The sequence below is a fragment of the Sinomicrobium endophyticum genome (assembly GCF_052983315.1).
In genome coordinates this window covers 115,343-173,013 of record NZ_JBRKIS010000022.1, presented here as the reverse complement: position 1 = coordinate 173,013, position 57,671 = coordinate 115,343, and the positions used below count along the sequence as shown (strand labels likewise).

The following is a 57,671-nucleotide window of genomic DNA, read 5'->3' as shown; positions in this document are numbered from 1 at the left end:
TTAAAAAAGCAAACATAAAAATTGCCCCCAAAATACAGAACATACAAAATAAACAAAGGAGACACACTGATTAGTGTTGCCGAGGCACTGGGGATTACACCACAGGAAGCTAAAAGTTTTCACAATATTTTCAGTAGTGAAGACGACCTTATTGGTGTTGATCTTCCTTCGCATTTGCGTACACTTTATGTATATCCGCATATTTATGAAAAGATCCGGGACAATCCGGCATTCGTAAAATTTAATTACGGATATACCCTCAGGTTTAAACCTGTGGAAAAAGTGCTTAAATATGGAGTGATGTATACCATTTCATCCGGTGAAAAAGAAGAAAATACCTTAAAATACAGGGTTAGCGTAACATTTATAAGACAGGATGAAAAAGGATATGTTTTTGAGATAAACCGATTGTCAAAAACATATATTAACGATGAAGAAGCATCGGAAATAGCCGACGAGCTGGCCGAAAAAGTATCGGGTACAGTATACCCGTTAGAGATAGTTGTGGATGAAGATGGTAACTGGACGGATATTGCCAATCATCCGGTTATACGGAAACGGTGGAAGCAGGTTAAAAAGCGGATTTTTGAAGAATACGAAGGGGCATGGGTAAAACAGTACGTGGCTGAAAGCGAAGCCTCGCTGGAAGATAAAGAGTCATTAAAGATATCCTTATCGGGAGATTGGTTTTTAGTCGCCTATTTCGGACAGATTTATGTGGATTACACGCCACGGTTTGTCTTTGAGAATAAAATTTCATTTCCCGTTGTGCCATTTATAAAACCTGTAGCGTACACCGTGAAACAGGAAGTGAAAATGCTTCTGGATGAATACGGCCTGGTACAAATAAGCCAGGAAGGAAGCGTATCCGATAACAGGTCAAAGACCGATTTGGAAAACGGGCAGAATTTCCCGCACGATGCTTTGTTGTATCCGGGGTCGGAAAAAGCAGAGGGGGCATATAAGGCTAAATATTTTTTAAATGCCGGAAATAACCTCATTGAAAGTTTGTTTCTGGAATGTTCGCTGCAACTGGAGAAACAGAAGAAAATAAAAGTAGTCGTTTCTTTATTGGAAGATAAATAGAAGATTATGAGCGAAAAGCATGTTGTAGTTCACGGGGCCACCTGCAAGTGTAAGTTTAGTGAAAAACCTCAGACAGATGTATTGCAGGTGAAAACGCAAAGCAGGCATTTTGCAAATGACAAAGACGGTTCGCAGAAATTGATTGCTACCGATAAAGACGTGGGGCAGACATTAAAGAAGAACACTTTCGGCAAATGTAAACTGCAGCCTACGTCAAGCGGATATAAACCATGTCAGGCGGTGATTACCCAATGGAGCGGCTTTTACGAAGAGACAGTACTATCCAATCAAGGTAAAATATTGCTTGAAGACAGTAAGGCAACATGTCCTATAGGAGGAGCGGACTGTATATCTATAGACAACCACGGGCAGAAAACGGAGGGCAGTAAGCAAAACGCGGATAACGCTAATGAAGATGTCCACAGTCAGTTAAACCCCATGGCAAATATAAAAGAGATGAGCGCTCCGGTAGCTACTCATGAGGGAATAGAAGATTCTTCGCAATAATAAAGTTTACGGAATAGGTTATTATGGCAAAAGGAGTAAAAAAAATACGCTGTGTCGAAGGGAAATATTATCCCAAAATGTCGGTACAAAATGAAAAAGTGGTCATAGTACCCGACCAGTTTGTGTATTTTAGGGTGAGTGAATGGTATCCGGATACCACAGAAGAGGAAAAGAAAAGAGACCTTACCTGGATGCGGCAGGATACCGGCAGAAAGACTATCATACGGCAAATGACGGTTCCCGAAAATAAAATGTATGGTGTGAAACTACCTAAAAAACTGTGTGGCCCGTATGCCTATTATGTCGAAGCCAGCCTTTTTGGAAAACGGGACCCGGCGAATACGGGGCTTTATGTAAACGGACATTGCCCCGCCCGGATAGTTAGCAGTAAATGGAGTACCCGTAACGGGGGAAGCGATGAACGAAAAAGCAAAAAGTTCGCTTATGGCGAAACAGTTTATCTCAATTTAAGCACGGAAGGACTGAATGGTTGTACCGATCTGTCCATAGAGATATACAATATTCAGAACCTGAGAGGAGATAAACGCATCTTTACCTATAACCGCATACATGTTACCGACGGAGAGATCAACCTGGAAATACGCAATACTTCTTCCTGGCAACCCCTTGTCAGCAATATACAGGAAGAAGAAAAGTTTTATATAAAAGTAAAAAATGGCAGAGGACAATATATTATAGATGATAATAACGATGATATTCATGCCCGTTTTCTCCGTATTAAAAATGAACTCGTATCGAACGAACCCGAACGGCCAAAGAACCTTACGCCGGTAAGAATAGGAAAACCACAGCTGAACATGGAGCGTTATGAGCCATGTAAATTTGAGACCATATCTATTACAGAAGTAGAAGAGAAAAATGGCAAGGCACAGCAAAAGAAGGTTGTGGTTTTTGACAATGGCAAGAATCTGTCTAAGATCAGGTCTGTTCCGGAACTGGTGAACCGCACCGTCTATTTCACTTTTGACTCGGCAGCGATAGAATCCCAAAGCAGATCAGTTCTGGATAATACGCTCCGGTTTTTACTGGAACACGAGCATTCCACAATTACACTTAACGGGTATGCCTGCGTAATAGGAAAGGCAGATTACAACAAAGCATTGTCATTAGAAAGAAGCCAGGCCATTAAACAATATTTTACGGAAGGAGGCTTGAATCCCAATCGTATTTTAAGTAATGGTAAAGGAGAAATTTTATTAAATGATAATAGAGATAATGACGATAAGAACGGGGCGGATAATATAAAATATAAAGATGAAAGGGAATATCACGAAGCCCGGAGAGTAGATATTTCCTTTACGTTTTACGGCCATGACGCCCAAAGGATAATTTATGAAACCATAGCGCCCAGTAGTGATCGGAATATAACAATCGATATTACAGGGTTTGAAACGAAATCTTGTTTTAGGAATAGCAATAATAAACACCGTAAGATTATCCGGATAACCTCACTGGAATATACTGCAGCTATAGAGCAAGAGAGTGATTCTGTACAAGCCCCTCTTCATTCAGCGCTTTCCGTACTCAATGTAGGGCCATTACAATATATTTGGCCCAAATGGAACCTGATTAGTGGTGTAGGTGACGGAGGAATAGATTCCGCCGTACTGTATAATGTATACGTAAACTCGTGTAGGTACTTTACGAACGAAAAAAAATCAACGATTCTCATTAAGGCATATCCGGATATAAAGTGGACATTCAATTTTTTTCTTAATCTTACGAATGAATTAAGTGTCAGTTGGCAGAATATGCCGGCCGAACGGCATAGGGAATTACAGAGAAAAGCCGGAAAAATAGGAGCAGAAAGACGGTGGCAGCAAAAGGATGCCTCATTTGGTTTTAGCCTTAAAGCCGAATGGAATAAAGATACCGGAGGCAATTTCGGAAGAGAACAGGAACTGAAACTGGAATATGAAACTAAATTCAAAAAAATATATTCACTGTTTTCGTCCGTAGGGGCGATGTCTGACGGAATTACGAATAAAACCAAAGGACAAGTAAGAAATATAGGTTTTAAAGGAATACCAATATCGTTTGTCGTATTTCCCCCAAATGTTACTATAGGTGGGGTATGGTATTTGGAAAAGATAAGGGAAAGCCTCGGAACTAATGTGAATATATCTTTCGAGGCTGATCCCCTGATAGGTCTGGAAATCACGATTGATTTATTGTGTTTGGGGGTTGGTGCTGTTGCAGGTGCAGTGTCGGGAGGAACGGCTTCCGGTCCGGCAATGCAGCTTTATAACCAGATTAAAGGTACTATGAACACAGGAATAGATGTAGGTACCGACGATTTTGGTTTTAAAGCCAGTTCGGATGTCTTTATCGACCTGGTGATTTCCAGTACGATAAAAACCTCTCTTGGTTTTGAATTTAATACTGCTGGAAACCGGGAGGATACAAAAACCAAATTAGAAGCAACAAATACCCTTAAAATAGAACTAAAAGCCGGAATATGGGTAAAGGCCGAGGCAAATTTGGTAATTGTAAAAGTAAACGGATATTTTGAAATGAGTGCAAAAGGGTCTGCAGCGGTAACATTCGGACATAGTGTGAATTATGACGATAAAGGATTGTACTACCGTCCACAACTTGGTTTTGACGGCATAATTGCCGAATACGTTGTGAAAAGCAGGGTCGGGTTGTCCTCCAAAAGAACTATTTTTGGAGGGGGAACTCCCGGTATTGAGGAGGGAGGAGTTATCAGTGAAGGAGATTTTACCGTAGTACCTCCATTTGATGTAATAGAAAGCCTGGAGGAACTATTTGATTTTGAAGCGAATATTCCGTTAATTAAAAATGATTAAATATTATGAGTCTTATGTTGAATGCTAAAATTTTTGTACTCACCGTGATATTATCTTCCTGTCAGTCCCGGATGGAAGTTTCCGAGACAATTCTCAATAAAGAGGTAAGTGGATTAATTAAGGATAAAAAAGAATTCTTTTCCGAACAAATTCACCCTTCCACAGGCTTACCACTATTATATACTTATGACGTTCAAAATTATACTTTAGGGAGTATTGACTTTGAAAATAATAGTAAACAGACAACATTAGGAATTAATTCGGTTGGGTTCTACCTGTATAAAGCGTATAATAAAGATGAAAATAAAATAGCAGGTATTAGGATAGAAGTTCATGAACAGGGAGAAGAATTGTTTAGTTATTTAAAAGAAAAGTACGGAGAACCGGAAGAACTGGCTCCTGAACCGGAAACCCGCTATGAAGGTATAGTTCATGGTATATCAGCCTATATATGGAAAAGCGATACCCCGTATACTGTGATATTGTCCAAATCTTATGCGACGAAAGATAAAGAACAACTTATAACCACCACGGCCTATATAGTGAATAATGATGCTGAAGATATTACTGCGGATGGGAGAACATCAGTGGAACGTCTTATACAATCACTTAAACAATAATGTTTTAGCATGAGTATATTGCCCTATTATATGATAGACTTTAGCGGGTCCGCATGTATGTTTGAAATCCGTGTAAATGATTACCCCGTTATCACACAAGATATTGAAGGACAGGTCTCTTCAATGATTCCCATAAATTATGCGATATTAAAAAGCGGCGTACAGACAATTTCGGCCACGGTATTGCCATATTCCGGGACCAAAACCCTGCACCCCAGGGCCAGCCTCAGGTTTAAGGTAATGCTGTTTGATGTCACCAATGATTTTATGTTTAAAGAACAACTTAATGAATATCAAACGCGGGAAGTAGGGGATAATGCGTTGCCGGTGTTAACCGAAGCAGGCACTTTTTCAGCCCAAGTTCCTTATACTCTCGCTGCATGGCAAAATGGGGCGGACCTGAACGATGAAAAGAATTTAAAGCAGAAATTAATTTCTGCCTATCACGAAATTGAGGAACTAATTGCAAATAAAAAATACGATCTTTTTAGAGAAAAAATAAATAAAAGAGAAAGGAATATGGCACTTTCCATGTATCTCTCAGAAGAAGAAAGCCAATCCAGAATCTCCGGATTAGTTTCAGATTTTGAGTCAGGGTTTGAGATTATACCCGTTACAGCAGAGGCTTCGGTGTTGCAAATTTATGGGAATGATAAGGTAGCAGCATTGAAGAAATTAGACGGACGCTCCGGACTAATGCTCTATAATAAAGAAACAAAAGAAGAACTAACACTGGATTTAACATTCTATATCCCGGAAGGAAAAACCGGGTTTGAAATTATTTGATAAATATAATAGCTGCAAAGAAGAAAGAATCAGGTGTTTTGGGATAGTCCGGTAGATTGTATTTCTCAAGATGACTCCGAACTTATGGAATATTTCAAAGAAAGCAAATTAATTTGTGTCTGAAAAAAATTGATTTAAATACAAATCCCCGAATTTCTTCATGGACAACCTGTTAGATCTTTATATAAAACAGGAAGTAGCAACCCCGATGGTGATTTTCTTTATGTTGTTCGCTATGGGGATCGCGATATTTCACACTGTGATTTTTGCGAAATTACTCGATCTGAATTTCAGAAAATGGTTGTTTTTTGTTTTAAATCCCGCTTTGATCGGGCTGTCTGCATGGATAAACAAGAAACTGGCTTTGGTAGTTTTTTTCCTCTTGGTGATCTCCGTTTTTCTGTTTGCCATTATAGGAGCTGTCCGGTCCGGAATTGTCAGTGCCCGGGAAAACAGAACAAAAAGGACAAAATTCAATGCAAAGTATAATATTAAGCCCACACCCCTATGGAAAAAAATTGCCGGGGGTATTTTGGCACTTTCCTTTTTTTACCTGTTTACAAGAACAGGACCGTATGCCCTGTTGCTCCTGTTTCTCATTATTCCCCTGGTAAACCTGTTCCTGCCCGGAAATAAGAATAGATATTTACGGTATCAACGTACTTTACCGACTTCTAAAATACGTTCGGTGGCCATGGGGTTAGCCGAAATTGAGGGGGAACTGCGAATGATAGAACCCGTTTTGGCCCCTGTTAAAAAGAAGGAATGTATCGGATATCAATACAGGATTGAGGATATTACTAAGGATAAGGATGGAAAAGAAAGCTATCGTACTGTTTTTAATGAAACCGTTTGTAACCCTTTTTTCATAGAAGATGAAACAGGAAGTATAGAGGTGAATCCCGAAAAAATAGAGTTTGTCTGGATAGAAAAGGACGAGCAATACCGGAGGGGAGGCAAACGATATACACAATACCTGTTAAATCCCGGAGATCAAATGCTGCTCATTGGTAAGGCAAGCCTTAAAGAGAACAACCAGCCGGTTTTTGAATACGAGAACATCAAAAAGGTTTTTGCAATATCCCCTTCCCACAAAATAACATACTACAATACATATAGGCCTTTGTTAAATTCCTTTATCGGATTTACATGTATTTTTGCGTTTATAGCAGCTATTATTTTAATTACTCCCATGCGTATAGAAGGAGAACAGATCATTGTGGAAAATCCTGTTTTCCATAATCCGTTCGGAAATCCTAAAAACGGGGATATTTCTCCGGATCATTTAGAGGATGAAATACATAATGATGCTTCAGGGGAAGGAAAAGAAATTGAATTAAAAGAAACAGAGTACGAAAGAAATGATATGGTTATCGATACTTTTGTCAGATCAGAGGAACTAATTAATCATAACAAATAAAATGGATACTATTATTTCGTATACTATTTTGGCATTGATAGTCTTAGGACTGATCAGTATTACGGTCAGGGCTTATAACCGGTTGGTAATGCTCAGGTTTAACACGGATAAAGCATTCGCCAATATTGATGTTTTACTCAAGCAAAGAGCCGATGAGATTCCGGAGCTGGTAAAAGTAGTAAAGGAATCTATGAAATACGAAGAAACCGTACTGGAAAGACTTACCAAACTTCGGACGGATTTTTTAAACACAGAAAATCCCGAAGAAAAAATAAATTTATCCAATGAGATTGACAAGATCGTAAAATCCATTTTCGCTGTTTCCGAAAACTATCCGGAGTTAAAAGCCAATAAGAATTTTATGTTGCTGCAACAGAGGGTTTCCGCTATAGAAGATGCTATTTCAGACAGACGGGAGTTTTACAACGAAAGTATTAACATGTATAATATAGGAACACACGAATTTCCCGATCTGGTCCTGGCTTCGATATTGCGATACAAGGAAAAACCATTGTTACAGATAACTGAAGCAGAAAAAAGATATGACGGCATTCAGTTCTGAAATAATGAATTTGATCGGGTATATTGATGGGGCCCCTCACATCATGGTGATCTGGTCTGCGTTTGGTATATTTTTTAGCATTTTTTTGTTGAGTATCCCCATGTATATATTCAGGAAGCTGGGATTCGGTAAATATCTTGAAAAGCCTTTTGCGATCCTGACAGGAGTTATTTTCGTTTCCTGGATAATTGGTTTTATAACCCAGATGATATTGTTTTTTTCGGGAGTTTCGGGATTGAGACTGATGCTGATATGGATAATAATGTTTATTACCTATTTGCTCTTTGGCCTGTTTAACAGGAAGATGATCTTTAAATGGGCTAATGAAAAAAGCATATTAAAGGGAAAAGGTGCATAGCATTGTCTTTTGCAATAGCCTTTTAGCCATATATTGTTATATACCGGCATATGAGAGTATGGGAATTTGCTTTTCAAAAATACCAGCCCATTTCTTGAAAGTAAATTAACCCTGCCATAACAAACAGGTAAATCCGCCTGCTTACCTTCGCCGCTTGCAAACCCATAAGCAAAGAGGTGGAATGTAATTCATATCTTTGTTTTGTAAAAAGAATATATGTTCAGATCATCACTATCCGGATTTTTATTGTACCTCCTGAGTCTAGGTTTTTCCTATGCCCAGCAACCGGTACAGATACATTCCCACAACGATTACGAACAGAACGTTCCGTTCTGGACTGCCTTTTCAAACGGATTGTCTTCCATTGAAGTCGACATTTTTCTTCGCGACGGCAGGTTATATGCTACCCATGAAGAACATGAAATAAAGGAAGGGCGGACTATAGAAAGCCTCTACCTCGAACCCTTGAAAAGAGCATTGGAATTAAAGCTTCCCGCGCCGGAAAAGTTACAATTGCTGGTGGATGTTAAATCTGATGCCGATGCCACTTTAAAAACGTTGACAAAAGTTTTACAAGGCTACCCGGAGATTACGGCAAATGAAAAAATATCCATTGTCATTTCCGGAAACCGACCCTCTCCGGAAAAATACATAGCGTATCCGGATTATATCCGTTTTGACTACCAGAGTCTCGAACGTCCGCAAAATGAAAAAGTATGGGACAAAGTGGCTATGATCAGTCTCAATTTCAGAAACTATTCCGAATGGAACGGGTTGGGCAGATTGACCGCGGAAGATTATAAAAAAGTAAAGGAAGTGATAGATAGCGCCCATGCATTAGGAAAGCCTTTTCGTTTTTGGGCCGCACCGGATTCCAAAACGGCCTGGAAGGCATTCACAGATATGGGACTTGATTTTATCAATACCGATATGCCGTTCCGGGCAGCCGGGTATCTGAATACCCTCGAACAGCGCGTACACTACAATACGATTACGTCGGAAGTGTATGTGCCGACCTATGCTTCAGACGGAAAGGAAATCCCGGTGAAAAATGTTATTTTGCTTATTGGTGATGGTAACGGATTGACGCAGATATCCTCTGCGATATTCGCCAATGGCGGGGCTTTGACCCTTACACAGTTGAAGAATATCGGGTTTCTTAAAACCCAGTCCTCAGATGATTTTACTACTGATTCGGCTGCCGGGGGAACGGCACTGGCAACCGGGGAAAAGACATATAACCGGGCTATCGGAATGGGGGTAACGGGGAAACCGTTACGGAATATCACAGAACTTTTGTCCGATCACGGATTCATCTCCGGGATTATTACTACCGATAGAATAACCGGGGCAACACCATCTGCATTTTATGCACATAGAAAGGACCGTTCGGAAGCTTCCGGTATAGCGGAAGACCTGCTCCGTAGTTCCCTGTCCATGTTCATCGGGGCAGGAAAAGAAGATTTCGGCAACGAAATAAACCGGCATTTTGACGTGTCGAGTTCTTTGGATGGCCTGAGGCAAAATAAAGCAGATAAGACAGGCGTATTTCTTTCCGAAGGAAGTCTACCGGGAATTATCGAAGGAAGAAAAAATGTGCTTGCAAAAGCTGTCGAGGACGGTTTGGAATTTTTGTCTTCCAAAGAAAAACCTTTTTTCCTGATGGCTGAGGGAGCGAAGATAGATAGCTATGGTCATGTCAACAACACTGCGGGAATTATTTCCGAAGGAATAGACTTCGATCGCGCGATTACCGAAGCTGTGAAATTTGCAGATAAAACGGGCAATACGCTTGTAATTATTACAGCCGATCATGAAACTTCCGGGTTTAGTATTCCGCAAGGCAATCTGACAGAAAAAATGATAGAAGGCGATTTTACGACGAATGACCACACCGGGGTTATGGTTCCCGTCTTTGCATACGGACCACATTCCGGAGAGTTCAGAGGGGTTTATGAAAACAATGAAGTATTTCATAAAATAGTCCGGATATTAAAAATAAAAAACGGGGAAGAATAACAGAACTGTTTCTGTTTTCCTCCCCGTAAATATGGAATATATCAGGCTTTTTCCTCTCAGAGAGAAAAAGCCTCTTTTATTTTATCTACATAATCCAGCTTTTCCCAGGTAAACAGTTCCACCTCTTTTTCAATTCTTCCGTTATAAGGAGATTCGAATACTTTGGTCACGGTTCTGGGTTCTTTGCCCATATGGCCGTAGGCTGCAGTTTCCAGGTAAATAGGGTTGCGGAGTTTTAATCGTTCTTCTATGGCCGCCGGGCGCATGTCGAACAGTTTTTCCACGATCTTCGCTATTTCCCCGTCCGAGAGGTCTATATGAGCCTTGCCATAAGTATTTACGCTTATGGAGGTTGGTTCCACCACCCCGATAGCGTAACTCACCTGTACCAGTACTTCATCCGCAACTCCGGCGGCTACCAGGTTCTTCGCAATGTGTCGCGCTGCATAAGCGCCGCTACGGTCTACCTTGCTCGGGTCTTTGCCGGAAAATGCACCCCCGCCGTGAGCTCCTTTCCCGCCATAGGTGTCAATAATGATCTTCCTCCCGGTAAGACCGGTATCACCGTGTGGTCCGCCTATAACGAATTTTCCCGTCGGATTGATGTGGTATTGTATATCATCCGTGAAAAGTTTTTGCAGTTTTTCCGGCAGTTGTGCCTTTACCCTCGGGATCAGGATTTCGATAATATCTTTTTTGATCTTTTGAAGCATGGCAGTATCATCCTTGTCAAAATCGTCGTGTTGGGTAGATACCACGATCGTAACGATTCGCTGGGGAATATCATCGTCGCTGTATTCTATGGTAACCTGGGCCTTGGCATCCGGACGGAGGTAAGAAATCTCTTTTTCCTCTCTTCGGAGCTCAGCCAGGGTTTGCAGTATCTTGTGCGAAATATCCAGGGCAAGCGGCATATAGTTTTCGGTTTCCTTTGTGGCATAGCCGAACATCATTCCCTGGTCACCGGCTCCCTGTTCTTCCTTACTGGCACGGTCCACGCCCTGGTTGATGTCCTGGGACTGTTCGTGAATAAGTGAAATAACCCCGCAGGAATCCCCGCTGAACTGGTATTCTCCCTTCGTATATCCTATCTTGTTAATGATCTCTCTGGCAATGTTCTGCAAGTCAAGGTAGGTTTTGGATTTTACTTCGCCTGCCAGGACCACTTGCCCCGTGGTTACCAGAGTTTCACATGCTACTTTGGATTCCGAATCGAATGCCAGGAAATGGTCCAGAAGGGTATCGGATATCTGGTCTGCTACCTTGTCCGGGTGTCCTTCACTGACAGACTCGGACGTAAATAAATAAGCCATTATCTTATTTTATTATTGTTATTAATGGGGGGGAGACTGTCCTGCGAAAGGGCTAAAGCGGTTTGTCCTGCGGTATTTTTTATATGCCGGGTCCGGAATGACTACAGGATAACTGTTTTAGCATTTTTTTCACGAGGTTGCAATCAGTCAAATCCTTCCTCTTTTAAAAGTACGGCAACAAAGGTATGAAACGGATTTGAATTGCAAAATGAATTTGCGAATTATGTTGGTCTCATTGAAAGGGTGAAAAAACGTGATCTAAGATTTTTATTTGGTATATTGCGGTTATAATCAATCCTCTTTTACCAATGAAACTGAAATACATACTGTGCAGCCTTTTGCTGGCTGCGGGCACTCTGGTTTTTTCCCAGGAGTTACATACTGTAAACCCCGGTGAAGCCGGTTTCTCCGAAGATCGTCTCGAAAGAATAGATAAAATGATAGATGGCTATGTGAGAGATAGGAAAATAGCCGGGGCAGTCGCACTGATCGCACATAACGGAAAAATTGTTTATCATAAAGGAATCGGGTATGCGGACATTGCGGAAAAGAGAAAGATGGAGCCGAATACCATTTTTCGGATAGCTTCACAGACGAAGGCCATTACCAGTGTCGCAATAATGATGTTATTTGAAGAAGGCAAATTACTCCTGGACGATCCCGTTTCGCTGTACATACCGGAATTTAAGGACCCTACAGTACTCGATACTTTCAATCCTGCCGATTCTACTTATTCAACGATTCCGGCTACAAGGGAAGTGACTATACGTGATTTGCTAACCCATACTTCCGGGATCGGGTATGCCGTTATTGGGAGTAAAGAGACTAATGCTATTTATGCCAAGGCGGGTATTCCGGCGGGTTTTGTAGCGGCCCCCGTAAGACTCGGAGATAAAATAAAGGCTCTCGGTAAACTTCCGCTGATGCACCAACCGGGAGAAAAATTTACCTATGGCCTCAATACCGACGTTCTCGGTTACGTCGTTGAAGTGGTTTCCGGGCTTTCATTGGACCGGTTTTTCCATAAAAGGATTTTTGAGCCGATAGGGATGAACGATACTTACTTCTATTTACCAAAGGACAAACAAGACCGTCTTGCGGAAGTATATTCGGAAAACGAAGCAGGGGAGACCGTGGCGGCACCCCAGGTAAGCCACGGCGGGATTGATAAGGATTATCCCGTACTGGGGAGTACGTATTTCTCGGGTGGAGCCGGCCTTTCTTCCACGGCATCGGATTATGCCGCTTTTCTGCAAATGTTACTGAACAAAGGAGAATATAATGGTAAGCAGTTGTTAGGCCCCGATACCGTAAGATTAATGACGGTAAACCAGATAGGGGAAATAAACCTGCATCACGGTAACAAATTCGGTTTGGGATTTGAAGTAGTCGGTGAAAGAGGTAGTGCCGTATTCCCCTGGCACGAAGGATCTTTTTCATGGGGAGGTTATTTCGGTTCACATTACTGGGTAGACCCTGCATCGGGAATTGTAGCGGTAATTCTTACCCAGGAAATCCCGAATAAGGAATGGGGGGATATTTCTGCGAAATTCAAGAATATGGTATATGCCGCATATACCGGGAAATAAAAAATCCTGCCGGAGCAGGATTTAAAGAGAGTCTCGGGCTTATTTGCCCCGATGTCCTTTGCTTCTGTGGTGAAGGGATTTTTTTGGTCTTTCGTAACTCCTTTTCCATTGGGCATACTGCTCTTCGTCCAGTATGTTCTTCATTTTATTCTGAACAGCCAGGCGGGCGTCCAGTCTTTCGTTCATAAAGGCAAAGCGCTGCTCGGCAGTCCATTCTTTCTTCGTTGCCCTGGCTTCTTTGAATTTCTCAAATCCGGCTTTTCGCTTCTCGGCAAGTTCTTTGTTGAGTTTCAGTACTTCCTTTTGCTGTGCCTGGCTGAGGTCCAGTTTAAGAGCCATTTGTTTGGTTCGCAGTTCCGCCATTTGTTCCGGGGTGAAATCCTTAAAACGTTCTACCCGGTGTTTTTTCTTTTCCAAAGTTCTTCCTTCCCTTTTTTCCTGTGCCATAACCCCCGTTACCAATGTAAGTGCTATAGCTAAGCTTAATAACTTTTTCATACTCTTAATTTTTTACGATTTTACTATTTAGACTGGGATACGAAGGAAAAGTTTAAAGTAAAAAGTGTGTTTTGTGATATTATTAACAACAAAAGCCTGAAAACACAGGGTTTTCAGGCTTTTAATATTGTTTCTTTTTTTCGGAGTTTAATCCTGCTCCTGTAATTCCACGGTTTTGGAGTCGCCTTCCACTACCACTTTTACCAGGCCGAGCTTAGAAAGGCCTTTCATGCCTTTGTCCCATGCTTTATTGCTCAGTTCTGTGGCAGTTTTTAATTCGTCCAGTGCCACAGACTTCTGTTTGCGCAGTATATCGATAATTACTTTTTCGTTGTCACTGAGTTGTAACGGTTTTTTCTCCGGTCGCATTTGCGGGAAAAACAGTACTTCCTGTATAGAAGCGTTATTCGTCATTAGCATTACCAGGCGGTCTATTCCTATCCCGATTCCGGAAGTAGGAGGCATACCGTATTCCAGGGCACGGAGGAAATCCTGGTCGATAAACATAGCTTCGTCATCTCCCTTTTCGGACAATTGGAGCTGATCCTCAAAGCGCTGACGCTGATCGATAGGATCGTTTAACTCAGAATAGGCATTTGCCAGTTCCTTCCCGTTCACCATTAATTCAAAGCGTTCGGTAAGCTCCGGATTGTCCCGGTGTTCTTTGGTAAGCGGGCTCATTTCCTTCGGATAGTCCGTGATAAATGTAGGCTGAATATAATGATGTTCACATTTTTCCCCGAAAATCTCGTCTATCAGCTTTCCTTTTCCCATCGTATTATCTACAGGGATATCCAGTTTTCTGCAAACTTCCCGGATCTGTTCTTCATTCATGCCGGCAATATCATAACCGGTATGATCTTTAATGGCCTGTAATATAGGAACCCTGGGGTAGGGGGCTTTGAAATTTATTTCGTTCTCACCTACCTTTATCCTGGAGGTGCCGTTGGAATCCATCGCTACTTTTTCCAGTAACTGTTCTGTAGTATCCATCATCCAGTGATAATCCTTATAGGCTACATACAGTTCCATTACCGTAAATTCCGGGTTATGGGTACGGTCCATCCCCTCGTTGCGGAAATCCTTGGCAAATTCATACACACCGTCAAAACCTCCCACTATAAGCCTCTTGAGATACAACTCATTGGCAATGCGAAGATAGAGCGGCATATTCAGTGCGTTGTGATGTGTAATAAACGGCCTTGCCGCAGCTCCTCCCGGAATAGGTTGTAATATAGGGGTTTCTACTTCCAGGTATCCTCTGCTATTGAAAAAATCCCGGATACTGGTGGTGATCCTGGTCCGTTTTATAAAAGTTTCTTTTACGTGCGGGTTGACTACCAGGTCTACATAACGCTGGCGGTAGCGCAGTTCCGGATCGTTAAATTCGTCATAAGTCCTCCCTTCATTATCCACTTTAGGTAACGGAAGTGGCCGGAGAGATTTGTTGAGAACCACAAAATCCTTAACCATTACGGTTATCTCTCCTACCTGGGTGGTGAACAACTCCCCTTTAACACCTATAATATCGCCTATGTCCAGCAGCTTTTTATAAACTTCGTTGTATTTGGTCTTATCTTCATCCTGGCATATCTCGTCTCGATTAAAATATACCTGTATTCTTCCTTCGCTGTCCTGTAACTCCGCAAAAGAAGCTTTACCTTGTATCCTCCTGCTCATCAGACGTCCGGCAATTACCACTTCTTTTCCCTCTTCATAACTGTCTTTTATCTGCCGCGATGTATTGTCTACCGGATACAAAGCTGCGGGATAAGGGTCGATGCCCAATTCCCTTAACTTTCCGAGTTTTTCCCTTCTAACGATTTCCTGTTCTGAAAGCTGCATAGTCAAGCTGTAAAATTAATTTCGATTCTTCTTTTAAAGGTGCAAAGATAATTACAATTTATATTATAAGCATGTAGTAAATGACTTCATGTAAAAGTGATAAAACTATGTAAAAATGACAAGGGGATTGAAGAGGAAACTATATTTTTATACCCTCGGTTTCTGACCCGGTGATTTTGTATGCTATTCCGGCGATCTCTTTATAGGAGATTTTTCCGAAAAAAAATAAAAAACAGGCTGTAACAAAAAAGCCGGATTTCAGTCTTATTAGTACCATCAATCAAGAGCAGGAATATTGCGATCGGTACAGCCGGAGAGCTTTGACGTATCCGTATGGTAATACCTGCCGTAAAAATAATATATATGAGTATCTGGAGAGTATTGTTATCCATTCTGTTTCCGCCCCTGGCTGTTCTGGACAAGGGGTGTGGTTCCGTTGTTATTGTTTTTTTGCTGACCCTTTGCGGCTGGATTCCCGGGGTTATCGCGGCACTTGTTATTCTGAATAACCCCAACAGATAAACAGGAAGGCCGTAGCAGGGCATCCGGAAAACAGACTGGCGGGAATTCGTACTTTAATGTTTATCTTTGCATTATGAACAAGCAAGTGGAAATACAGGACCTGGGCCTGCGTGACTATAAGGAAGTGTGGGATTACCAGGAAGAACTTTTTCAGGGTATACTGGAGTTGAAGATAAAGAACAGAAGAGAAGGCACGGACCTCAAGACGCCAAATTACCTTTTGTTGGTAGAACATCCCCACGTTTACACCCTTGGGAAAAGCGGGGATATGCGGAATATGCTGCTTGACGAAAAACAACTAAAGGAAAAGGGCGCCTCCTTCTACAAGATAAACAGGGGAGGGGATATCACCTATCACGGTCCCGGTCAAATCGTCGGATACCCTATTCTGGACCTCGATAACTTTTTTACCGATATACATAAGTATCTCCGTTTCCTGGAGGAAGTTATTATCCTTACCCTCGCCGACTACGGTCTTAAAGCTGCCCGAAGCGAAGGCGAGACCGGGGTGTGGCTGGATGTGGGAACACCGTTTGCCCGGAAAATATGCGCCATGGGTGTGCGGGCATCCCGATGGGTAACCATGCATGGTTTTGCATTGAACGTCAATGCCGACCTGGGATATTTCGATAATATTGTTCCTTGCGGTATCCGGGGCAAAGCTGTTACTTCGATTAATGTGGAACTGGGAAAACAGGAAGTGCAGGAAAAAGAAGTCAAAGAAAAATTACAGAAACATTTTTTCCGGCTTTTCGAAGCAGAACCGGTAATGACATCCGGGATAATTGCTGCCGGATAACGGTTTTTTCGGGGACTCTGTGTGTTTTATATAGTCCCCTTTCTTTTCCCGGGTATTTATCCCTTTAACTTGTTCAGGTACATATTTACGACATTCTCTATGCCCAGGTAAAGAGATTCGGCGATAAGTGCGTGGCCAATGGAAACTTCCAGCAGTCCGGGGATATTTTCTTTGAAAAAACGGATATTATCCAGGCTGAGGTCGTGCCCGGCATTGATGCCTAACCCAAGAGAATTAGCTACTTTCGCTGCCTTTACGTAAGGGTCTATGCCTTGTTTGTTCCCTTTGTCATAAGCTTCGGCAAAAGCCTCGGTGTATAGTTCAATCCGGTCCGTGCCTGTGGCTACCGCTCCTTCGATCATTTTGATGTCCGGGTCGGTGAAAATAGAGGTTCGTATGCCGTTTCGCCGGAATTCCGTAATGACTTCCTCCAGAAAGTCTTTGTGTTTGATAGTATCCCATCCGGCATTGGAGGTAATGGCGTCTTCCGCATCCGGGACCAGGGTTACCTGGGTAGGTTTTACTTCCAGGACCAGCTCCATGAATTTTTCCACCGGATTTCCTTCTATATTGTATTCCGTACGGACAATAGCTGTCAGGTCTCTGGCATCCTGGTACCGTATGTGACGCTCATCCGGTCTGGGGTGTATGGTAATTCCCTGGGCACCAAAATCCTGTATGTCCTTTGCCATTTTGAGGAGGTCCGGTACATTGCCACCTCTCGAATTTCGCAGGGTGGCTATTTTATTGATGTTTACGCTTAACTTGGTCATACAAATGATAAATATGGACAAAAATACAAAGTTCATCCTGCTTTTTTCTCACATAATTTAATTAATTTGCTGTCCTGAATATTGAGCTCGTTTGAACTTTTTGTTTTAGGACGAATCTGCCGGGAGGTATGGAATCTGTTTTGTGCACTAATTGAAGTGTTTTTGAAGAAGCATAGAAACATTGTGGTTCGGGAAAAGTTCATGCGTTACGAATTAAGTGCTGCCGGAAAGGGCAGAAAAGCAGAGAAAAAAACCGTAGAGCTTATTTGAAGTGTAAAGACCAGGTATGGAGATTAATTCTTTTATAAATTATGATGTTTCACCGGTTTCACCGGGCGATACCGTAAAACAGGTGCAGGAACTCTTTTTTGAGCTCACCAATACCCATTTGCCTGTGGTAAAGGACGAGCACCTGGTAGGTAATATTTCCGAAGAAGACATTGCCGGTTTTGATCAGGAGAAAAAGGTCTCGGACTACAGTTATGCGCTTGACATTTTTTTTGTACATGAAAATACCAACTGGCTAGAAGTCCTGGAAGCATTTGCCAGGAATAATGCCAATATAATGCCTGTGTTGAACGAAGAAGGTAAATATCTTGGGTACTATGAACTGACCGATATAATGGGGCTTTTCCGGGAGACTCCCTTTTTTAACGAGCCCGGAGGTATACTTATCGTTGAAAAAGGAAGTGCCGACTTTACCTTCAGCGAAATATCGCAGATTGTGGAAAGCGACAACGGGAAGTTGCTTGGCGCATTTATTTCCCGCAACGAAGGCGATATGGCACAGGTAACCCTTAAGGTAGGAAATACAGGGCTTAATTCCATAATGCAATCCTTCAGGAGATACGGATATAATATCATTCTCGGGAATGAAGACGATATGTATATGGAAAACTTAAAAGAAAGGTCGAATTATTTAAGGAAGTTCCTTAACATGTAAAAAACAGTTCCCTCGATATGAAGGTAGGTGTGTTCGGACAGTTTTATCACGACGACAGCGAGGAATATGTGCTTACGCTGCTCGAAGTATTGGACGAAAAAGGAATAGAAGTAATCATTGAGGCAAAATACCTGGAGCTTATCCGGCATTTTCTGGATGGAGAAAAGGAGTATGAAACATTCTCTTCGTTTGACGATCTGGATTCCGGCTGTGATATGTTTTTCAGTATGGGAGGAGATGGTACCATTTTGCGTACAGTCCTTTATATCCGGGATCTGGGTATTCCGGTATTGGGGATAAATACGGGCAGGCTGGGTTTTCTGGCCACAGTACAGAAAGAAAACATACGCCAGGCCGTAGAGAGTATAGTGGGGGAAGAATACAATGTGGTGGACAGAACCCTCCTCGAAATCACCACCAACCCGGAGAACGAAGACCTGACGGAGTTGAATTTTGCCTTGAATGAAGTTGCGGTAAGCCGGAAAGATACTACCTCTATGATTACTGTAGCGACCTATCTGAATGACGAGTACCTTACTTCTTATTGGGCTGACGGACTTATTATCGCCACACCAACCGGTTCTACCGGTTATTCTCTGAGTTGTGGCGGACCTGTACTTACCCCGGATACCACGAGTTTTGTGATTACCCCTATAGCACCGCATAATCTCAATGCAAGGCCTTTGGTCATACCCGATGACACGGTGATCAGGCTAAGGGTTTCCGGAAGGGAGCCAAATTACCTGGTTTCTCTCGATTCCAGACTAGCCACACTTCCGGAAGAAACAGAAATAATTATAAAGAAAGCGCCCTTTGCTGTGAAAATGGTAGAACTGAGGGCAGAAAGTTTTTTAAAGACACTGAGAAATAAACTCCTTTGGGGAGAAGATAAACGTAATTAAAGCCTTCCTGTTGCGGCGTAGTGAAAAGTATGGAAAAAATAACAGTTTTCGCCATTCCGGGAATAAAATACGATAGTACAATTTCCGGAGATAACAGAAGAAAAAGGGAGGATAAGGTGCGTGAAACGAGCTTAAATCAGTTTATGTTTCCGTGCAGAAAACAATAAAAAACCTTTAAATCTGTTGTTTAAGCATACTAATTTAAAGGAAATTACCCATGAGCAATCTTAATTATTATATTTGCGAACTTTTAGAGCATATGAGAAAAGAAATGATCATCGTCTTTTTTCTGCTGGGTGTACAGGTTGGAATGGCTCAGATTCATGAAGTGGGAGTATTCCTTGGAGGAAGTAATTTTATAGGAGATGTGGGGAAAACCAATTATATAAACCCCAATAAACTGGCAGTAGGAGGATTGTATAAATGGAATAAGAGCACGCGATATGCATACCGTGCAGGTTTGTCTTATTCCAAGCTGCATGCAGATGATGCGGATTCGGGGAATTCGGCAAGGCAGGAGCGGGGATATTCGTTTTCCAACCAGGTGCTGGAAGCTTCATTAGGAATGGAGTTCCATTTCTGGGAATATGACCTGCATACCCTTCAAAAGGCATTTACCCCTTATATTTACGGGGGGATTGCAGCGTTTAACTACCGTATGTTCTATTATGGTGAAGCCCAGGGAAGGCTGACAACGCAGGAGAGGAGAACATCGATCGCCTTTCCTTTCGGACTGGGAGTAAAAGGAGAAGTATTACCCAATCTGGTATTGGGGGCAGAAGTAATAGCAAGGTACACATTTGTCAATGACCTGGACGGCAGTAACCCTGAGAGAGACCCCGGGGTAGATTATGAACGGTTCGGAAATTACAACAGTAAAGACTGGTATGTCTTTAGCGGCATTACCATAACCTATACATTCGGTAAAAGGCCATGTACCTTTTGCTACGAATAAAGTTCCGGTTTTCCGGAGTATAGCGGCAGCAGGTCTGTAACCTGCAGAGGAGAAGAAAAATATAACGGGTAAAGGCGCCCGCTGATGAATATGCTTGAATGGATAAGATAAAAAACGCCATAGATAAGGAAAGACTACCTAAGCATATTGCCATTATAATGGATGGTAATGGACGATGGGCAAAACAAAGAGGTAAATTAAGGGTGTTCGGACATGAAAAAGGAGCTGCTGCAGTACGCCAGGTGGTGGAAGGATGCGCTGAACTGGGTGTAGAAAACCTGACCCTCTACGCGTTTTCAACCGAAAACTGGAATCGCCCCAGGATGGAAGTGGAAACCCTGATGAAACTCCTTATCGTATCGTTGCGTAAAGAACTGAAAACGCTTACCGATAATGATATCCGGCTCCAGGCCATCGGAAGAATGGAATTACTGCCCCCCACAGTGTCCAAAAAACTGGAGGCTGTTATAGAAAAAACAAAAAATAATAACCGGATGACCCTTACCCTTGCTCTAAGCTATGGCTCCAGGGAGGAACTTAAAAACGCGGTACAGGCGATAAGTTCTAAAGTTAAAAATAATATAATTTCTGCCGAAGATATTGACGAATCGGTTATAAATGAGCATCTTTACACGCAAAATTTACCGGATGTAGACCTTCTTATCCGTACTAGCGGGGAGGTTCGGGTGAGTAATTTTTTGCTGTGGCAGATAGCCTATGCCGAGCTTTATTTTACGGAAACCCTATGGCCGGATTTCAATAAGGAAAAACTGTATGAGGCAATTTTAAACTATCAAAACAGGGAACGTAGATTTGGAAAAACTAGCGAACAACTTAACTGAGAATAGCATGCGCAATAGATATTTTGGAGTGATTATCACATTCTTTGTGCTTCTTTGTAACAATACCGTTTTAACGGCCCAGGAAATCAAGTTTGATAAAGGACAGAAATACATACTGGGGGGGATTGAAGTTACCGGGGTAAAAAGCTACAATAAACAAACCGTTATAACCTACAGTGGCCTTCGTGTAGGCCAGGAAATAACCGTTCCCGGAGAACAAATAACCAATGTTATTAAAAAGTTGTGGAAGCTGGAGTTGTTTAGTGACGTTACCTTTTATATTGATCGCGTAGAGGACGATAAGGTTTTTCTTATACTCGATATAGAAGAAGTGCCTACCCTTTCGTCGGTGAAAATAGAAGGGGTAAAAAAGAAAAAGGGAGAAGCCGTACTCAAGGAGGCCGATATTAAGAAAGGCAAAAGGGTTACAGAGAGCTTTATAACCAATACACGAAACTTCCTGGTAAATAAATACAAGAAGCAAGGCTTTTTGCACGCCAGAGCCAATATTATCACTGCTCCCGATACTTCTGCGGTGAATGCCGTGAAAATGCAGGTAAATATAAACAAGGGAGAAAAGGTAAAAGTGAAAGACATTACCTTTGATGGTAACGAAGCGTTGAAAGATAAAACGCTCCGGAAGGCCATGAAGAATACCAAAAGAAAAGCCTTCGGGCGTTTCTGGAAAAAATCCAAATTCATTCCGGAAGATTATAAAACGGACCTTGTGTCGCTTATAGATAAGTATAAGGAAAAAGGGTATAGGGATGCCAGGATAATTGCCGATACGGTACTGGATAACGAGACCAGTAAAATAAATATCAATATAGACCTCGAAGAAGGGAACAAATATTATTTCGGGAAGATCGATTTTGTCGGGAACACCGTTTACAGTGACCGTCAGCTCGCTACTGTCCTGGGAATAGAACCGGGAGACACCTATAATGGTGTATTGCTGAGGGATAGGATACAGGATGAAACCAAACCGGATGGTGAGGATATAACCAACGTTTATCAGAACAACGGTTATTTGTTCTCTTCCATTAACCCGGTGGAAATATCCGCAAAAAACGATACCATTGATTTTGAAATACGTATCATAGAAGGTAAACTGGCTTATTTTAACGATGTACGGGTATCCGGTAATGACAAGACCAACGACCATGTTATCTACAGGGAAATGCGTACCAGGCCGGGACAGAAATACAGTAAGGAAAATGTGATCCGTACCATCCGGGAACTCGGTGGACTGGGTTATTTTGACCAGGAAGCGGTTGTTCCGGATATCAAAAATGCAAACCCGGATGCCGGTACCGTGGATATCGAATACGGAGTTACCGAAAAGGGATCGAGCCAGATAGAGCTGCAGGGAGGCTACGGTGGCGGAGGATTTATCGGTACGCTTGGATTGTCATTCAGCAACTTTGCGATCAAAGATTTGTTCAATAAAAAAGCATATAAACCCGTACCTATGGGAGACGGACAAACCCTGGCATTGCGATTACAGGCCAGCCGTTTTTTCCAGACCTATAGCTTCTCCTTTGCGGAACCCTGGCTGGGAGGTAAAAAGCCAACTCAGTTTTCCGCTTCTTTATCGCATAGCCGTCAGTTTTATTTCGATCGATTTACGGGGCGTCCAAGCAAGGACCAAAGGTTTTATATCACCAGTTTTACCCTTGGGTTGGCAAAACGGCTGGAAGTTCCGGATGATTTCTTTACCCTGTCGCATTCTCTAAGTTTCCAATACTACGATCTGGAGAATTATCCTATAGGACTCTTTGGATTTGGAAGTACCGGATATGCGAAGAATATAGCGTATACCATTGCCCTTTCACGGGATAACAGGAACCCGAAACTCATTTATCCGCGTACCGGGTCGAGATTTACGATCTCTGCCAGGGTAACACCGCCGTACTCTTTGTTTGACGGGGTGGATTACGGAGACCTAGAAAATCAGGATAAATTTCAGCGCGAGGATGACAACGGGAATCTGGTGCCCGACCAAGAGAAGATCGAACAGGAAAAGATCAAATGGCTGGAGTTCTACAAGATCAAGTTTGACGGGGAGTGGTATAACAGGCTTGTCGGCGATCTCGTATTAAAAACATCGGCTAACTTCGGTTATCTCGGAGCATATAACCAGGACAGGGGAGTAGTGCCTTTCGAAAGATTCTTCCTCGGTGGGGACGGAATGGCTAACTATACGCTCGACAGTAGGGAGACTATACAGTTGAGAGGTTACCCGAACCAGTCTTTATCGCCCAATATCGGTTCTACGATATATAACAAATTTTCCATGGAACTTCGCTATCCGTTAACCCTTAAACCGTCGGCTTCCATTTACGGACTGGTTTTTGCCGAAGGAGGTGCCGGCTTTGAAAGTTTTAAAAACTACAACCCGTTCCAGCTGAAAAGATCTGCAGGTTTTGGCTTGCGTATCTTTATGCCGGCATTCGGATTACTGGGTATAGATTTCGGACACGGATTCGATCCTATAAACAGTGGTGGACAAAAGAACGGATGGGAAACCCACTTCATTATCGGACAACAATTTTAACTTTGGCACGATATTTTCTATGGTAAGCAGGGATAGTGTATAACACATAAAAGTTCTTGTAGGTATTGTTATAGGCCGAATGAAAATTATAATGTGTTTCCGGTAACACATACGGAATGATTAAGATGCCGGAAACGGAAACAATTCGGAGGGGTTTTTACACGTTTTCCCGAGGGAGATGCGTAAAAGCCTTGTTCGGTGATATATGTGATTTCGGTTCCGGAGGAAAATATATATTTGGATTATGGTCGGAGTTTGCCAAAAAAATTGTTAATTTCAGGCGAAATTTCAAACAATAAACAAATGAAGGCTAAAGTTCTTTTTATACTGTTATTTGCATCTGTATGGGCAGTACAGGCCCAGAGAGGGGTAAGGATAGCATATATAGATATGGAATATATCCTGGATAACGTACAGGAATACCAGGAAGCCGGTTCACAGCTGAATGCGAGGGTGGAAAAGTGGAAAATGGAGGTGGAAGAAAAGAAAAACACCATTGCACAGATGAAAAAAGAACTGGATGCCGAAAAAGTACTGCTCACTAAAGAGCTGATTGAGGAGAGGGAAGAAGAGATTCAACTGGCAGAAGAGGAGATGTTGCAGTATCAGCAGGACAGGTTCGGCCCGGAAGGAGATATGGTGCGGCAGAAGCGTTTGCTGGTAAAACCGGTGCAGGACAGGGTGTTTAATGCGGTACAGGAAATAGCCGGCAGAAGGGCATACGATTTTGTTTTTGACAGGTCTGCCGATGTGGTTATGTTGTATTCCGATAAAAAACACGATATTAGCGACCAAATTTTAAAAAGCATAGACCGGACCAGAAAGACAGAGGGAAGAAATTCGGGCAGTGCAAAGAATAAATTTGAAGATGTGAGCAGGGAAGTAGACCCGGAACGACAGGCACAAAAGGAGAGAGTAGAAGGAGAAAGAGACGAAAGAGCCCGTGCACTCGAGGAGAAAAGACAGGAGAGGATCAGGGAAAGAGAAGAGAGAAAAAGGGAATACGAAGAGAGAAGACAACAAATACTGGAAGAGAGAGAGGCTTACAGAAAAGCTAAAGAAGAAGAGAGAAAGAAAAAGCGGGAAGAGAAGGAACAAGAGAAAGAAGAAGAAAATAGCGATAACAATTAACACTTAAACATTTATTATTCTTGAAATTATGAAACAATTAAAAACGTTAGCCATTGCTTTTGTATTAGCTGTAGGAGCTGTTAGTTTTGCAAGCGCACAGAGCAAAGTTGCTCACGTAAACGTGCAGCAATTAGTGGAGGATATGCCGGAGATGAAAGCGGCTAGGGCAGAATTGGAAAAACTGGAAAAGCAGTATTCTGCTGACCTGCAAAGTTCCGGTCAGGAATTGCAAAATAGAATAAAACTCTACGAGAGTGAAGCTGGTACGAAGAGTGAGGATGAGAACAGAAAAAGAGCTGAAGAAGTGCAGGGAATGCAAAATAATATTATGCAGGCACGTCAAACCGCTGAGCAGGAGCTTCAGAAAAAACAAATGGAGTTGATCCAGCCAATCCTGGAAAAAGCCCAGAAAGCTATTCAGAAAGTGGGAAGAGCCCAAGGGTTTCAGTACGTTCTGGATTCTTCACCTAATTCGGGAATCCTTTTGGCAGATGGAAAAGATATCCTTGCCGATGTGAAAAAGGAACTTGGATTTTAATGACAATTCTAAAGTGTTTATACAAAACCCGGAGGTACGCCCCCGGGTTTTTTATTTGGGGTAAAAATCCAACATGTGCAGGTTTTACCCGAAACATACCTATGCCCGGGTTTTAATACTGTGTTTCCGTTTTTTTGTGTTTAATCAATAGTAAGAAGGAAAGAGGTTATGCGTAGTTCCCGGCTTTAAGGCTTTATCCCTTATGCTCCGTGACGTATTAGACTGTCTATGGGCTGCGTAGTCGGAGAAATTCGCAGCGGCAGAAAACACGTCGTCAAGCAAGGGGTATTTCCAAAAAAACTTTATATTTATATTCATGAACCGCCCCTGTTTCTTAATTGCGTAATTATAAAACCTATTTATCATGGCGACATTTCTTTCCAAACTGTTCATTGACGGGCAGGAATTAACTGTTTTAGACTGCTCTTTCACCTTTGAAAAGGGTAGCGACAATAACGGTAAGCCCTCTACACGTGCTCAGGGAGGGCAAATTACCCTACTTGTGGCGGCAAACAGGGATGATTCCCTATTTGGTTGGGTGCTTTCGGATACGAGGACGAAAGACGGCAGAATAGTATTTTATAAGGACAATGCTATGGCCAAAATGCAGGAACTCAACTTTACGAAGGCGTATTGCCTATATTACAAACAGCATTTTAATGCCGAAAGTGAAAACCCAATGGAGTTAGAGCTGGTCATTTCCGCTTATGAAATAACCTATGGGGCATATACCTATACCAGTCGTTGGCCACAGGCCATTTCTTAAAATATTGAGGTATGAACAGAAATGTACAACGGTTAAAGTTTCATAATTTTCAAAGATACACCCATATGCGACTTCGGGATATGGTAAAGCAAACCATAGACCATGCTATACGTAACCAAAGTGTAGACCAGATCAATCAGAGGGTAAAGGGAAATTTTGCCATGGTCAGGGGGCGGATCATCACCCATGCCCGGTGGAATTACAAAAATCTGTTTTTTTCAGAACAGGATATTGCCAATTTTACAGACCAGTATTTCGAGAAACATTGGGAAAAGGAGGTAAAACGCTATATGGGTAAGATCATAAAAGGCCACACCAGCCATTTTGCGGAAACCCCTGTACCGGTGAATAACCTGCCATATATCGGCGGATATGGCTTGTTTTTATATGGCGGTGGCGTTATGGTTATGGGGCCGGAAGGGTTAGTAGTCCTCAATGGCAATGGATCTGATCTCCTGTCCCAAACGAATGAATTCATGAACTGGATAGGAAATGCCTTTACTGTAGGAGAAATTGGCCTAACTCAAAAAGGCATTGCTAAAGTAGGCGAAATAACTGCCGGGACTGCCGGAAGATGGAACGTGTATTCTAAGGATGTGGCAAAGATTAGCAAATCTACAGCAACTTACTTTAAATGGTTCGGAAGGTTGTCAGGCTTTGCGAGTATAGGTCTTGATTATAGCTTGTATAAAAAAGGCAATACGTCAAAAGGTAGATTTCAAATGAATACAGCTTATACAATTATAGGAATTTTTGGAGGATACGTAGGATTTGGTTTGTCTGCTGTTTATTTTTTCATGGGAGACGTTTTAGGAATGCACGATCGAGCAGAAAGGGAGTTTGAAGAGATGATGAACCTCCCGGAAAAAGAACGACTAAAAATAATGCGGGATAAATTGAGGAAAAGACGGGGTATGGCCAGACCAATAAGAAATCCTAAATTTTGATAGTTTATGCTTAAGTATGTATTTTATACATTGTATAAATTTGTATTAATTACGCCCTCAAAGGACGAATTGCCGGAACATATTGCTGGAATGACCTTGGCCTTTACGCTTTGGTTTAATACCATTCTGTTAGGAGAGATTCTTTTAGCTTATAACATTACATTTCTGGAAGACCTTTATAACAACAAGGTTATTTATGTAGGTGTTTTTTTGCTGTTATATGGTGTGTGCTATTTTACTTTTATCAAAGGTGGGAAATACCTCAAAATAGCTGCAAAATATGACCAGGAAAGTAGAAACCAGAAGATTATAAAAATGAGTTTGGTAGCCTTGTATGTTATAGGCTCTTTTGTTTTACTGGCCATAATCTGAATTAGGGACGTAATGGCTCAACCGCTCATTATGTATTATTTTTATTCTTTCCCTGCCACCTCAACTGGCTCCACTTTTATAACCTCGACCACTTTTCCTTTTGATTATACCGGATTTTCAGGCACAAAATCCCTCATACTACATTTCAGATATTTCGCGAGTTCATTCAATTGGTCATAAGAATACATACTCGGTGAATTTTCCATTTCAATTTGGCCAATATAACCGCGTGTAACCCCAAGTAGGTCAGCGATATCGGACTGAGTACGATTTAATTCGTCTCTTTTATCCTTTACAAGCTGGACAATTTTCAACTCTATTTTTGTTTTTGGACTAGCTTTTTTTGCCATTCTTTAAAAAATATTCAAAAACGCTTGCTTAGTATAAACTAACACTCTATATTTGCATAGTTATGACTAAGCAATTGTTGTGCTTTATAAATTGATTACTACATCTATTTAATAGATTGTGAGTTTAATGAGCCTCAGCGTCCGAAGCTAGCATTTCGACACAACACGAGGCGGTAGAATTAAACCTATGTCTAAAGATATTGCGTATCTTTACGCATGCTTTAGGCTGGGTTCTACTGAAAACCGTGTTGTAGGCTTGCTAGCGCCTGGACAAAGGTTGGGGGTAGAATTCCGGCCTTTTCGCTTTTTAAGCTCGTTCATCATAAACCAAAGGAGTATATGAAAACGAGAAAAAAACACCCACCAGAGCATTTTACGGCAACAGGCTTTGCCCTGTGCTGCAACCGGCAGCCACAACCCCAATCACTACAACCCATTTCAAAAAAACAAAAACGCGCTCCTGAATGACGCGGGCGCAACCGGCGGCAAAAGCAAAGGCGTCAGGCCATGCAATGTTGTCCGGTAACACCGGCCCGTACCCGCGAAAAACACCCATAGGGTTTGCCACAGGGGGAGAGACCGCTGTATGTAATGGTTATACGTAATGCCTATAAAAATAACAGCTTTTCTCGTTACCTGCAAGGTTAATTTGTTTTCTATCGGTAAAAGGGCCGGTTTTCCATAATTAACACACTAATACAAACATCAGTATTATGAAAACACAGCACCAACAATTACAAGGGCTCCAACAGCAATGGAGCGCCGAAATGGCCACTTTTCAGGAACTACAACAAACCAATAAGGTCCTTACGGAGGAACTCCGGGAGTGTGCGCAAAAATTATCCCTTCGGCAGGGGTAAGGGACCACCCTTCAACTAAGTTCAGGAACCACCCCTCCGGTCAGTTTCAGGAATTAAAACAAACCCGGAACCTGGAACTCGCAACCTCTATCCTGTAACCCCACAGGGATTTTTAGCTAACACTCAAATATTAAAATTATGAAGTTCACCACATTAGCGGGCCTGTCCTGCTGGTGCCCCATTACTATTGCCTTTATTTTACTTAGCCTACCGTTGCCTGCTATGGCATTACCCCCCTTACAAATTGATGATCAACACCAGGTAACCGGAACGGTTACCGACAGTAATGGCGAACCTTTGGGCGGGGTCAACATCATCGTGTCCGGCAAAGGGCAGGGCACGATCTCCGATTTTGATGGTACTTATGCTTTAATGGCTTCTCCACAGGATACGTTGGTGTATTCGTTTGTAGGGTTTAAAACACGGAAAGAAAGAGTAGGGGAGCGGCTTACGCTAAATGTAGTATTAAAGGAGGATGTGATGGCCCTGGGGGAGGTTACGATCAATGCCGGGTATTATACGGTAAAGGAAAGGGAAAGGACGGGGAGTATCAGCAGGATCACAGCAGAAGATATAGACAAACAACCGGTAGCCAATCCTTTGCAAGCGCTGGCCGGCCGTATGCCCGGTGTGCAGGTCACCCAACAGTCCGGTGTACCGGGTGGCGGGTTTACCGTACGTGTCCGCGGGCAGAACAGTATACGGACCGAAATGGGGGTTAACGACCCTTTGTATATTGTAGACGGAGTGCCTTTCCCATCTTCCCCGTTAAATCCCCGGGGTATCAGCAATACCCTGCCCAATTCTATAGACCCTTTTAATAGCCTTAACCCTTCCGATATAGAAAGTATAGAGGTGCTTAAGGATGCCGATGCCACGGCTATTTATGGTTCCCGCGGAGCCAACGGGGTAGTGTTGATTACCACTAAAAAGGGGGTACCCGGAAAGACAAAAGTGGATATAAATCTGTATAGCGGTACGGGACGGGTCACCAGGAAGATGGATTTGCTCCATACCAGGCAATACCTGGAAATGCGCCACGAGGCCATTGCCAATGACAATTGGGAACACTTTCTGGAAGACCCGGTTTACGACACCTATTTTCCCGACCTGAAACTATGGGATTCCAATCGCTATACGGACTGGCAAAAGGAGCTTATAGGCGGTACGGCCTATTACCACAACCTTCAGGGTTCGCTTTCCGGGGGTAATGACCGCACCCGCTACCTCCTGGGGGGAGGATATTTCAGCCAGACCACAGTATATCCCGGCGACAATGCCAACCGGCGTATCTCCGGACACTTTAATTTTTCGCATACCACCGCCGACCAGAAGCTGCAAGTAAACCTTGCGGCCTCCTATACCTCCACTGTTATCGATATGTTGTCCGAAGACCTCACACTGCAGGCTGTGACCCTGCCGCCCAATGCCCCGGCCCTGTACAATGGCCGGGGACAGTTGAACTGGGAAAATTCTACCTGGACCAATCCCCTGGCTTACCAGGAACAGGAATACGAAGGGGTGACCGATAATTTTATATCCAGTCTTACCCTGGAATACCGGTTATTGCCGGGGCTAAGTATTTCGTCACGTTTAGGCTATACGAACATGCAGGTTAGGGAAATGAAAACAGAACCATTGAGCGCCCTGGACCCTGCCATACGTGCCAGCCGGACCGGCCGGTCCAGGTTTTCTGACAGTTACAGGAAAACCTGGATCATAGAACCGCAAATTACCTATAAAAAGGAAATGGGGCAGGGACGGCTTAATTTATTATTGGGAGGTACATTCCAGCAAAATGCGGATAACCGACAGCAAATCGTAGCCAGTGGATATACCAGTGACGCCCTGTTAAAGAACATCCGGGCAGCCCCGGAGCTTTTTATAGGGCAGTCCGATTATTCTCAATATCGTTATAATGCCGTTTTCGGACGCATTAACTATACCTTAAAGGGAAAGTATATCCTAAACCTCACCGGACGAAGGGATGGCTCTTCCCGTTTTGGTCCTGGAAGAGAATTTGCCAACTTTGGGGCGGTAGGCATGGCCTGGCTGTTTTCTGAAGAGCAGTGGTTTAAAGATTCTTTTATAGCCTTTGGTAAATTAAGGGGGAGTTACGGCACTACCGGAAGTGATGCCATAGGCGATTACGGATACCTGGACACATATTCCTCCACGACTTATCCCTACCAAGGCCGCCCCGGGCTTGTTCCCACCCGCCTGGCTAACCCCGACTACGGCTGGGAAACCAATAAGAAGCTGGAAGCAGGACTGGAGTTAGGATTTGCGGACAACCGCATTTCTTTGACCGCAAGCTGGTACCGTAACCGTTCTTCCGGCCAGTTGGTGGGGCTTCCCTTACCGGCCATAACGGGGCAATCTACCATACAATATAACCTGCCGGCTATAGTAGAGAACAGGGGTTGGGAGTTTGTTCTTCATTCGGTAAATATTAACAAAGATAGTTTTGGATGGACAACGGATTTTAATATCTCTATCCCTGAAAACAGGCTACTGGAATACCAGGACCTGGAAGGTTCTCCTTATGCTAATCGTTACCGGGTAGGGAAGTCTTTGTTTGTAGTACCGGGCTATTATTTTCTCGGGGTAGACCCGCAAACAGGGCTCTATACCTTCGAAGATGTAGATGGCAACGGTAGTGGTACGGACTACCCTGCCGATATACAGTTCCGCAAGGAAATTACACAACAGTATTACGGGGGATTGCAAAACACCATAACCTACAAGAGATTTAGCCTGGATGTTTTTTTGCAGTTTGTCAAACAAACGGGACGCAATTATTTCGGGGATACCACCTTTGACACCCCGGGGTCCCAGGGGCTGTCCAATCAGCCTACAGAGGTTCTGGGCCGCTGGCAACAGCCCGGGGATATTACGGAAATACAACGATTTTCCGTGGCAAGCGAAGGAAACCGGGCAGCTACTTTTTACCGGCAAAGCGACGGCAATATCACGGATGCTTCCTATATCCGTTTATCCAACCTGTCCTTGTCCTGGGATTTGCCGGTACGTTCCGGTTTTGCCAATCATACCACCATATACCTGCGCGGGCAAAACCTTTTAACTTTTACCGGTTATAAAGGACTGGACCCGGAAACACGAAGTTCATCAGTACTTCCTCCCCTACGAATACTCACCCTGGGAATCCGGTTAAGTTTTTAAAAACAGAGAACAATGAAATACATACACACCTATAAAAGAACTGGAATCTTTCCATTACTCCTAATAATCTTATCCTGTAGCGATTTTGTAGCTATAGAACCGCCAAGGAATGAGATCACTACAGAAACCGTTTTTACAGATGATGCTTCGGCCATATCGGCCATGTCCGGTATTTATAGTGCCATGAGCGAACCGGGAGGGTTTATAAGCGGAACGGCTGAAAGTATAGCCGTGTTGGGAGGGCTATCTTCGGATGAATTTATACACCTGTCCACCAACCTTTCGAGAGACCAGTTTTTCCATAATGCCATACTTTCGGATAATAATATGCTGCTAAATGCGGTATGGCAACCGGCCTATACATTTATTTATTACTGCAACTCGCTGTTGGAAGGACTGGAAAGCGCCACCGGGATTACCAGGGAAACCAGGCAGCAGTTAGAAGGTGAGGCCCGGTTTATCCGTGGTTTTTGCTATTTCTACCTGGTCAACCTTTTTGGTGAAGTTCCCATTATTACTACCACGGACTTTGAGAAGAACCGCCTAGCCCCCAGGGACCCGGTTGCCGTGGTATATGAACACATACAAAACGACCTGGAACTCGCTGAAAAATTGCTACCTGAAGATTATACCCATGCCAATGGAGAACGGATACGTCCCAACAAAACGACTGCAACAGCTATGCTGGCCCGGGTATATCTCTTTACGGGAGACTGGATACAGGCAGGGACAAGGGCGACCCAGGTCATCAATAACCCTGCATATCACCTGGTCCCGGACTTAAACAAAGTTTTTTTGGCTAATAGCGAGGAAGCCATCTGGCAGTTATGGCCTGTGGAAAGGAACAATACATCAGAAGCGGCTGTTTTTATACCTGCGAATGAAACAAGCAGGCCTACGTTTGTTTCCTTGACCTGGCCTCTTATGGATGCGTTTGAGGAAAACGATTACAGAAAGACCTATTGGACGGGAGAGATTGTTGCTACTACCGGGGAAACATTTCATTTCCCTGCTAAATATAAGGTTAGGGATGCCAATATGCCTTCCACAGAATACGCTATGGTACTCCGCCTGGCCGAACAATATCTTATCCGGGCGGAAGCCCGGGCACAACAAGGCAATATACCCGGGGCGCTGGCAGATATCAATGCCGTAAGAACCCGCACAGGACTGGAAGAGATTACCTTGCGCAGTCCGGAAGAATTACTCGGGGCTATCCTTCGGGAAAGACAAGTAGAATTATTTTCCGAAGGAGCGCACCGCTGGCTGGACTTAAAACGTACCGGGCAGGCAGATGCTATATTAAAACCGGTAAAAACAGATTGGCAGGCTACCGATGTATTATATCCCGTTCCGCAACAGGAACGGGCAAGCAACCCTAACCTTTCCCAAAACGAAGGGTATTGAATTCAGTGAATTAATAATAACAAAAAACAACAATGGCATTATTACGAATAAGTATTTTGGTACTACTGTGTTTTACAGGGCATTGGAGTTGTAGAAACGCCGCGCCGAGTGGCACATTGCAGGTAGGGGACCCGGCCCCGTCACTGGCAAAGGCTTTATGGGTAAAAGGAGCGCCTGTTACAACATTTGAAAAGGGGCATATATATGTAATAGACTTTGGGTTTATCGGTTGTGTGCCCTGCATGGAGGCCTGGCCAAAACTTTCGGATTTACAGGAAAAATATGGTAACAAGGTCACTTTTATTGTCGTGATGACCCATATGGAAAGCATTTCCGGGGTAGAAAAGTACCTGGAGCGTATGGGGGATGAAATAGATATAAACGTAGTTTTTGACCCCCGCATGAAGGATGATAACGATACACAGGGACGCAGAAAAGAATGGATACTGGATAATCGGTGGAACAAAGCGACAGCACGGGCCCTGGGAAAGAACAGCATGCCCTATCCTACACTGTATTTCGTAGACAAAAAGGGGCAGGTTGCACATATCGGGAATTCCCGTACCAATATTGAATATGTACTGGGCAAATTGCTTAACGGAGAAGCGGAAAAGGCTGTTCCCGTTTCAGATGGTTTTCGCAAAGAACGATACGAAAGCTATAAAAGAAATATGAGAAAAGGAAACCTTTCGGAAGCATTGGAAGACATGGATCGGCTTACTCGTGAATTTCCCAGGGAAATTAAGTATAAACGTCTTAAGTTTAAGCTATTATTACAAGTGAACGAGCATGAAGCCTACGATTATGGAAGGGAAATCCTAAACCGGTATTCGTGGGTGGAAATGAATAACGCTTGGGATTTATCGAAGAGTTGGTCTGGCTTAATTAGGGACGGGATTATAACGGGAAACCTCCAAAGCCCGGATTATGACCTGGCTATAGCAATGAACCTGAAATCAGCAGCACTTTGTGGTCATGATCGCCTGGAGGCGTTGTCGTATGCAAATGCTGCCGAGTTTTTTTACATGAGAGGAGATATGGGAATTGGAGAAGAGGTTATGAATAAAGCTATTTCCTCGACCCCTTCAGCAGGAGACAGGGATATTTTTCGGGTGTTGTTGGAAAAGTATAGAAAAATATATGGCAAACAGGGAGTGATGTAAAAAGGCTTCCCGGGAATAATTTTCGGGAAGCCTCTTAAAACTGCAACTTCTACCTGTTTACTGTAGAGGTTGTCTGAGCATTGTTACGCAACCGGAATCTATATGTGCTGTTTCTATCTCCTGGGCAGGCGTGCCTTCATTGATAATCACAGTACATACAACTCCTTCGTTCTGAGTAGAACAATTTTCCTGTTGCAAATCACCCAGGTCACAACCGGTATCAAATGGTCCGTATGCCTGGTTGAAAGTGGGAGTTACATCAGCGTTGGAAAACGCAAAGGCCAGTGCCATAGCAAAAACAAATGCCGAAACACCGGCCATCTTTCTGATCTTCATCATCATTAAAAAATTAAAAATTACGCCTACTCTATCAGGTTTTCGGCTTCCCCTGTATTATTGTGCAATAAAGTCTTTTCATTGGTCGAAGCCATCCGGTCCACGCCAATGAGCAAAAAGTAGTGGGCACGGGCGGACTTCGGCCATAACAGGCTTCCCCGGGAAAGGGCTTTCCGTATTTGTACGGAAAACAGGTGTAATGAGCTGACTTTAGTGGTGTAAAGTTAATGCAGTAAATGAGGACTTCCGGGAGTATTAATGATAGCTAAGGGAGTTAATCGGCCATATACACCCAGGGAAAGTCATGTTAACAAGCATGGGGGAATGCCCATATAAAAGGATTATTCCGTTTGGCCAAATCGTTTGCGATATTTTTTAGGTGTCAGCCCATACGAATCTTTAAAAGTTTTGGAAAAGTAAGAAGAGCATTTAAAGCCGACATTTTTGGAAATATCAGTGATCGGTATATCCGTATGGCAGATCATAAAACGGGCCCTTCTCATGCGTTCCTGTTTTTGAAGTTGAAAAACCGACAAGCCATATACCTGCCTAAAGCCGTGTTTTAATTTAAACTCGTTGGTACCGAGGGTATGGGCAAGCTCCTTTAAGGAAACCAAAGAATCGCCCACATGCTGCAAGATGTATTGATAAGCCAGGCGGAGAATTTGCATATCTGTATGACGAAGGTTTATGTGTGTTTTACGTTCCGGCTGCCCGGCTTTTCCTTTGGAAGGGTCCGATGCCCATGTCCCGGGTTTTTCTTTACCGCATTCCGTATCCATCAAATTCACCACAAGGAATTCCCAGGATTCCGAGGGGTGCTTACCTAAAGCCGAAACTCGGCAGGTTACGGGAAGGAGCAATGCCGTACCGGCTTTAAAGTAAATTTTGACGGTCGTATCCGTACATTGTTCCTGTATAAAATCGGTTGTCAGTTTGGTCCAGGTGGTTTTAGAACTGTTTCCCAAGAAATTGACCAATGGCTTGCCGGAAAGATTATGGTCCTCCGGGTTCAGTATCTTTATAATCCGAGGGTGGAAATTGCAGATGTGAAATTTCCTGTCCAGGATAAAAGCCGTGTGAATTTCCAATGGGGTGTTCCGTTCTTGTATATATCTTTTGGGAATAAATTGCTTGTCAAGTTCTTCCACGGCCATATTGAGCATTACCGCAACACATTCCCACATATCTTTCCGGTCGGAACGTTCCATCCTATAGTGAAAATTGCCGGTGGCCAGGGCTATGATCATTTTAAAGATACGATCTATATGTTGTCCGTATGTTTCGGAATACGCCAGGCTAACGGAATAATGTTCGGGCAGGTGGATTGATCCGGGAAGTCCGCAAACAGTTTTCAGGTATTGTAAAGCATCGTCTTTCCTTGCAAATATCCCTGTAGGTACGGAAGGCATACTGGCCCCCAGGTAAAAATACGCTATGATCCTGGCCAGTAAGGACGTAGCATAAACCCCTGCGATACTTATAAGTATGGACCCTTCCCGGGTAAAATAGCTTCTGGCTTCATAAGTGAGGTCCTTTACACCCTGGAAGTCCACTAAGGTGGGGTAGGTCTTTCCCTCCTGTAAGATAAGGCGGTCTGTGGTGATCCGAATAGCTGCCGGAAGATCAATAACTATTCCGGGTTTATAGGTGATATAGAGGATATTTTGTGCTATCCACATTTCGGCGTAACGATTTTGTATAAAATTGGACATGTTGTATAAAATTTTAGAAATCGCCTTTTAAAGTATAAAAAATGGCATTGCAGGTAATATGGTTTTCCGTAACGGATTGAAATTTTCCGTCGAATTATTCCCTTTGGAGGAAAGAAATGATACGATCAGGAGTCCGAATGATACACGGGGAATTATTTTAGGGCAAAAATTGGGGATTCGGGGAGTATTCGAGGCAGTTTTGCTAAATTGAAGAAGATTTTCGTCGACGGGAAGTCTGGTAATGACCTTTCTCCGGGAATGCTCCCGGAATTTTATCGATTTTAAATGACACAGAAAAGTTCAATATTAAAAACAAGAAATCATGCCTTTAGAATATTATTTAATCCCGAACCAGATGACCCCGGACCCGGATGATTATATGGCAGTAAGCAGCAATACCCGGAGTATGAGCATCGAAGACGTTTACGAACAGATGACCCGTGAGGGGTCTACTATCACCAAGGCTGAGGCCCTTGCCAATTTTGAGGAGATAACCCAAGGGATCATTGGCCTGGTGAGACAGGGGTATTCCGTAGTGACGCCTTTGGTGAATATCACCTCGGGTATCAGCGGGGTATTTACCAGCGAAGATGATAGTTTTGACTCCTTGCGCCACCAAGTACGAATACGAGTAAATACAGGTTTACGGCTTAAACAGGCCACTTCGGCCATTCCGGTAAAGAAAGTGGCTTCGCGGCAGCGACAGCCCGCCCCAGTACATTACTATGACAACACGGCCGAGGCGCAGAACGAGATGATCACTCCGGGAGGAGGTGCCCGTGTAACAGGCTCATTACTTAAATTTGACGAAGCCGATACGGAACAGGGGATCTTCTTTATCAACGTTGCAGACAATACGACCACCCGGGTAGCGGGCAAATTGCTCCGCAACAAACCCGGGGAGCTGATCTTCCTGAACCCCGAACTGCCGTCCGGGACTTATCGGTTGGAAGTGCGGAGTATTTTAGACAGGGGAATCTCCCTAATTAAGGGGACATTACCTCATGAGCTTTCGATAGTTTAGTATAGGAAGTTTTTGGCTCCGATATTTATTTTGCTTTAAAAATAAATATCGGAGCTTTTTCTTTCCGCCACAAGATGATGGTTTTTTCCCCGCCTTTCGGAATCCTCTCCGAACGACTATTCGAATCCTCTCCGAACGACTATTCGAATCCTCTCCGAACGACTATTCGAATCCTCTCCGAACGACTATTCGAATCCTCTCCGAACGACTATTCGAATCCTCTCCGAACGACTATTCGAATCCTCTCCGAACGACTATTCGAATCCTCTCCGAACGACTATTCGAATCCCTTCCTACAATCGTTTTGTAGAATTACAACAAAAAGTAGTACTCCCTTTAGCCTTGTGTTTAAAGACTTGTTGTTTGGGTGGTTGTACAGGTATTTCTTTTATAGATTCTACTCCTTTACGGATGTGTCACAATAAGCTAGAAAAGCAACATAAAGTGTTTAAGGTATTGCTTGTAAAGGACAATGTTTTTTAGCCTGAAAGCCTACAGGACAGAATCATGCTTGGGAAAAGGGGACTCATAGAGACAGTTAACGATGAACTCAAAAACTGTTGCCAAATGGAATGCACAAGACATAGAAAATTTTATAACTTATTTGCTTTTGGGATTGGTGTCTAGTCTTTCTTTGATTAGAAACCTGCCTTAAACATAGATATTATTGATAAAAAACTCGACGCTTAAATCGTACTCATGTTATATTATTGTTAGTAAATCTTTCTTTTCTTTCTTTTATTTGAGATATATAATTATATTTATCGTCAGAAATTTAAATATTATATCTATGAAAAAACTTATTTATGTAATCTCAGGATTTTTTATTATTTCCTGCTCCAACGGCACGGATGATGCTGTTGAACTACAAGGAGAGTCTCTAGCAAAAAACGAAAGAGTTTCCTTTAACAACTTTGATGAGTTTATTGTAGCTTACAATGAGTTGGCCGAAATGAATACAACGGACGAACTAGATTCGTGGATTGCTGAAAAAGGGCATAATTCTTTACTTAAGCATCTTTCTGAAATTAACAGGGATACAACCGATATTGAAATTTCAGGAGATACTATATATGACAAGTATTCCCAACCTTTTAAAGCTGTCCTGAATGATAAAATGGAATTTGAAGTAGGAGGCAAAGTGGTGAAATTATCTGAAGATGGTATGCTTTATCAGGCTACAAAGACATCAGGTAAGGAGAGTATAGTTGAAAAGGGTGAGAAAATAGGAACTGTTATGGTACAAGGTCCTGATAGAAAGAAAAGTGTGGAGAGTCAAGCCAGAACCTTTAAGCCTAATGGAGATATTTTTGCACAACACAATTTTAATGCTACCAGTGGTTTTCAATGTTCAGTTGGAAAGGTTGGAAAAAAGAGAGAGAGAGGATTCTATCATAGAATATATGATGAGACCATTTCTCAAAATGGTAATGTGGTTTCAAGAAAACTTTATTTGGAGACAAGATTATTTGGTAAGTATTGTTCATTTTGGAGATGTAAATGGAGGGATGTAGGAAATGAATCAAGGCATGTCAATATTAATGTCCGAACAACTATTGGATCTGAAACTACCACGGTTAATAGACAGTTCTCCTGTGCAGAAGGAACTGTGAATGTAGTACTCAGAAATTTTTCATCGCCATCAAACAATTCTTACAATGCTTCGTTCTCAGGAACTATTGAGCAAACACATTTGAAAGAAGGTGGCGTAGGGAATTATAAATGGTCTCAAAATGCGGCTACGTTTAATTAAAAGAATAACAAAAGTGTTATAATAAAATAATCCCCCTTCATAACTTATGCAGAAGGGGGATTTTGTAAGATACAGGATAAAGTTTAAACGAGTTCTTAAAAAAAGGCTTATTCTCCAAAGACTTTTTTATTATTTCTTATAAGTTCCCGGAGTTTCACCGGTTCTTCTGTTTTGATTTTTTGCCGGAGTCTTTCCAGATGGCGGGTGTTGTGAGCATCCGTACCTATAAAATCAAGCATGCCCTGTTTTAATAGTTTGGCAGCAACTTTATTTACCTCCCTGCCGTAATAGGATGTAAGAGAAAGGAGGTTGAGCTGTAAAAGGCATCCTGCTTTCTTCAGCTTGTGGTACATTTCAAAATTTTCGTGGTAAAATACATAGCGTTCCGGATGGGCCAGTACGGGAGTGTATCCTGCAACCTGCAGATCAAATAGTATATCAAACAAGGATATAGGAGGGTTTATATAGGACATTTCTACGAGAACATAATTATCCTTAAGGCAGAGGATATCCCCTTTTTTTACCAGTTCCCGGAAAGATTCGTCCATCAGGTACTCTGCGGCTGCGTGAAAAGATATAGTACTGTTTTTGATAACGGGAAGAACTTCTTCCTTTTTACGCAGGATGATCTCGGAGGTATTTGGCCATACTCCCTGGATAATGTGTGGTGTGGTGATTATACGGGTAATTCCCAGGTCTGTGAATCCTTGAATCAGCTTTTCAGTATCTTCAATATCCTTTGCGCCATCGTCGATTCCCGGGAGTAAATGAGAGTGTATGTCTACATGGTCTCCTTCGAACAAATCCTTTAGGTAAACCGTTTTCTTACGAGAAAATATCAACAAAATAGTAGTGTTTATATTGTTACTGCAAAGATAAGGTAAAAGCCCGGGTTCCTGCCCGGAGTATTGCGAAAATCGGGGACTTACCGTATTGCCCTGTATTGTTCACTTCTGCGGTAACCCGAAGCTTAAACGCATGGTTAAAGACGTTTTGACGGTTTGTAAATGTTTTCATGAGAAGGAAGTTTATTCTTTCTCTAAAGATAAGAAAAAAACCGAAAAATATTACGGTTTTCCGCAGGAATTACCAACTGCCGCTGGCGCCGCCACCACCGCCCATTCCGCCGCCGAATCCACCACCAAATCCGCCGCCACCGCCGAATCCGCCACCAAACCCACCGGAAGATCCTCCGCCAAATCCACCCCTTCCGAGCCGGCTGAGTATGATCATGTCCAGGAGATCCGGGCCACGAAAACGTTTGCCACCGCCACCACCGCCACGGGAGTTTTTGGACAGAATAAAAATAATGATGATGAATATTATGATAAGAGGGAATATGCCGCCGGCAGGAAAACCATCTCCGGACCCTTTTCGTTGAGGGTCTCCTTTGTATTCGCCCGTAAGTACCTGGAATATGGCATCCGTGCCTTTGTCCAGTCCGCCATAATAGTCTCCTTGTATAAACCGGGGCTTCATGATATTTTCGATAATCCGCTTGGATAAAGCATCTGTCAGGAGATGTTCAATGCCGTAACCTGTTTGTATGTTTACCTTTCTGTCGTTTTCCGCGAGAAGTATCAGTATGCCGTTGTCTTTTCCTTTTTGTCCGATACCCCATTTGGTAAGCCAGTTTGCCCCCAGGTAGTTGATGTTCTCCCCGTTTGTGGAGGGTATGGTGATAATTACGATTTGCGTGGACGTACTGTCGGAATACCGGATGAGTTTTTGTTCCAGGGCATTCTTTTGCGAATCGGAGAAGAGCCCCGTATTGTCATACAAGCTGGTTTGTTTTGCCGGTTTTTCCGGTATGTCAAACTGGGCTGTGGCCCATTGGGAAAAGGATAAAAAAAAGAAAAGTAAATATATGGGTAACGATATTTTTATCTTTTGCATTACGTTTTGTGAGGTTGCCGCGTTTCGTTTCATGTTATCAGTGCCCTTTGGATATTTCGTCCGGAAGCTCGTTAATATCATCCGTCTGCCATGGAAAATGTTGTTTTAGTTGTTTTCCCGCCATCAAAATGCCATCTACCAGGCCTTGTTTATATCTTCTGTCCCGGAAATGTTCCGCGATGATGTCTTTGGTAGTGTCCCAGAAATTGGAAGGAACCAGTTCGTTGATCCCCTTATCTCCGTAAATGGCAAAAGCCCTGTCTTCCACGGCAACATATATGAGTACACCGTTATTCAGTTTGGTGTTGTCCATTTTCAGTTGATGAAATACCTGTATTGCCCTTTCGTAAGGAGAGGTTTCGGAAGTTTTTTCGATGTGCACCCGGACTTCTCCCGAAGTATTGCGTTCTGCCTCCCGGATGGCCTCTACAATTTCCTGTTCTTCTTCGACGGATAAAAAATCTTCTACTTTAGACATGATTGTGTGTGTGGGGTTGTACGGGTATTTCCCCCCGACACCGGTCTCTACCAGCGCCGGGAGGGCCTTATGGAACTTAAAAGTTGAAATCGACATCGGGAGCTTTTTCTGCTCCGGGATCTGCTTTATAACGCGCCATTTCTTCAAAACCGAACCATCCGGCCAGGATTTTGTTCGGGAAGGTCTTGATGTGCTTATTGTACACATTCACTGCCTGGTTGAAACGGTCCCGCGCTACGTTGATGCGGTTTTCCGTGCCTTCCAGTTGTGATTGAAGTTCCAGAAAATTCTGGTTGGCCTTGAGTTCCGGATAGCGTTCCACCGTAACCAGTAACCTGGAAAGTGCAGAAGACAAACCTGTTTGAGCCTGCTGGAATTGCGCAAGTTTTTCCGGAGTGAGGTTGTTGGCGTCTATAGTGCTAGAAGTGGCTTTAGCCCTTGCTTCTATGACGTCTGTCAGGGTGTTTCTTTCAAAATCGGCTGCACCCTGTACTGTTTTCACGAGATTACCTATGAGGTCATTCCGGCGCTGATAGGAACTTTCCACATTAGACCAGGTGGTTTTGGCATCTTCCTGATGTTTTATCGCATTGTTATTGAAACCTACTGCCCAGCGGTATATACCGAAAGCTAAGACTACCAGTATAATAACCGGAATTAACCATTTTTTCATAGTGAGTGACGTTTGAAATTGAAGATTATAATTGATCTTTGATTTTTAAAAGAACTGTTTTTATGTTCTCTAATTTACGAATAATCTCAAAATTAGAAAGCGTTTTGTGTTTTTCTTCCTTTAAATGAATTTTTGCGCCTTCCAGTGTGAATCCCCGTTCTTTGACCAGGTGATAAATGAGTTGCAGATTTTTAATGTCTTCCGGGGTGAATTTTCGATTGCCTTTGGCATTCTTTTTGGGTTGCAGTACATCGAATTCTTTTTCCCAAAAGCGAATAAGAGAAGTGTTGACCTGGAAAGCACGGGCCACTTCTCCAATACTGTAATAACGTTTTTCAGGAAGCTGTATATACATAGTACCGAAACGAGTTATATAATAAATCGGCCGAATTTACGGAATCCCGGGATCCCAAAAGTGCCGGCCGTTAATCTAGAGACTGGTTTTCCTGGGAAGCAACGTGCAGCAATTCTTCGTATTCTGCAGGAGTTAAACTTCCGTAATAGAAATTAATAGGATCTATCCTTTGTCCGTCCTTAAAAACTTCGTAGTGCAGATGAGGGGCTTCCGATCGTCCCGTACTGCCGACATATCCTATAAGGTCGCCTCTTTTTACCTTTTGTCCTTTTCTTACATTGTATTTACTGAGGTGGGCGTAAAGGCTTTCATAACCAAAACCGTGTTCTATACGGATGTGGTTGCCATACCCTGCCGCCCTGTTGTCCGATCTTTTTACCACACCGTCTCCCGTAGCGTATACAGGAGTGCCTCTGGTTGCAGAAAAGTCCATGCCCCAGTGCATTTTTCTGGCTTTGGTAAAGGGGTCCGTACGCCATCCGAAACCGGATGCCATACGTTTCAGGTCCTTATTATTTACCGGTTGTATAGCCGGAATTGTAGCCAGTAGTTTTTCTTTGTTTTCTGCAAGCTTGGTTATTTCGTCCAGGGACTTGGATTGTACCACCATTTGTTTTTGCAGTATTTCCAACCTCCTTGTGGTATTCATAACTATCTTGGAATTGTCAAATCCCTCCAGGGCCTGGTACCTGTTTACCCCTCCGAATCCCGCTCTTCGCTGTTCTTCGGGGATAGGACTGGCTTCAAAGTAGAGGCGGTAAATGTTATTGTCTCTGTCCTCGATATTTGTCAGTACCTTTTCCATTTGCTCCATCTTTTTGTTCAGTATTTCAAACTGGAGCTCGTATTGTTTCAGTTCCCTGGTAGTTGACAGTTCTTTAGGGGTGTTTACCAAGCCGGTATTCAGCAGGGTAAAAAGACCTATCATACCAAATAAGAACGCCGCCAGGAGGAAGACGAGAAAATTCCTGATTTTCTTCCCCTTTTTTGCTTCGATTTTTCTGTAAGAAAGTGTCTCCTGGTCGTAATAATATTTTACCTTCGACATAAATTAAAATATTCTATTTTTGCCCTGAATATACGGACCGGCATGCCGGGAAACTCCTTTTTGTTCAGGGTTATATATCTACGTAACGGACAAATATAGAAATTGTTTTTGAGTTACCGCAATTTTTAGAAAAGGTTAAGAGACTGTCTGAGATTTCCGAAAGAGGGAAAACTTCCCGGAAACAGGTAAAAAGATATTTTCTGCTACCTTTACGGCCCGTAAACAAAACAGTATAATCCCGATAATTATCGGGACCAAAAGGAAAATGATGACATCACAAGAAATAAGGAAACGTTTTTTAGAGTTTTTTGTAGAAAAACAGCATACGATCGTACCATCGGCCCCTATGGTCATAAAGGACGATCCTACCCTTATGTTTACCAATGCGGGAATGAACCAGTTCAAGGAGTATTTCCTGGGGAACAAAAAACCTGTGGCACTGCGGGTTACGGATTCTCAAAAATGTCTCCGGGTAAGTGGTAAACACAACGATCTGGAAGAAGTAGGGAAAGATACCTATCATCATACCATGTTTGAAATGCTGGGAAACTGGAGTTTCGGCGATTATTTTAAAAAAGAGGCCATTGCATGGGCCTGGGAATTGCTTACCGAAGAGTTTAAAATAGATAAAGACCGGTTATACGTAACCTATTTTGAAGGATCTTCCGACGATGGTCTGTCGGAAGACGGGGAGGCTTACAATTTATGGGCCGGTATTGTACCTGAAGAAAGGATTATACCCGGAAATAAAAAGGATAATTTCTGGGAAATGGGAGATCAGGGGCCTTGCGGACCCTGTTCGGAGATTCATATCGATATTCGTAATGAAAAAGAGAGAGCCGGAATTTCCGGAAGGGAACTGGTAAATAAAGACCACCCGCAGGTTGTGGAAATATGGAACCTTGTATTTATGGAATTTAACCGTAAGGCGGATGGTTCTCTTGAAAAGCTGCCTGCAAGGCATGTGGATACGGGTATGGGATTCGAACGCCTGTGTATGGTGTTGCAGGGAGTACAGAGCAACTACGATACCGATGCGTTTACCCCGCTGATCCGGGAGATAGAAGCCATAACCAATTCCAGCTACGGCAAAGGAGAAGAAACCGATATAGCTATCCGGGTTATTGCCGATCATGTACGGGCAGTGGCTTTTGCCATTGCAGACGGACAGTTGCCCGGTAATACCGGTGCCGGTTATGTAATACGAAGGATTTTGAGACGGGCCATCCGTTACGGATTTACATTCCTGAATCAGAAAGAACCTTTCATATACAAGCTGGTAGATACGCTTAGCAACCAGATGCACCAGGCATTTCCGGAGATAAAATCTCAGAAGAACCTTGTGGTCAATGTTATAAAAGAAGAAGAGCAGTCCTTTTTAAGAACACTCGATCAGGGACTTGTTTTACTGGACACTATTATTTCTAATGCCAAAGACAAACATATTTCCGGTGCCAAGGCTTTTGAGCTTTACGACACCTACGGTTTTCCCATAGATCTCACCGCACTTATACTCAGTGAAAAAGGCTACAGCCTGGACGAAGAAGGGTTTGAAAAAGAACTGCAAAAACAAAAAGAACGTTCCAGGGCCGCGACATCAGTGACTACGGGAGACTGGGTAGTACTTGCCGAAGACGATGAAGAAGAATTTGTCGGTTATGATACGCTGGACGCCCGGGTAAAGATTACCCGTTACAGGGAAGTGAGCAGCAAAAAGGACGGAGAAATATACCAGGTGGTGTTTAACCTCACACCTTTCTACCCCGAAGGTGGGGGGCAGGTAGGCGACAAAGGATATATAGAATCGACCGATGGCGATGTCTCCTATATTATAGACACCAAAAAAGAAAATAACCTTATCATACATTTTACCAAAAGTCTGCCACGTAATATAGAGGGTTCCTTTAGAGCAGTGGTCGATAAGAACCAGAGAAGAAGAACTGCTGCCAACCATTCTGCTACGCACCTGCTTCACCAGGCATTGCGAAAAGTACTTGGAGATCATGTGGAGCAAAAGGGATCTATGGTGCACAATGACCATCTCCGGTTCGATTTCTCTCACTTCAGTAAAGTAAGCCCCGAAGAGTTACTGGCCGTGGAGGATTTTGTGAATGCCAGGATAAGAGAGCAGCTTTCCCTGGAAGAAAAGAGGAATGTGCCTTTTCCTCAGGCTATAGAAGAAGGAGCAATGGCACTTTTCGGTGAAAAATACGGGGATACCGTAAGAACCATTCGTTTCGGGGAAAGTATGGAACTGTGCGGAGGTACGCATGTGCGGAATACCGCAGACATATGGCATTTTATCATTACCGGCGAAAGTGCTGTGGCGGCAGGTATACGCCGTATAGAAGCCATAACACTGGATGCCGCCAAAGAATATTTTACATCACAGACCGATACTTTCAGGGAAGTAAAAGCAGTGCTGAAAAATGCCAAAAACCCGGTAAAAGCTATCGTTTCCCTGCAGGAAGAGAACAATTCTCTGAAAAAGCAAGTGGAATCCCTTTTAAAAGCCAAAGCCAAAAATCTGAAAGGGGAACTGATAGGCAGCCTGGAAGAAGTAAACGGAGTCCGTTTTCTGGCTACCCGCGTAGACCTGGACCCGACTGCGGTTAAGGACCTGGCTTTTGATATGGGGAGGGAACATAAGAACCTCTTTGTGCTTTTTGCAGCCGAACAGGAAGGCAAAGCCTTATTAACATGCTATATATCCAAAGAACTTGCAGAAGAAAGGTCTCTTAATGCCGGACAAGTGGTCCGGGATCTGGGAAAACTTATACAAGGCGGCGGTGGCGGACAGGCTTTCTTCGCAACGGCCGGGGGTAAGAATCCTGGGGGTATACCGCAAGCCCTGGAAAAGGCCCGGGAGTATGTAAAATAACTTTGCGTCTCTGCGAGAATACTGCTATATTGCTTCTCGCAAAGACGCAGAGGCGCAAAGAATGTGTTTGTGTTCTCGTGCTCAATAGGGTTAACCCATAAATGGAATGTAGAATGACAGAAAACGAAATATCAAGAATAATAGTAGGCATCTGTTATAAAATACATACCCAATTAGGGCCCGGGCTATAGGAGTCCGTGTATGAAATTATATTGTATTTTGAATTAAAGGAAAAAGGGCTTAATGTGGAAAGGCAAATACCATTACCTGTGATCTGGAAAGAACGGAAAATGGAAATTGGGTTCAGAGCCGACCTCATTGTGGAACGTAAAGTGATCATAGAAATAAAATCTGTAGAACAAATAGTTCAGGTTCATCCGAAACAAGTGTTAACTTATTTGAGGATCACAGGGTTAAAACTGGGATTATTGGTTAATTTTAATGAACCCTTGATCAAAACCGGCATTACCCGAATAGTGAACAACCTATAACTATAATCTTCTTTGCGCCTCTGCGTCTTTGCGAGAAATCACACAGACCTTTTCATAGAGGCGTAGAAAAGTACGTATCATTAATATTATAAGTTTGTAATCAAACCCGAGCCCGAATATTTCCAACATTGAAACTCCAGACGCAAATACCCGTATCACCCGGAAATAACCGTATCAGTTATGATTCACGGCTGTTGCTGCTCGGTTCGTGTTTTGTAGAGAACATGGGGAGCAAGCTGGACTATTATAAATTTCCCTGCCTGCAAAACCCGCTCGGTATACTGTTTCATCCGGCTGCAATCGAAAATTTCACTGCAAAAGTCAGGGACGGGGAAAAATATACGGCAGATGCCGTTTTTGAACATAACGGACGCTGGCATTGCTTTGATGCCCATTCGGATAGGAGTGATGTCTCTTCGGAAAGTGTGCTGTCAGGTATTAACCGGGCCATAGACGATACAAGAGAATACCTGGAAAGTGCCACCCATGCGATCGTTACTTTAGGTACAGCCTGGGGATATCGGTTTAACGATACGGGGAAACTCGTGGCGAATTGCCATAAAGTACCGCAGCACAGATTTACCAAAGAGTTGGCCCCGGTAGAAGAAGTAGAGAAAAATATTGTCCGTATCCGGGAAAATATCCGTGCTGTCAATCCGGATATACATTTTATTTTCACTATTTCTCCGGTAAGGCATTTAAAAGACGGTTTTGTGGAAAACCAGCGCAGCAAGGCACATCTCATTACCGCCTTGCATCGTGTGGCCGAAGAAGGCACCTATTTTCCTTCTTATGAGATCATGATGGATGAACTCAGGGATTACCGGTTTTATGCCGAAGACATGTTACACCCCAGCCAGACAGCTATAGAATATATCTGGGAGAAGTTTACATCTTCACGTATATCTCCCGAAGCAATTCCGGTAATGAAAGAGGTAGATAGTATTCAAAGAGGGTTGGCTCATAAACCTTTTGCACCGGAATCGGAAGAGCATCAGAAATTTTTAAAAAGCCTGCGAGGGAAAATATCCGGCGTGCAGGCCAAAGTTCCTCATATCCGGTTTGAATGAATCAGGGAGTTTTTTGAGTTAAAAACCTCTGTTTTTGCTTCGGTCTAAAAGTTCAGCCATTGTTTTTTATCTCCCGTGCCGAAGATTCGTTTTCAATATAGAGGACAGTCTCTAAGAAAAAATTATTGTCATAATTACAAAGTTTTTTCCGATTTGTTTAATACACAGTATCGGATGGTTAATTATAAAGGCAAATTCTCCCTTTTTATTCTCTTAGCTTACAATTTGTTTATATCTGTAGCCTTTTTGTGTGTTTTAAATTTCGAAAATATATTAAAACTTATTTTTGTATTTGATTTTGTAGTTGTTTTTGTGTATTGTGTTTTTAAAATGAAAGTTAAAGATAATATTTGCATTGTAATTAGAAACTAAAACAACAGAGTTATGTGTGGAATATTAGCAGTCATAAACGGAGCATATACGGATGAGGGTACCGGTATAGAAAGAAAACCTGCGCTGGATGCCGTGCTGATAAAAGAAATGTCGAAGAGAATGGGGCACAGGGGGCCGGATGAAAGTGATCTGCACCTTACGGAAAACGGACATGTACTCAGCCACGAAAGGCTTTCTATTATAGACCTTCATACGGGAAAACAACCTATACAGGGAACCGATAGTGCCTGGATGGTACACAACGGCGAAATATACAACCACAAAGCGCTGAGAGAAAACGAACTTAAAGGGCATACCTTCAGAACGACTTCCGATTCTGAAGTGATCGTACATCTCTATGAAGAGTACGGTTACGATTTCTGTAACAAACTTGATGGTGTTTTTGCCTTTGTGGTTATCGACGGGGATGATTTTATAGCTGGCAGAGACCCGATAGGTGTAAAACCGTTGTATTACGGTACGGATGCGGAAGGACGCATGTATTTCTCTTCCGAAATGAAAGTTATAGCCGATCAGTGTGTGGAATTTTCAACATTTCCTCCGGGACATTTTTACACTCCCAAAACAGGCTTTGTACGCTATTTCACGCCGAAATGGTTTGATTTTGAAACTGCTACCGAAGATCTGGATCTCGACAAACTGAGAGAGAGCCTTATTGCAGCTACGAAAAAACGTTTGATGAGTGACGTGCCGCTCGGGGTATTGCTCTCCGGAGGGCTGGATTCGTCCCTGACCTCTTCCATAGCCTGCAGGTTATTGGAGGGAACGGGGCAAAAACTGCACTCTTTTTCCATAGGACTTGATGCGGATGCTCCCGACCTTATTGCTGCCCGTAAAGTAGCCGATTACCTGGGGACGGAACATCACGAAATATATTTTACCATAGAAGAAGGAGTCAAAATACTGGAAAAACTGGTATGGCACCTGGAAACTTACGACGTTACCTCCATACGTGCATCTACTCCCATGTATTTTATGAGTAAGGCCATTACGGATATGGGTGTAAAAGTAGTGCTGAGCGGGGAAGGTGCCGATGAGATATTCGGAGGGTATCTTTATTTCGGGAATGCTCCTTCTGCCCAGGAATTCCAGAAAGAAACCATAGACAGGGTGCAGAAACTTTCTACAGCAGACTGTCTGCGTGCCGATAAGAGTACTATGGCTCACGGACTGGAAGCGAGGGTGCCGTTCCTGGACAAATCTTTCCTGCAGACTGCAATGGAAATAATGCCGGAGTTTAAACAACCCAAAACTTATGGCGGTGTGGAGAAATATATCCTGCGAAAAGCTTTTGATACGCCGGAACGCCCTTTCCTGCCGGATGAAGTATTGTGGAGGCAAAAAGAACAATTTTCCGATGGTGTGGGATACAACTGGATCGATACGCTTATAGCACACTGTGCTTCCAGGGTAACCGATGCGGAACTGGCATCAGCTTCCGAAAAATTCCCTATCAACACACCTACCACTAAAGAAGCGTATTTTTACCGGGAGATTTTTCATAAGCACTTCCCCCAGGAAAGCGCAGCCAGAACGGTGAAGAAATGGATACCGAAATGGCAGGAAAACACCGATCCGAGTGGCCGGGCCAACGCTGCACACGTCAAAGCAGATGTCTCTATTGCCGTAGAGAAAGCCAAAGCCGCATTATAAGAAGAATAAACCAGCCAGACATATAGGAATTGCCCGGAAAGAGAGATCTTTCCGGGCAATTTATTTTAAACAGTATGACTCAGAACTACTAACAAAAAAACGGCACCTTCATATGTCTTTATAAAGCAGGTATTTTCCCCGTACTTTACGGAATGCCTGCAACCCTTTTTGCCAGCTTGCGCGGATTTCATCTTCCGCAGTTCCCGCTTCAATTTGCTGTCGGAGTGTTTGGGTCCCGGCGAGTTTTACAAAGAAATCCGTAAAGAAACTGCCTTTGTTTTCCGTACTGTTATATGCCCGGATAAGCCATTTAAGTTCGATCCGGTTTAGTTTTTTGCTTTCCGAAAGGTCTTCTCCATAGCACATTTTTCCATTGTATTTAGGGCTTTTCGAACCGAAATTGGGCTTGGGGGTAAAACGGAACGTATAATCCTTTTGCGAAAGATAAGGGGAGCCGTATACCTGGAATTGTTTGTCTGTTCCACGACCTTCACTTACATTGGTACCTTCAAACAGGCAGGTGCTCGGATATAGATTGATAGCCCTGGCATTTGGTAAGTTCGGAGAAGGTTTTACCGGTAACTCATAAGGCATATCTTTGGTGTAATTGGCGCAGGAAATTACCTGGATAGGGCATTCTACGCCATTGGCAAGCCATTTTTCTCCGTTGATCATAAGTGCATACTCCCCTATGGTCATGCCGTGTGCAATGGGAATGGGGTGCATGCCTACGAAACTTTTGTATTTGGAGTCCAGAACAGGGCCGTCTACAAAATGTCCGTTGGGGTTCGGGCGGTCCAGTACAATAACCGTTTTCCCTGCCTCGGCACATGCTTCCATTACATAGTGAAGCGTGGATATGTACGTATAAAAACGCACCCCCACATCCTGAAGATCAAAGACAAGGATGTCGATATCTTTTAGCAGCTCCTGCTGAGGTTTTTTGTTGTTGCCGTAAAGAGAAATGACAGGTAACCCCGTTTTCGGGTCTTTACCGTCCTTTACCACTTCCCCGGCATCTGCAGTACCCCGGAAACCGTGTTCGGGAGCGAATACTTTTTGTATGTTTATATCCAGTTTCAGCAGGCTGTCCACCAGGTGACTGTATTCCGTTTTCTCCTCATTGGCGGAAATAATACTGGTGGGATTGGCTACAATACCTACGCGTTTGTTTTGCAGAAGCGGTAAATATACTTCGGTCCGGTCGGCACCTGTTTCTATTCTTGTTTTTGCGGGTGGTGTTTGTTCGGGAGCATCCGCGCTTTCTGCCGGCCTGGATGAGGCACGGTTACCACATGCGGTTATCAGGAAAAAGAAAAGGAATATCCCGATACTGGTCGATATCGGTTTGCAGTTTAAGGGGGCTATTCGGAACCAAAACGGGTTTTTATTGGTCCGGCCTGTAGCCTTCCTGTGTGCTTTTTTTGCCATACTACCTGTTGGAGGGTAAGAACCCTTCCTCACAATTTCGTGGCAGAACCGTAATAAAAATGTATTTTTGGGGTTTGTAAACCAAAAAGGGCCGTTGAATTTAGAGTTTTTCATAGCGAAACGCATTATTAAGTCCAAAGATTATAAAAGTAGTGTATCGGCGCCAATTATAAAAATCGCCATCGCTGCCATTGCCATAGGACTTATTATGATGCTGGTGGCCATAGCTACCGGTATAGGCTTGCAGCACAAGATCCGGGAAAAAATAGCGGCATTTAACGGGCATATACAAATCCATAATTACGATAACAATGAATCGGAAGTTTCCGTATATCCTGTATCCGTTGAGCAGGAGTTTTATCCGGAGTTCCGGAGTATAGACGGTATAACCCACATTCAGGCAGTGGCCGCCAAGGCCGGGATCATACGGCTGGAAGATACTTTTGAAGGGATTATAGCCAAGGGAGCGGGTAAAGATTATGACTGGAAGTACTTCCGGGAATATCTGGTTAAAGGAAAATTACCCGATTATAGTGGCAAGCTGAATAACGAAGTACTTATTTCCGGATATCTTGCGGACAGGCTTCAACTGGATGTTGACGATACGTTCTATGCTTTCTTTCTGAAAGATAACGCGAGCACGGTGCCCAATCAGCGAATATTTAAGATCACCGGTATTTACGACAGCGGTTTTCAGGAATTCGATGCCAAGTACGTGTTTGTGGATATACGTCATATACAACGAATGAACGGATGGTCTGAAGATGAAGTAGGGAATTTTGAAGTGTTTATAGCTGATTTTGACGATCTGGAAGAAAAAGGAAATGAAGTATACGGAAAAACCCTGTCCACATTGGATTCCGCAACTATACTGGATCAATATCCCTCTATTTTCGAATGGCTCGGATTGTTTGATTTTAATATAGCTATAATTATAGGGATACTTATCATCGTAGGTGGATTTAACATGATAACTGCCCTGCTCGTTCTCATACTGGAACGTACCCAGATGATCGGTATACTGAAAGCGTTGGGCAGTGATGACTGGACGATCCGGAAAATATTCCTTTACAACGCAGGTTACCTGATCGCTATAGGTATTTTCTGGGGGAATGTCATAGGTCTGGGGCTTTTACTACTGCAGAAATATTTTGGCTTTATAGTCCTGGATCCCGAAACATATTACGTTACCGAAGTTCCGGTATACATCAGCCCGGCATATATTATATTGCTCAACCTGGGAACCCTTCTTCTTTGTCTGACCATGTTGCTGATACCTTCCTATATTATTACAAAAATAATGCCCGCCAGGGCTATGCGGTTCGATTGAGATTTTTCCCCTGAGTGGGTTTGCGGTGTTCCGGACTTGTTTTTTTCTTCCGTAGTGCTGTTGTGCAACTCAGGAAAGTTTTCGGACGGGTACAAAATAGCTCATTTTCGCTTCAATGAAAAAGTTTAAATAAGTCTCATATCTAAAATGATGGTACACACCATAATGTTGGGTGCCATATGGTACATATCCTTCGTTAAAATCATTAAATTTACTGCACTATAACTCAAAAAACGTTTGTAATGGCAGTTCGAAAAACTATTTTAAATACTGCGGTACTGTTAACTTTTTTTACAGTTCACGCCCAGAACATATCCCGCCAGGAGAAAAAAATTATGGAAACCATAACGAAAAACCTGGAAGAACAGATACGGTTCACGGAAGAAGTAGTCAATATAAACAGCGGTACCATGAACCATTCCGGGGTTCGTAAAGTAGGCGATATTTTCGGAAAAGCATTTCAGGACCTGGGGTTTGATACCAGGTGGATAGATATGCCGGAAGAAATGGACCGGGCCGGTCATCTTTTCGCGGAAACTTCCGGAGAAAAGGGGAAAAAGTTATTGCTCATAGGACATATAGACACTGTTTTTGAAGAGGACAGTCCTTTTCAGAAAATGAAGAAGGTCAACGACAGCATATCGCATGGCCCGGGGGTGAATGATATGAAAGGTGGAGATGTTATTATCTTATACGCCCTGAAAGCACTTCGGGAAAACGGCTTATTAAAAAATAACCAGGTTATCGTTGCCCTTATGGGAGATGAAGAATTTACCGGAAAACCGCTTTCGGTAAGCAGAAAGGACCTGATTGAGGCTGCCCAAAGAAGTGATGTAGCTCTCGGATTCGAACCTTCCGGAAGTTTGGGTGAAGCTACGATGGCCAGGAGGGGATCTTCCGGCTGGAAAGTAGAAGTGACCGGCAAACAGGCACATTCGGCAGATATCTTTAGTGAAGATGTGGGAGCAGGGGCTATCTTTGAAATGTCACGTATCCTTAATGCTTTTTACAACGAAGTCAGAGGGGACAAATACCTGACTTTTAATCCTGGCGCCATACTGGGTGGAACTGATGTTACCTATGATGAAGCAAGGAGTAAGGGAAATGCGTTCGGAAAATCCAATGTTGTGGCCAGGAAAGCAGTTGCAGATGGCGGGCTTCGTTTTATTTCCGAAGAACAAAAGGAGAACGCCCGGGAAAAAATGCGTGAAATAGTAAGCCGGAACCTGCCACAGACCAGTGCGGAAATCACCTTTATAGACAGCTACCCGGCCATGGAACCTACCGAAGGTAACCGGAGACTTCTGGAGAAACTGAGCGAGGTTAGTACAGACCTGGGGTTAGGCCCGGTAGAAGCTGTGGATCCGCTGGAAAAGGGAGCGGCCGATGTATCTTTCGTAGCCGAATATGTAGATTGCCTGGACAGTCTCGGAGCGATGGGCGAAGGAGCACATTCTCCGGAAGAAACCATTAACTTTAATACACTGGAAGCATTGACACAACGGGCAGCTATTCTTATCTATCGTTTGCTTAACGAATGAAAAAAACTCCCCCGATAAACAATTAACCCCGCAGAAACAGTAATCAGTTAAATACACTGAACTCGTTTTAGAAGGTGATATTCCAATGCGAATACAAAAGTTTTTTGTACTATTTTTATGTATAAAAAGAGAAATATTTTTTGCAACTGTAGGAATTAAGGTCTAATTTTAGGGAGAAATCAGCCGGAAAAATATATCCTTGCTTTAAGTTACTATTGCAGTAGAATACCCTATGAACCCATTTGGGGTTTTCAATAGCGAAAACTTTTTCAGGTTTAAGACTCCGGTCATCAAATGTCCCGTTCATGCAACAGAAATTACGCCTATTCTCCAATTCTTTTTTTCATGATGTTTTTATTATTACACTATATTATTTGTCCGGTGTCTCTTCTTCCCGTTTATCCGGATTGCTATTCGTTTTTTGTCTTTGTTTTTCCGCAGTAACCCTTGGCCAGGAAGAAACTGTCATAGAGGATTATTCCGATTACAAACGTGGTTTCCAGTTCAAGGCACTGGTAGTAGGCAGATATGTGGTTTCCATGGAGGAGGATATAAATACATCCGGTCTGCACTTTTCCGATCCGGAGGCCAATGTAGTGACCAATTCTTTTGAGATGCAATATGTACGGATGCAGACCAATTTTAATATCAACGATAAAATAAGCGCATCCCTTTTGGTAAACCTGGCAGAGTTTAAAAGTGATCCTACTTCAAAAGTTCTCGAAAATGCCTTTGTGAAATATGCACATAATACGTACCTGAATATTCAACTGGGACAATTCCGGCCTTATTTCGGAATAGAGGATCTGCACCCGTTTCAGTTGAATAACTCGTATAAATGGTCCGAGCAATACACTCTTTTCGGTCGTAACGGGTGGCAAAGTTTTCAGGTAGGGGCGGCCGTTTTCGGATCTTTGGAAGAAAAACACGTACCTCTGTACTATTACCTTACGGTTTATAACGGTAATAACAGGAACCAGCCGGCAGACAATGACAGTTCCAAAAATTATACGCTTCGCCTGGAATACAATATAATACCAGAACTGTCCATAGGGATCAACGGGGGAATGGCCAGGTATGACAAACAACAAGGTTCTGCTTATGGTGCAGATGCAAGGTTGCGTTATAACCTTACGGATAAATGGGATTTTGACATGAACGTGGAATATAAAAGAGGAACTAATTTTGAAGATTATCGCAGCACAACCATAGAAGATCCGGATCTCGGAGATTTTAACATGTATGGTGTTTATGCCCTTTCCAGGCTGCGTTATTCGTTGAATAAACCCAGAATAAGAGCCTTGGAGTTCAGTTTCCGGCATGAGTACCTGGACAGCAATACGCTGATAAAACAGAATTCCAGGTATTCCTACATCCCCATGGCCAGTATAATTTTTTCCGGGATCTATGCAGCCAAGTTTTCCATTGTTGGCGTTATTAATCATTTCGACAGAAATATTCCGGATACTACCAATTATGACAACAACCAGTTCATAGCACAGTTTCAGGTTGCTTTCTAAACTATATATTATGAAAACAGAGGTAAATTATAAAATGTTGGCTGTTTCTGCAGTAGTAGGAATAGTACTTTGGTTTATTCCCGTACCCGAGGGGCTCAAGGAAAATGCCTGGCACCTGTTCAGTATATTTGTCTTTGTAATTATGGGGATCATCACCAAAGCGGCACCTATGGGCACCATGGCTATGCTGGGTATCGCCCTGAGTGCCTTTTCCCTGGTACTTGCTCCCGAGGATTCGACCAGTCCGGCCAAAGACAGTATAATAAATGCGTTGAGTGGTTTCGGAAATTCTATAATATGGCTTATAGGTATGGCTTTTTTTATTGCCCGCGGATTCATTAAGACCGGATTGGGGAGCAGGATCGCGTATTTCTTTGTTCGGCAATTCGGGAAAAGCACCCTTGGGTTATCCTATGGTCTTAACCTGGCCGATCTTATATTAGCCCCTGCCGTTCCCAGTAATACGGCACGGTCCGGCGGAATTATCTATCCTATTATGAAATCCATAGCTTTAAGCCTTGGGTCCGATGCATCCAGACCGGAAACCAATAAAAAGGCAGGTACTTTTTTAACGTTAAGTACCTATAATGCCAACCTTATTACTTCTACTATGTTCCTTACGGGGACAGCGAGTAATCCCATGGCACAGAAATTCGCTGCCGACCTCGGTATAAATATCTCCTGGGGAAGCTGGGCCGTTGCTGCACTGGTACCGGGATTGTTATGCCTTATTGCAATGCCTTATGTATTGTACAAGATAAGTCCTCCCGGTCTTAAAAATACCGGGGATGCCCCGGAGTTGGCAAGGCAGAAGCTCTTGGAAATGGGGAAGATGAAGCGTGAAGAATGGATTATGATCCTGGCCTTTGTCATTCTCCTGTTCCTTTGGATATTCGGGGATGCAGTGAGTATAGACGCTACCACAACGGCCCTGCTCGGTCTGTGTTTTCTGTTGTTGACCCGGGTGCTTACCTGGGAAGATGTCAAGAGTGAAAAGGGAGCCTGGGATACTATTGTTTGGTTCTCCTCTTTGGTTATGATGGCCAGTTTTCTGGCAAAACTGGGTTTTATCCCCTGGCTTTCCGAAAACATTAAGGGATATATCTCCGGAATGTCGTGGTATTACGCTTTTCCTATCATTATATTGATCTATTTTTATCTGCATTATATGTTTGCAAGTGCCACGGCTCATGTTGCCGCACTGTATTACGCCATGTTGTCCGTTGGAGTAGCGGTGGGTGTCCCTCCGGAAATGCTCGCCCTGTTTCTCGGTTTTTGCGGAGGTATCTTCGGAACACTTACGCATTACGGTCATGGCCCGGCTCCCATACTTTACGGCAGCGGTTATGTAACGGTAAATCAGTGGTGGAAAGATGGCTTTCTGTTGAGTATCGTCTATCTTCTCATATTTTTTGTACTTGGCGGTTTATGGTGGAAAGTTCTCGGATTATGGTAAGAACCGGCACTGTTTTTAAGATTTAACATTTTTTTTACATTTAAACCCGTAACAATTTCTTTCCTGCAGAGTCTAATGAACATGTAATCAGAAAATATTCATACATTTTTATTGGATAATGTATACTTTTATAGGTACATTGTCAAAGACTAATCAGCTTACCCGACATGATAGAGATCAAAG

General features: G+C 43.1%; 52 protein-coding genes and 1 pseudogene (2 of these 53 running past the window's edge). 38 read left to right on the top strand and 15 right to left on the bottom strand.

The genetic code is table 11. The features are described 5' to 3' along the window. From ACVBDU_RS07870 to ACVBDU_RS07830, 9 genes are all read left to right on the top strand, one after another. On the top strand, window positions 1–4 hold the 3' portion of the coding sequence (locus ACVBDU_RS07870) for an SH3 domain-containing protein (protein ID WP_447179211.1). It extends 743 nt beyond the left edge of the window; the window shows 4 of its 747 coding nt (coding positions 744–747); its start codon lies off the left edge, out of view; the stop codon is at window positions 2–4. A 17-nt stretch (window positions 5–21) separates the two neighbouring features. Continuing rightward, window positions 22–1,086, top strand: coding sequence for a hypothetical protein (locus ACVBDU_RS07865; RefSeq protein ID WP_447179210.1), 1,065 nt, complete (start codon window positions 22–24; stop codon window positions 1,084–1,086). A gap of 6 nt (window positions 1,087–1,092) precedes the next feature. Beyond that, window positions 1,093–1,593, top strand: a complete 501-nt coding sequence (locus ACVBDU_RS07860; RefSeq protein ID WP_447179209.1) for a DUF4280 domain-containing protein — start codon at window positions 1,093–1,095, stop codon at window positions 1,591–1,593. A 23-nt stretch (window positions 1,594–1,616) separates the two neighbouring features. Beyond that, window positions 1,617–4,424, top strand: a complete 2,808-nt coding sequence (locus tag ACVBDU_RS07855) for an OmpA family protein (RefSeq protein WP_447179208.1) — start codon at window positions 1,617–1,619, stop codon at window positions 4,422–4,424. A 14-nt stretch (window positions 4,425–4,438) separates the two neighbouring features. Next, complete coding sequence (locus ACVBDU_RS07850; protein WP_447179207.1) at window positions 4,439–5,044, top strand: hypothetical protein; 606 nt, start codon at window positions 4,439–4,441, stop codon at window positions 5,042–5,044. Between the two features lie 57 nt (window positions 5,045–5,101). Further along, the gene (locus ACVBDU_RS07845; protein ID WP_447179206.1) at window positions 5,102–5,830 is read left to right on the top strand and encodes a hypothetical protein; all 729 of its coding nucleotides are present in this window, start codon (window positions 5,102–5,104) and stop codon (window positions 5,828–5,830) included. A gap of 160 nt (window positions 5,831–5,990) precedes the next feature. Further along, on the top strand, window positions 5,991–7,250 hold the full coding sequence (locus ACVBDU_RS07840; protein ID WP_447179205.1) for a hypothetical protein: 1,260 nt from the start codon (window positions 5,991–5,993) through the stop codon (window positions 7,248–7,250). Window position 7,251: 1 nt separating this feature from the next. Further along, window positions 7,252–7,812: a LemA family protein gene (locus ACVBDU_RS07835; RefSeq protein ID WP_447179204.1), complete on the top strand. Its 561-nt coding sequence runs from the start codon at window positions 7,252–7,254 to the stop codon at window positions 7,810–7,812. Window positions 7,813–8,386: 574 nt separating this feature from the next. After that, complete coding sequence (locus ACVBDU_RS07830; RefSeq protein WP_447179203.1) at window positions 8,387–10,189, top strand: alkaline phosphatase; 1,803 nt, start codon at window positions 8,387–8,389, stop codon at window positions 10,187–10,189. Window positions 10,190–10,245: 56 nt separating this feature from the next. On the opposite strand, the gene metK is transcribed toward ACVBDU_RS07830, so the two are convergent. Then, the gene (gene metK / locus ACVBDU_RS07825; RefSeq protein WP_447179202.1) at window positions 10,246–11,502 is read right to left on the bottom strand and encodes a methionine adenosyltransferase; all 1,257 of its coding nucleotides are present in this window, start codon (window positions 11,500–11,502) and stop codon (window positions 10,246–10,248) included. 308 nt (window positions 11,503–11,810) lie between these two features. Here metK and ACVBDU_RS07820 point away from each other — a divergent pair, with 308 nt between their 5' ends. After that, on the top strand, window positions 11,811–13,091 hold the full coding sequence (locus tag ACVBDU_RS07820) for a serine hydrolase domain-containing protein (protein ID WP_447179201.1): 1,281 nt from the start codon (window positions 11,811–11,813) through the stop codon (window positions 13,089–13,091). A 39-nt stretch (window positions 13,092–13,130) separates the two neighbouring features. Here the strand turns inward: ACVBDU_RS07820 and ACVBDU_RS07815 are convergent, their stop codons facing one another. Together ACVBDU_RS07815 and lysS are read right to left on the bottom strand one after the other, a co-directional pair. Continuing rightward, a complete protein-coding gene (locus tag ACVBDU_RS07815; protein ID WP_447179200.1) occupies window positions 13,131–13,589 on the bottom strand; it encodes a DUF4890 domain-containing protein in 459 nt (152 codons plus the stop codon). Window positions 13,590–13,736: 147 nt separating this feature from the next. Further along, a complete protein-coding gene (gene lysS / locus ACVBDU_RS07810) occupies window positions 13,737–15,434 on the bottom strand; it encodes a lysine--tRNA ligase (protein WP_447179199.1) in 1,698 nt (565 codons plus the stop codon). A 363-nt stretch (window positions 15,435–15,797) separates the two neighbouring features. On the opposite strand from lysS, the gene ACVBDU_RS07805 reads away from it, so the two are divergent. Beyond that, on the top strand, window positions 15,798–15,956 hold the full coding sequence (locus ACVBDU_RS07805) for a YqaE/Pmp3 family membrane protein (RefSeq protein ID WP_072318675.1): 159 nt from the start codon (window positions 15,798–15,800) through the stop codon (window positions 15,954–15,956). Between the two features lie 73 nt (window positions 15,957–16,029). Further along, window positions 16,030–16,755, top strand: coding sequence for a lipoyl(octanoyl) transferase LipB (lipB, locus tag ACVBDU_RS07800; RefSeq protein ID WP_447179198.1), 726 nt, complete (start codon window positions 16,030–16,032; stop codon window positions 16,753–16,755). 56 nt (window positions 16,756–16,811) lie between these two features. On the opposite strand, the gene ACVBDU_RS07795 is transcribed toward lipB, so the two are convergent. Beyond that, a complete protein-coding gene (locus ACVBDU_RS07795) occupies window positions 16,812–17,528 on the bottom strand; it encodes a pyridoxine 5'-phosphate synthase (RefSeq protein ID WP_447179279.1) in 717 nt (238 codons plus the stop codon). Between the two features lie 286 nt (window positions 17,529–17,814). Here ACVBDU_RS07795 and ACVBDU_RS07790 point away from each other — a divergent pair, with 286 nt between their 5' ends. The 10 genes from ACVBDU_RS07790 to ACVBDU_RS07745 all read left to right on the top strand — a co-directional run bounded on the left by ACVBDU_RS07790 (window position 17,815) and on the right by ACVBDU_RS07745 (window position 27,481). After that, entirely contained in the window at window positions 17,815–18,471 is a 657-nt protein-coding gene (locus ACVBDU_RS07790; RefSeq protein ID WP_447179197.1) for a CBS domain-containing protein, read from the top strand. A gap of 17 nt (window positions 18,472–18,488) precedes the next feature. Next, window positions 18,489–19,373 (top strand): NAD kinase, encoded by an 885-nt coding sequence (locus ACVBDU_RS07785; RefSeq protein ID WP_447179196.1) that lies wholly within the window; start codon window positions 18,489–18,491, stop codon window positions 19,371–19,373. Between the two features lie 217 nt (window positions 19,374–19,590). Further along, complete coding sequence (porG, locus tag ACVBDU_RS07780; protein WP_447179195.1) at window positions 19,591–20,328, top strand: type IX secretion system protein PorG; 738 nt, start codon at window positions 19,591–19,593, stop codon at window positions 20,326–20,328. A gap of 98 nt (window positions 20,329–20,426) precedes the next feature. Beyond that, window positions 20,427–21,170, top strand: coding sequence for an undecaprenyl pyrophosphate synthase (gene uppS, locus ACVBDU_RS07775; protein ID WP_447179194.1), 744 nt, complete (start codon window positions 20,427–20,429; stop codon window positions 21,168–21,170). A 7-nt stretch (window positions 21,171–21,177) separates the two neighbouring features. Further along, window positions 21,178–23,727 (top strand): outer membrane protein assembly factor BamA, encoded by a 2,550-nt coding sequence (bamA, locus tag ACVBDU_RS07770; RefSeq protein ID WP_447179193.1) that lies wholly within the window; start codon window positions 21,178–21,180, stop codon window positions 23,725–23,727. A 303-nt stretch (window positions 23,728–24,030) separates the two neighbouring features. After that, window positions 24,031–24,858 carry an OmpH/Skp family outer membrane protein gene (locus tag ACVBDU_RS07765; RefSeq protein ID WP_447179192.1) on the top strand — a complete coding sequence of 276 codons (828 nt, stop codon included), beginning with the start codon at window positions 24,031–24,033 and terminating at the stop codon, window positions 24,856–24,858. Between the two features lie 28 nt (window positions 24,859–24,886). Continuing rightward, window positions 24,887–25,396 carry an OmpH/Skp family outer membrane protein gene (locus tag ACVBDU_RS07760; RefSeq protein ID WP_447179191.1) on the top strand — a complete coding sequence of 170 codons (510 nt, stop codon included), beginning with the start codon at window positions 24,887–24,889 and terminating at the stop codon, window positions 25,394–25,396. Window positions 25,397–25,760: 364 nt separating this feature from the next. After that, the gene (tssD, locus tag ACVBDU_RS07755) at window positions 25,761–26,162 is read left to right on the top strand and encodes a type VI secretion system tube protein TssD (protein WP_447179190.1); all 402 of its coding nucleotides are present in this window, start codon (window positions 25,761–25,763) and stop codon (window positions 26,160–26,162) included. An 11-nt stretch (window positions 26,163–26,173) separates the two neighbouring features. Next, on the top strand, window positions 26,174–27,109 hold the full coding sequence (locus ACVBDU_RS07750) for a hypothetical protein (RefSeq protein ID WP_447179189.1): 936 nt from the start codon (window positions 26,174–26,176) through the stop codon (window positions 27,107–27,109). Window positions 27,110–27,115: 6 nt separating this feature from the next. Beyond that, on the top strand, window positions 27,116–27,481 hold the full coding sequence (locus ACVBDU_RS07745; protein WP_447179188.1) for a hypothetical protein: 366 nt from the start codon (window positions 27,116–27,118) through the stop codon (window positions 27,479–27,481). Window positions 27,482–27,585: 104 nt separating this feature from the next. Here the strand turns inward: ACVBDU_RS07745 and ACVBDU_RS07740 are convergent, their stop codons facing one another. Further along, window positions 27,586–27,831 (bottom strand): helix-turn-helix domain-containing protein, encoded by a 246-nt coding sequence (locus ACVBDU_RS07740; protein ID WP_447179187.1) that lies wholly within the window; start codon window positions 27,829–27,831, stop codon window positions 27,586–27,588. A gap of 713 nt (window positions 27,832–28,544) precedes the next feature. Between ACVBDU_RS07740 and ACVBDU_RS07735 the strand changes: the two genes are divergently transcribed. The 4 genes from ACVBDU_RS07735 (at window position 28,545) to ACVBDU_RS07720 (ending at window position 34,444) form a co-directional block, all read left to right on the top strand. Beyond that, window positions 28,545–28,691, top strand: a complete 147-nt coding sequence (locus ACVBDU_RS07735) for a hypothetical protein (protein ID WP_447179186.1) — start codon at window positions 28,545–28,547, stop codon at window positions 28,689–28,691. Between the two features lie 138 nt (window positions 28,692–28,829). Then, window positions 28,830–31,874 (top strand): SusC/RagA family TonB-linked outer membrane protein, encoded by a 3,045-nt coding sequence (locus ACVBDU_RS07730; RefSeq protein WP_447179185.1) that lies wholly within the window; start codon window positions 28,830–28,832, stop codon window positions 31,872–31,874. A gap of 12 nt (window positions 31,875–31,886) precedes the next feature. Then, on the top strand, window positions 31,887–33,281 hold the full coding sequence (locus tag ACVBDU_RS07725; RefSeq protein ID WP_447179184.1) for a RagB/SusD family nutrient uptake outer membrane protein: 1,395 nt from the start codon (window positions 31,887–31,889) through the stop codon (window positions 33,279–33,281). A gap of 32 nt (window positions 33,282–33,313) precedes the next feature. After that, complete coding sequence (locus tag ACVBDU_RS07720; RefSeq protein WP_447179183.1) at window positions 33,314–34,444, top strand: TlpA family protein disulfide reductase; 1,131 nt, start codon at window positions 33,314–33,316, stop codon at window positions 34,442–34,444. Window positions 34,445–34,501: 57 nt separating this feature from the next. On the opposite strand, the gene ACVBDU_RS07715 is transcribed toward ACVBDU_RS07720, so the two are convergent. Then, entirely contained in the window at window positions 34,502–34,783 is a 282-nt protein-coding gene (locus tag ACVBDU_RS07715; protein ID WP_447179182.1) for a hypothetical protein, read from the bottom strand. 338 nt (window positions 34,784–35,121) lie between these two features. Continuing rightward, window positions 35,122–36,495, bottom strand: a complete 1,374-nt coding sequence (locus ACVBDU_RS07710) for a helix-turn-helix transcriptional regulator (RefSeq protein ID WP_447179181.1) — start codon at window positions 36,493–36,495, stop codon at window positions 35,122–35,124. Between the two features lie 322 nt (window positions 36,496–36,817). Here ACVBDU_RS07710 and ACVBDU_RS07705 point away from each other — a divergent pair, with 322 nt between their 5' ends. The 3 genes and pseudogenes from ACVBDU_RS07705 to ACVBDU_RS07695 all read left to right on the top strand — a co-directional run bounded on the left by ACVBDU_RS07705 (window position 36,818) and on the right by ACVBDU_RS07695 (window position 39,272). Further along, entirely contained in the window at window positions 36,818–37,519 is a 702-nt protein-coding gene (locus tag ACVBDU_RS07705) for a DNA-binding domain-containing protein (protein WP_447179180.1), read from the top strand. A gap of 291 nt (window positions 37,520–37,810) precedes the next feature. Continuing rightward, a pseudogene (locus tag ACVBDU_RS07700) lies at window positions 37,811–38,107 on the top strand (transposase); the annotation flags it as partial. A gap of 202 nt (window positions 38,108–38,309) precedes the next feature. Further along, window positions 38,310–39,272, top strand: coding sequence for a hypothetical protein (locus ACVBDU_RS07695; protein WP_447179179.1), 963 nt, complete (start codon window positions 38,310–38,312; stop codon window positions 39,270–39,272). A 107-nt stretch (window positions 39,273–39,379) separates the two neighbouring features. Here the strand turns inward: ACVBDU_RS07695 and ACVBDU_RS07690 are convergent, their stop codons facing one another. The 7 genes from ACVBDU_RS07690 to ACVBDU_RS07660 all read right to left on the bottom strand — a co-directional run bounded on the left by ACVBDU_RS07690 (window position 39,380) and on the right by ACVBDU_RS07660 (window position 43,722). Further along, the gene (locus ACVBDU_RS07690) at window positions 39,380–40,117 is read right to left on the bottom strand and encodes a tyrosine-protein phosphatase (protein ID WP_447179178.1); all 738 of its coding nucleotides are present in this window, start codon (window positions 40,115–40,117) and stop codon (window positions 39,380–39,382) included. Between the two features lie 19 nt (window positions 40,118–40,136). Further along, on the bottom strand, window positions 40,137–40,289 hold the full coding sequence (locus tag ACVBDU_RS07685) for a hypothetical protein (RefSeq protein WP_447179177.1): 153 nt from the start codon (window positions 40,287–40,289) through the stop codon (window positions 40,137–40,139). Between the two features lie 69 nt (window positions 40,290–40,358). Continuing rightward, window positions 40,359–41,168: a TPM domain-containing protein gene (locus ACVBDU_RS07680; protein WP_447179176.1), complete on the bottom strand. Its 810-nt coding sequence runs from the start codon at window positions 41,166–41,168 to the stop codon at window positions 40,359–40,361. A gap of 37 nt (window positions 41,169–41,205) precedes the next feature. Beyond that, a complete protein-coding gene (locus tag ACVBDU_RS07675; RefSeq protein ID WP_447179278.1) occupies window positions 41,206–41,646 on the bottom strand; it encodes a TPM domain-containing protein in 441 nt (146 codons plus the stop codon). A 76-nt stretch (window positions 41,647–41,722) separates the two neighbouring features. Continuing rightward, entirely contained in the window at window positions 41,723–42,319 is a 597-nt protein-coding gene (locus ACVBDU_RS07670) for a LemA family protein (protein ID WP_447179175.1), read from the bottom strand. A gap of 25 nt (window positions 42,320–42,344) precedes the next feature. Then, window positions 42,345–42,674 (bottom strand): MerR family transcriptional regulator, encoded by a 330-nt coding sequence (locus ACVBDU_RS07665; RefSeq protein ID WP_123217897.1) that lies wholly within the window; start codon window positions 42,672–42,674, stop codon window positions 42,345–42,347. 70 nt (window positions 42,675–42,744) lie between these two features. Then, on the bottom strand, window positions 42,745–43,722 hold the full coding sequence (locus tag ACVBDU_RS07660; protein ID WP_447179174.1) for a M23 family metallopeptidase: 978 nt from the start codon (window positions 43,720–43,722) through the stop codon (window positions 42,745–42,747). Window positions 43,723–43,990: 268 nt separating this feature from the next. Here ACVBDU_RS07660 and alaS point away from each other — a divergent pair, with 268 nt between their 5' ends. The 4 genes from alaS to asnB all read left to right on the top strand — a co-directional run bounded on the left by alaS (window position 43,991) and on the right by asnB (window position 50,210). Next, window positions 43,991–46,603: an alanine--tRNA ligase gene (gene alaS, locus ACVBDU_RS07655; protein WP_447179277.1), complete on the top strand. Its 2,613-nt coding sequence runs from the start codon at window positions 43,991–43,993 to the stop codon at window positions 46,601–46,603. A gap of 197 nt (window positions 46,604–46,800) precedes the next feature. Further along, the gene (locus ACVBDU_RS07650; protein WP_447179173.1) at window positions 46,801–47,094 is read left to right on the top strand and encodes a GxxExxY protein; all 294 of its coding nucleotides are present in this window, start codon (window positions 46,801–46,803) and stop codon (window positions 47,092–47,094) included. 128 nt (window positions 47,095–47,222) lie between these two features. Continuing rightward, window positions 47,223–48,164 (top strand): GSCFA domain-containing protein, encoded by a 942-nt coding sequence (locus ACVBDU_RS07645; protein WP_447179172.1) that lies wholly within the window; start codon window positions 47,223–47,225, stop codon window positions 48,162–48,164. A 384-nt stretch (window positions 48,165–48,548) separates the two neighbouring features. After that, window positions 48,549–50,210 (top strand): asparagine synthase B, encoded by a 1,662-nt coding sequence (gene asnB, locus ACVBDU_RS07640; RefSeq protein ID WP_447179171.1) that lies wholly within the window; start codon window positions 48,549–48,551, stop codon window positions 50,208–50,210. A 108-nt stretch (window positions 50,211–50,318) separates the two neighbouring features. On the opposite strand, the gene ACVBDU_RS07635 is transcribed toward asnB, so the two are convergent. Further along, window positions 50,319–51,641 carry an exo-beta-N-acetylmuramidase NamZ family protein gene (locus ACVBDU_RS07635; protein ID WP_447179170.1) on the bottom strand — a complete coding sequence of 441 codons (1,323 nt, stop codon included), beginning with the start codon at window positions 51,639–51,641 and terminating at the stop codon, window positions 50,319–50,321. 94 nt (window positions 51,642–51,735) lie between these two features. On the opposite strand from ACVBDU_RS07635, the gene ACVBDU_RS07630 reads away from it, so the two are divergent. From ACVBDU_RS07630 to ACVBDU_RS07610, 5 genes are all read left to right on the top strand, one after another. Then, on the top strand, window positions 51,736–52,971 hold the full coding sequence (locus tag ACVBDU_RS07630; RefSeq protein ID WP_447179169.1) for an ABC transporter permease: 1,236 nt from the start codon (window positions 51,736–51,738) through the stop codon (window positions 52,969–52,971). A gap of 242 nt (window positions 52,972–53,213) precedes the next feature. Then, the gene (locus ACVBDU_RS07625) at window positions 53,214–54,512 is read left to right on the top strand and encodes a M20/M25/M40 family metallo-hydrolase (protein WP_447179168.1); all 1,299 of its coding nucleotides are present in this window, start codon (window positions 53,214–53,216) and stop codon (window positions 54,510–54,512) included. A gap of 305 nt (window positions 54,513–54,817) precedes the next feature. Further along, a complete protein-coding gene (locus ACVBDU_RS07620) occupies window positions 54,818–56,032 on the top strand; it encodes a porin (RefSeq protein WP_447179167.1) in 1,215 nt (404 codons plus the stop codon). A gap of 10 nt (window positions 56,033–56,042) precedes the next feature. After that, window positions 56,043–57,488, top strand: coding sequence for an anion permease (locus ACVBDU_RS07615; RefSeq protein WP_447179166.1), 1,446 nt, complete (start codon window positions 56,043–56,045; stop codon window positions 57,486–57,488). A gap of 167 nt (window positions 57,489–57,655) precedes the next feature. Next, window positions 57,656–57,671, top strand: the beginning of a protein-coding gene (locus ACVBDU_RS07610) for an ABC transporter ATP-binding protein (RefSeq protein WP_447179165.1). 689 nt of this gene lie beyond the right edge of the window; the window shows 16 of its 705 coding nt (coding positions 1–16); it begins with the start codon at window positions 57,656–57,658; its stop codon lies beyond the right edge, outside the window.

Excerpts from the sequence above, each read along its gene's own strand:
- ACVBDU_RS07860 (WP_447179209.1), top strand. The coding sequence starts at position 1,093 with ATGAGCGAAAAGCATGTTGTAGTTCACGGGGCCACCTGCAAGTGTAAG.
- ACVBDU_RS07855 (WP_447179208.1), top strand. The coding sequence starts at position 1,617 with ATGGCAAAAGGAGTAAAAAAAATACGCTGTGTCGAAGGGAAATATTAT.
- ACVBDU_RS07850 (WP_447179207.1), top strand. The coding sequence starts at position 4,439 with ATGTTGAATGCTAAAATTTTTGTACTCACCGTGATATTATCTTCCTGT.
- ACVBDU_RS07845 (WP_447179206.1), top strand. The coding sequence starts at position 5,102 with ATGTTTGAAATCCGTGTAAATGATTACCCCGTTATCACACAAGATATT.
- ACVBDU_RS07840 (WP_447179205.1), top strand. The coding sequence starts at position 5,991 with ATGGACAACCTGTTAGATCTTTATATAAAACAGGAAGTAGCAACCCCG.
- ACVBDU_RS07835 (WP_447179204.1), top strand. The coding sequence starts at position 7,252 with ATGGATACTATTATTTCGTATACTATTTTGGCATTGATAGTCTTAGGA.
- ACVBDU_RS07830 (WP_447179203.1), top strand. The coding sequence starts at position 8,387 with ATGTTCAGATCATCACTATCCGGATTTTTATTGTACCTCCTGAGTCTA.
- metK (WP_447179202.1), bottom strand. The coding sequence starts at position 11,502 with ATGGCTTATTTATTTACGTCCGAGTCTGTCAGTGAAGGACACCCGGAC.
- ACVBDU_RS07820 (WP_447179201.1), top strand. The coding sequence starts at position 11,811 with ATGAAACTGAAATACATACTGTGCAGCCTTTTGCTGGCTGCGGGCACT.
- ACVBDU_RS07815 (WP_447179200.1), bottom strand. The coding sequence starts at position 13,589 with ATGAAAAAGTTATTAAGCTTAGCTATAGCACTTACATTGGTAACGGGG.
- lysS (WP_447179199.1), bottom strand. The coding sequence starts at position 15,434 with ATGCAGCTTTCAGAACAGGAAATCGTTAGAAGGGAAAAACTCGGAAAG.
- ACVBDU_RS07805 (WP_072318675.1), top strand. The coding sequence starts at position 15,798 with ATGAGTATCTGGAGAGTATTGTTATCCATTCTGTTTCCGCCCCTGGCT.
- lipB (WP_447179198.1), top strand. The coding sequence starts at position 16,030 with ATGAACAAGCAAGTGGAAATACAGGACCTGGGCCTGCGTGACTATAAG.
- ACVBDU_RS07795 (WP_447179279.1), bottom strand. The coding sequence starts at position 17,528 with ATGACCAAGTTAAGCGTAAACATCAATAAAATAGCCACCCTGCGAAAT.
- ACVBDU_RS07790 (WP_447179197.1), top strand. The coding sequence starts at position 17,815 with ATGGAGATTAATTCTTTTATAAATTATGATGTTTCACCGGTTTCACCG.
- ACVBDU_RS07785 (WP_447179196.1), top strand. The coding sequence starts at position 18,489 with ATGAAGGTAGGTGTGTTCGGACAGTTTTATCACGACGACAGCGAGGAA.
- porG (WP_447179195.1), top strand. The coding sequence starts at position 19,591 with ATGAGCAATCTTAATTATTATATTTGCGAACTTTTAGAGCATATGAGA.
- uppS (WP_447179194.1), top strand. The coding sequence starts at position 20,427 with ATGGATAAGATAAAAAACGCCATAGATAAGGAAAGACTACCTAAGCAT.
- bamA (WP_447179193.1), top strand. The coding sequence starts at position 21,178 with ATGCGCAATAGATATTTTGGAGTGATTATCACATTCTTTGTGCTTCTT.
- ACVBDU_RS07765 (WP_447179192.1), top strand. The coding sequence starts at position 24,031 with ATGAAGGCTAAAGTTCTTTTTATACTGTTATTTGCATCTGTATGGGCA.
- ACVBDU_RS07760 (WP_447179191.1), top strand. The coding sequence starts at position 24,887 with ATGAAACAATTAAAAACGTTAGCCATTGCTTTTGTATTAGCTGTAGGA.
- tssD (WP_447179190.1), top strand. The coding sequence starts at position 25,761 with ATGGCGACATTTCTTTCCAAACTGTTCATTGACGGGCAGGAATTAACT.
- ACVBDU_RS07750 (WP_447179189.1), top strand. The coding sequence starts at position 26,174 with ATGAACAGAAATGTACAACGGTTAAAGTTTCATAATTTTCAAAGATAC.
- ACVBDU_RS07745 (WP_447179188.1), top strand. The coding sequence starts at position 27,116 with ATGCTTAAGTATGTATTTTATACATTGTATAAATTTGTATTAATTACG.
- ACVBDU_RS07740 (WP_447179187.1), bottom strand. The coding sequence starts at position 27,831 with ATGGCAAAAAAAGCTAGTCCAAAAACAAAAATAGAGTTGAAAATTGTC.
- ACVBDU_RS07735 (WP_447179186.1), top strand. The coding sequence starts at position 28,545 with ATGAAAACACAGCACCAACAATTACAAGGGCTCCAACAGCAATGGAGC.
- ACVBDU_RS07730 (WP_447179185.1), top strand. The coding sequence starts at position 28,830 with ATGAAGTTCACCACATTAGCGGGCCTGTCCTGCTGGTGCCCCATTACT.
- ACVBDU_RS07725 (WP_447179184.1), top strand. The coding sequence starts at position 31,887 with ATGAAATACATACACACCTATAAAAGAACTGGAATCTTTCCATTACTC.
- ACVBDU_RS07720 (WP_447179183.1), top strand. The coding sequence starts at position 33,314 with ATGGCATTATTACGAATAAGTATTTTGGTACTACTGTGTTTTACAGGG.
- ACVBDU_RS07715 (WP_447179182.1), bottom strand. The coding sequence starts at position 34,783 with ATGATGAAGATCAGAAAGATGGCCGGTGTTTCGGCATTTGTTTTTGCT.
- ACVBDU_RS07710 (WP_447179181.1), bottom strand. The coding sequence starts at position 36,495 with ATGTCCAATTTTATACAAAATCGTTACGCCGAAATGTGGATAGCACAA.
- ACVBDU_RS07705 (WP_447179180.1), top strand. The coding sequence starts at position 36,818 with ATGCCTTTAGAATATTATTTAATCCCGAACCAGATGACCCCGGACCCG.
- ACVBDU_RS07695 (WP_447179179.1), top strand. The coding sequence starts at position 38,310 with ATGAAAAAACTTATTTATGTAATCTCAGGATTTTTTATTATTTCCTGC.
- ACVBDU_RS07685 (WP_447179177.1), bottom strand. The coding sequence starts at position 40,289 with ATGAAAACATTTACAAACCGTCAAAACGTCTTTAACCATGCGTTTAAG.
- ACVBDU_RS07680 (WP_447179176.1), bottom strand. The coding sequence starts at position 41,168 with ATGCAAAAGATAAAAATATCGTTACCCATATATTTACTTTTCTTTTTT.
- ACVBDU_RS07675 (WP_447179278.1), bottom strand. The coding sequence starts at position 41,646 with ATGTCTAAAGTAGAAGATTTTTTATCCGTCGAAGAAGAACAGGAAATT.
- ACVBDU_RS07670 (WP_447179175.1), bottom strand. The coding sequence starts at position 42,319 with ATGAAAAAATGGTTAATTCCGGTTATTATACTGGTAGTCTTAGCTTTC.
- ACVBDU_RS07665 (WP_123217897.1), bottom strand. The coding sequence starts at position 42,674 with ATGTATATACAGCTTCCTGAAAAACGTTATTACAGTATTGGAGAAGTG.
- ACVBDU_RS07660 (WP_447179174.1), bottom strand. The coding sequence starts at position 43,722 with ATGTCGAAGGTAAAATATTATTACGACCAGGAGACACTTTCTTACAGA.
- alaS (WP_447179277.1), top strand. The coding sequence starts at position 43,991 with ATGACATCACAAGAAATAAGGAAACGTTTTTTAGAGTTTTTTGTAGAA.
- asnB (WP_447179171.1), top strand. The coding sequence starts at position 48,549 with ATGTGTGGAATATTAGCAGTCATAAACGGAGCATATACGGATGAGGGT.
- ACVBDU_RS07635 (WP_447179170.1), bottom strand. The coding sequence starts at position 51,641 with ATGGCAAAAAAAGCACACAGGAAGGCTACAGGCCGGACCAATAAAAAC.
- ACVBDU_RS07625 (WP_447179168.1), top strand. The coding sequence starts at position 53,214 with ATGGCAGTTCGAAAAACTATTTTAAATACTGCGGTACTGTTAACTTTT.
- ACVBDU_RS07620 (WP_447179167.1), top strand. The coding sequence starts at position 54,818 with ATGCAACAGAAATTACGCCTATTCTCCAATTCTTTTTTTCATGATGTT.
- ACVBDU_RS07615 (WP_447179166.1), top strand. The coding sequence starts at position 56,043 with ATGAAAACAGAGGTAAATTATAAAATGTTGGCTGTTTCTGCAGTAGTA.